Origin of the sequence: Bacillus sp. FSL E2-0195, assembly GCF_038003645.1 — a bacterium.
GTDB classification, from domain to species: Bacteria; Bacillota; Bacilli; order Bacillales; family Bacillaceae_G; genus Bacillus_A; species Bacillus_A mycoides.
This window is the reverse complement of the sequence record NZ_JBBOPN010000001.1, coordinates 146954-204624: the sequence shown is the minus strand read 5'-3', so window position 1 is coordinate 204624 and position 57671 is coordinate 146954. Positions and strand designations below refer to the sequence as shown.

Sequence of the window (57671 nt, the reverse complement as noted above, 5' to 3'; positions counted from 1 at the left end):
ACGTATCACTATTTACTTGATATTCGATATGTTCTGTAACATATAAAAACAAAGAGGTTTCCACAATACCTATAATTGTGTAAACCATCGTTTTCTTATCAAAAAATTTATAACCTACAGCTAATAAAATTGCATTCAAACCAAAATTCACAATTCCTGGTGACCAATCAAATAAATAGTACGTAACAACCGTTAAACCAATAATTCCACCCTCTGATAAACGGTTTGGAATTGCAAAGTAATTAATACCAATTGCGAATAATAATGAACCAATTGTAATTAGTGTTATTTCCTTTATACGTTGATTAACCATAGTTCATACCTCCCCCCATTTGACATTGTATCACTATCTCCTAGAGGTTTAGAAGTTGTTTTTATTCCGCATTTTCCCTCACAAAGACCAAGATATTATGTTTAAACAAAGGGGTGATTAATTATTCATATTAGCTCTAACTGTACGGACAAAGCGCTCCACATTCCCACTCTGAATATACTTAGCTCTAATGGTTTCACGATTACAAGTACATTCGAAATATGGACGGAAATCTATGTCATCTATATGCAAATATGAATACTCTTCAAATATCGCAGGATAGCACGAAAATTTCCCGTAAAATAGAAGACGTCTAGTAGTGGCAACAAAAATCCCATGTTGATAACATAAAGTAAAGTCATCCTTTTCAAATATCCCTACGACAAACGCTAAAATCTTTTCGTCATCCTCTACATATTTTTTCATACTTAATAAAAGTTCATTCATGCATATTCCTCCAAATTCTATTCATTGTTTTAGCACTTGAAAAGAATCCATGGATTATTACAGACCGGTGTAACTCTTTTATAAAGTATGAAACGCGTTTCCTGTCAAAGACATTTCAAAAAATAATCCGTTATGTGATTATACACATAACGGATAAATACTAAACCGTTGAGCGTTCCACAAGTTTATACGGAATTTCCATCTTTTCTTGTTTAGAACCCTCATCACTTACTTGCCTATAAAACATTTCAAAAGCCGTCTTACCTATTCCCTTTAAATTTTGGTCAATGGTTGTCAGTTGTAAAACTTGAGAAATCGGTTGATTATCAAAACCAATAATCGCTAAATCCTCAGGAACTTCAATACCTAATTTTTCAACTTCTGTCATGATCCCAATAGCAACTTCATCTCCTGCCACTATTAATGCTTCAGGAGGATTCTCCATCTCCTTGAATTGATGTGCAACTCTTACACCATCTTCTAACGTAAAGCATTCTGTGAAAATCCGATCTTCCATCACTTCTTCATCTATTAATTGTAGCTGTTGTTTATAAGCATCAAAACGTTTCTTACTACTTGGCCCTAACTTTCTTCCCGTACAATATCCAATCTTCTTATAACCTTTTTCAATAAGGTAACTCATCCCTAATTGAAAGGCATTAAAATGATCTGTATATACACTCGATATGCTTTCAATATCATTATCCTCACAAGCAATAACCGCCCCATACGCTGCATAAGGCTCTATAGTTTCCCACTCATTAGCACGAGAACAAATGATAAGACCGTCTAGTTGCTTTGTTTTCAACATATGTAAACTTTTCATTTCTTCTTTTTTATTGTAGTTCGTTTGACAAAGAAGCACCCTGTAATTATGAGCTAACGCAACTTCCATCATTCCACCCACCATCGCATCAAAAGACGGATGGTTAATATAAGGTAAAATCACGCCAACAATATTCGTCTTCCCTTTTGATAAATGAACAGCATTTGCATTTTGCGAGTAATTCAATTTCTCAACTATTTCTAAAACAACTTTCCTTTTTTCTTCACTTACATATGGATGATCATTTAATACCCTCGAAACAGTCGTAACTGAAACCCCAGCCATCTTTGCAATATCTTTAATATTAGCCATACACTCACCTCTACTTTTAACTTAATGAATCACATGAACATATGTCAAATCTTCTCATCATGACACTTTCATTCGTTTTTCTTACAAAAGTGTAATTTTCCTGTAAGCTAATTCGATAGTGACTCTCCGCAACATTTCATATAATTAAGTCAGAAACAGGGCAACAACCATTTGAAAAGGAGCGGATCTATATGATGAACAAAATGAAAACGAACAATTTCTTAAATACAATGAGCTTGGTATTTTCCGCTCTTATCGATGCAAAAGCTGTTGCTTCTACATTAAACAAGTAAGGAGAATGCATTATGAACAACATCACTTTTAATAAATTAGATTTTTTAGGACTAGCTAGCGGCACGGTTCTTCTTACTGCTTTCATTTACGCTGCTACACTATAACTTCGTGTCCCCTTTCCCCTTTATATAAATAATAATAGAAAAGACGACCGTCTATGCACGATCGTCTTTTCTTATTTTTGATTCGGCTGCAAAACTTCCTTTAGTTCTTCAAACTTTGCATTTAATTCATCTGTCATCATTTTCATAGCCGTTTTTCGGTCTATTTGTTCTTCAGCATCGATTTGAATTGGGTCTCCAAAAACTAATCGCGCTTTTTTTCCTTTTATCAATTCTTTTATACTTGATGGACCAACATAAGCTGCCGGTATTAACGGAACGTTAGAACGCATTGCAATCGTAACAGCCCCAGCTTTTAGTGAAACGTCTTCTGATGACCTCGTCCCACTCGGAAAAATCCCTACTACTTTTCCTTCTTTTAATAAACGTGATGGAATTTTTAATGTGCTTGGCCCTGGATTCGCACGGTCTACAGGGAATGCATTTACATTTTTAAAAAACCAATTTTTAAATTTCCCTTCAAACAATTCTTTTTTTGCCATGTAATGAATTTGGGTTGGGTACATTCCTGCCGCTAACATTAAAACATCCATAAAACTTGTATGTGTACACGCAACAACGTAAGGGCCACCTTCCGGTAATTTCTCTCTCCCTTGTACTTCTACCTTCCCAGCCATTTTAAATATATATTTCAACGAAAATGTAATTGGTTTATACATTTGTTTCGTTCCTTTCTGAATATCCGAAGTATAATCATTTTCTTACAACGATTATAACACTAAGTTTTAGGAGTTGGTAATAAAAATAAGTATTTATTGTTAAATTTCAATTCTTACAAAAGTGTAATTTTCTTGTAAGCTAATTCGATAGCGGCTCCCTCCACTATCTTATACAATTAAGTCAGAAAGTAACAACAACCATTTGAAAAGGAGCGGATCTATATGATGAACAAAATGAAAACGAACAATTTCTTAAATACAATATGCATGGTATTCTCCGCTCTTATCGATGCAAAAGCTGTTGCTTCTACATTAAACAAGTAAGGAGAATTTATAATGAATAACATGACTTTTAATAAATTAGATTTTTTAGGACTAGCTAGCGGCTCGATTCTTCTTACTGCTTTCATTTACGCTGCTACGCTTATATAACTTTGTGTCCCCTTTCCCCTTTATATAAATAATAATAGAAAAGACGACCGTCTATGCCCGGTCGTCTTTTAATTTTTTCTTTCCTTCAAGTCTTTTAAAAGCTGTATCAATTCAGCTTGTTGTTTTATATTTTTACGACCGTTTCGATTAATTGCTGCAAGCTCGCAGGCAACTCCAGCAGCAAAGAAAAACAATAAACTTTCTAACATATAAAATCCTCCAGTTGCCTATTAAACAGCTTGACGCAATTGCTTTTCTTGCAAAATTTGTTTATTTATATTTTCTTCTTTTCTCTGACAAACATTATTACGAATAAGCGCTGCAATAACAAATAATGTTCCTACAATATCAAATGTTGTTATTTTATACCCTTGCATCATCATAATAACTAAAGTAGTAATTGGCACAAAGTTAATAAATAAAATACCATTAATGGATGATAAGATTTTCACACCGTAGTTCCAAGCAAGTAGTGCTACGATACCTGGTAATGTCATCATAAATAACAAATCATACTTCACAATAGAAATCGTTTCCATACTTGGAACAGATACATATCCAAGCACTGTAATGACCACAGTTATAATCCCTGTGACAGTTGTACCCAATACACATGTCAAAGTAGAATAGCGTAATGTTGACCAATCGCTACACGTTTGACCACCCATCGTATAAATAACCCATCCTACAACACCGACAAATATAAATGCTAGCGAAAACATGTTATCTTTCAATGTTAAAAAGAAACTCATATCACCTTTCGTAATAACAAATACAGCCCCTACAAACGCAATAATCATGCTCGTTATCATATATTTCTTCGGCTTTATATTTTTATATCCCCATAAAATACAAATTGAAATCATTGGCATAAGCGCCTCCATAATAGAAGCTACCATTACACCTGATTTTCCCATTAACATTTGTCCTAGAAAAATTAATACATTATATACGGTAAAAGCCATTGTTCCAAAAAAGACGAGTAACTTCCCTCTTCCTTCTAAGCGAAATGCCTTCTTTCCTTCTTTCATTAGCAATAATACAATCAATACAATTGCTACCGCACCATAACGAATAAACGAAAAATAAAATGGATCTATGTATTCTAGAGCATGATCAGCAACCGGAAACATCGCTCCCCATGACATACTTGCAATTAAACATGCCAAAGCACCTATTATCATTTGACCTTTTCTCACCACAATCCCCCGCTTCTTTCTATTTGCACAAAGAGAATTGTAAAAGAAAAAATATATCACGTAAAATGATTCAAAATGATGTTAACTATCATTTATAATGATAGTTAACATCAAGGAGGAGCATAAAATGGAATTACGAGACTTACAAATCTTCCAGAGCGTTGCCGACCGCGGTAGTGTAAGCGGCGCAGCAAAGGAATTAAATTACGTACAATCAAATGTAACCGCACGTATTAAACAATTAGAAAACGAGCTGAAAACACCTCTCTTTTACCGTCATAAGCGAGGCATGACTTTAACAGCTGAAGGAAGAAAAATGCTCGTTTACGTTCATAAAATTTTGCAAGATGTTGAAGAGCTAAAACAAGTGTTTTTAGATAGTGAAACACCATCTGGTATATTAAAAATCGGTACAGTCGAAACAGTCAGTACATTGCCTACCATTTTGTCTTCTTACTACAAAAGCTATCCAAATGTCGATTTATCATTACAAGCTGGTCTAACGGAAGAGCTTATTAGAGAAGTACTCGATCACCAATTAGATGGCGCCTTTATATCAGGTCCTATTAAACATCCACTAATTGAACAATACGATGTTAGTACTGAGAAATTAATGCTTGTTACACAAAATAAAGCTTTTCATATAGAAGAATTTACTACGACGCCCCTACTCGTTTTTAATCAAGGATGTGGATACCGTTCCAAGCTTGAACGATGGCTTAAAGATGAAGGTTTGCTACCAAAAAGAATTATGGAGTTTAACATATTAGAAACTATATTAAATAGCGTAGCGCTCGGTCTTGGGATTACACTCGTCCCCCAGTCTGCGGTGCAGCACCTTTCTACAGCAGGTAAAGTACACTGTCATCCAATTCCGGAGAAATATGGTAGTATTTCAACTGTTTTCATACGCCGTAAAGATAGTTACATGACCAATTCGATGCGAAGCTTTTTAAAAACAATTGAAGCACATCATCATATCAATATGCTTTAAAAGACATTCTTACACGAATGTCTTTTTTTCTTACAAAAGTGTAAGTCTTACGTAAGCCAATTCGATAGTTGCAGGCTGCTATATTTCATATAATTAAGACAGAAAGCAGGGCAACAACAATTCGAAAAGGAGCGGATACGCATGATGAACAAAATGAAATCAAACACATTTTTCAATACAATGGGCATGGTGCTATCCGCACTTATCGATGCAAAAGCAGTTGCAACTACATTAAACAAATAAGGAGAGATTATAATGAACAACATTACTTTCAACAAATCAGACTTTATCGGACTTGCAAGTGGAGCTACTCTTCTTACTGCATTCATTTATGCACTTGCTCAAAGTCTTATTTAACACTTTGTTTCCCCCAACCCCTTTATATATAGAAAAGGCTGCTCGTCTTATAGACAAGCAGCCTTTTAGTTTGTTTCATATATAATTTGGCCTATTTTGCTTATATCATATCCACCAATTGCTTTTAATTCATTGTGAAACTCTTCAGATTGCAAAACCTCTTTTATAACCTCAATAAGTTCCTCATTTTCTTTATTCTTCAGAAGTACTAAATCATACTGTTCTTTCATTATTGGAATAAAGTCTACGTTCACAATTTGGGAAAACTTTTCTGATCCTACCCCAATATCAGCTTTTCCATTCGCGACTTGCGAGGCAACGCCAAGGTGATTCGATTCTTCCCATTCATACCCGTTAATATCTTCTTTACTTAATTTTTGAATTCGCAATTGCTCATCCACTAACACCCTAATACCAGAACCTTTTTCTCGATTTACAAATCGTATAGATGACTGAGCTAAATCAGCCCATGTTTTTATATTTTGTGGATTCCCTTTTTGCACATAAAACCCAACATTTCTTGCTAATAAATTCATCATAATATATGATTGTCCAACTAAAATACGTTTTACGTAAGGAACATTATATGTACCCGTTTCACCATCAAATAAGTGTAAACTAACGACGCTTCCTTCTCCTTGGTACATCTTCACTAAACTCGTTAAACTACCTTGATACGCTCTCAATATATTAGAATTTGGCAATCGATTTTCTATATGCTTTGCCAACATATCTAACGTTAGTTCTTGACCACTAATGATGCGTGTATTCGAACTACTAATTTCGTCCTTCTTTACAGGAGTAAATTGTACCTTCCCTGTTTTCATTTGCTTTATATATTGTTCTAAATCAGCTGCATCAATGCGCATCTGTCTACCAACTCTATAAGAAGGCAGTTCTCCTTTTTTAATTAAGTCGTATACAGTTAGTTTTGATACTTTTAATCGCTTTGCTACTTCTTCCGTTGTGTAGGAATGATGATCCATAGACGATTCCTCACTTTCTTCCTTCATTGTAACAAAGAAAAGAATATTTCTCCTAGTTTTTAAAAACAACTATATCGTTCAAATTATATTCAATTATAACTAGTTATATTTAGTTATAATTAGTTATAATTAGTTTAGTAAACGAAGGGGGATTTTTTATGAACAAATTTACATTACGATCCATTGGGGTACTTATACTTTCTTTTCTTCTTATATTCAGTGCAGCTTGTTCAAGCGAAGAAAAGTCAGCTGCTAAAGAGGGAAAATCAGTGGAGCTGACTATATCAGCGGCTGCAAGTTTACAAGATTCACTAAAAGAAATTGAAAAACAATATAAAGAGAAAGAACCAAACATTAAACTTTCTTTTAACTTCGGTGCTTCTGGTGCACTTCAACAACAAATCGAACAAGGTGCACCTGCTGATTTATTCTTCTCTGCAGCAGAAGATAAATTCCAAACTCTTGTTAAAAAAGGATTCATTAATGAAAAAGAAGGGAAAAACCTTCTTGGAAATGAACTAGTTCTAGTCGTTCCAAAAGATAGTTCTCTTACAAAATTTCAAGATTTAAAGGATGCGAAAATCAAGAAAATCGCACTTGGTACACCCGAATCTGTACCTGCAGGAAAATATGCAAAAGCTTCTCTCACACATGAAAATCTTTGGAATGACGTTCAAAATAAAATCGTATTTACAAAAGATGTTCGCCAAGTGTTAACATATGTAGAAACAGGTAATGTTGATGCTGGTATTGTATATAAAACAGACGCTCTCGTTTCAGACAAGGTGAAAATTGTAGAGGCGGTAGCGGCTAATTCTCATGAGCCAATCCACTATCCTTTAGGTGTTATAAAGGAATCTAAGCATAAGAAAGAGGCGACTTCATTCTATGAGTATTTGCAATCAAAAGATGCACAATCTATCTTTAAGAAATATGGATTTACAATCCTGCCATAATTGCTATGAGCTTTGATACAATTTTGTCACCTGTCTTTCTATCCTTGCGAGTAGCTGCATGCGCCACCATTATCGTTACGATCTTAGGAACGATTATTGGACGAGCATTAGCGCGCTCCTCGTGGCGATATAAAGTACTACTAGAAACTATTTTCTTATTACCAATGGTGCTTCCACCAACTGTTATCGGCTTTTTTCTAATTATCATTTTTGGAAATAACAGTCCCATTGGAAAGTGGATTGAATCATTATTTCAGCAGTCCATTATGTTTACATCTACTGCTGCTATCATTGCTTCTACAGTCGTTGCATTTCCGCTCATGTATCAATCAGCAAAAACAGGATTTTCCATCGCGAATGTGCAAATTGAAGATGGTGCGCGCGACCTTGGTGCGAGTGAATATCAAGTTTTTCTACACGTTACACTCCCACTTGCATTCCCCGCGCTACTTAGCGGTATGATTTTAAGCTTCGTTCGCGCACTCGGGGAATTTGGTGCTACTTTAATGTTTGCAGGAAATATACCTGGCAAAACACAAACGATTCCAACTGCAATTTATATGGCTATTGATGCAAGTAATATGCAACTCGCTTGGACTCTTGTCATCATAACAATTAGCATGTCATTACTATTTTTATTATGTATTCAAATCATTAACAAGCGAATTACCACTTCCTAAAGCAGTTTTCGACAAAAGCTGCTTTTTTTATTTCCCGAAAAATAAAATGACCTAAATAATGACTGAATTTTATTTCTTATTTAAATATACATTTTATTTGAATTCACTTTCTAAAATAGGTAATTTCCTGTTATTATATGAAAGTGTTTCAAAAAGTGAAGAAATGAAAACGCATTTATATCGTAAGTTCTTCATCCTGTTTTAGCGATCGGTAATCTTCTACTCTATTAGTGGGGCATTACCGATCGTTAGAACGATATGTAATTATATTGGTATAGAAAACCGAAGGGAGTCTTGTAATGGACATTTTATTAGCGCTTCTTCCTGCAATCGCATGGGGAAACATCTTATTAGTAAGCGTAAAAATGGGCGGTGGTGCATATAGCCAAACGGTAGGTATGACAATCGGTGCTCTATTCTTCGCAACAGTTATGTATGTATTTACTCAACCAGCTTTAACAATGACAGTCTTGATTGTTGGTTTTATTTCAGGTTTATTCTGGGCTTTAGGACAAGTAAACCAATTAAAAACAGTTGAAAAACTAGGTGTTTCAACTACTGTAACGATTTCTACTGGTATGCAACTTGTTGCAACTTCTATCTTTGGGGTTATCGCTTTCCGTGAGTGGACTACTACAACAACGATTGTTCTGGGAACGATTGCAATCCTATTAATCGTAGTTGGTGTTGTATTCACATCACTAGATGATAAAGAAAATGCACAGCCACCAGGACAATTGAAAAAGGGACTTCTTACTTTAATTGTTTCTACTTTCGGTTATCTTGTATATGTAATTATTATTCGTTGGTATAACATTGATGGTTGGTCTGCTATTTTACCACAGGCAGTTGGTATGTTCGTTGGTGCGGTTGTACTGACGTCTAAACATAAACCATTTAACAAATATGCAATGCGTAATGCTTTATCTGGTTTACTATGGGGAACAGGAAACTTATTCTTACTTCTTTCATTACCACGTGTCGGAGTAGCGACAAGCTTCCCATTATCTCAAACTGGAATCGTTATCTCAACATTCGGTGCGATTGTCTTCTTAGGTGAAAAGAAAACAAAACGTCAATTGATCTTTATTGCACTAGGTAGTGTTTTAATTATCGGCGGCGCTGTATTGCTTGGTATGACAAAAGCATAAATTCACACTATATTTACCCCCCCTGAAACGTATATGCTTCAGGGGGGGTTTTGATTACAATTATTTTCTAAATATAATTATTTACACGTTCTCGCTCTTTATGGTTTTTCTTCCATTCTAGCAAGCCATCGATACATAAAAATAGATTAATAATAGCTAATACTAACATGACGTATAAGCCCGTTGAAATATAAATCACAATGCTAACTATGTTATACAAAATCCATAAATGCCAATTTTCTAAGATTTTTCGGCTCAGCATAAATTGAGCTACTAATCCTAATACAGCGTTTAAAGCATCTAAATATGGACTTGTCGATTCTAAATAACGGACTTGATAATATCCCCAACCAATCCAAGCAACTAAAATAAAAAGTATATAAATAATCCATCCTTTCAAATCTAAGCGAACTGTCGGCTTTACCTTCTCCTCTCCACTACGCGCAATCCAGTAATACCAACCGTACACATTAAATATAAATTGGAAGGCTGCTAATACTGCCATTGCGTATAAGCCTTGTGTAGTGAAAATATACAGAAATACCGCAACTGTAATCATCCCAAATAAAAAGTTTGATACCTTTTCCCTTGCAAGTAACCAAACATTAATAATCCCCATAACCGATGCGAAAATTTCAATATAACTTGATCGGATATAGAATCCAACTAATATGCAAATAATACTAGAAATGAGTAAAAAAAGTGGACTTCTAACCATATTTATCTCTCCCCAGATATGTAATAAACTCCCTATCAACAGTATAAGAAATAACTCTTATACTTACTATAAATTTTCTCCTGTAAAACCCCCCACTCATCTATTCCACTTACGATAAGCCGTTTCTTTTTACAAAATTCTCTTAAAAATGGTATCGTTTTTTATAACATATTCTCATCAGAAAGGAATAAAGGATATGCCTAATAAACATCGAATTTTATTTATTGGTGCCGGTCGTATGGCAGAAGCTATATTTACTGGACTACTTACAACAAGTAAAGAATACATCGAAGAAATTATTGTTTCCAACCGAAGTAACATAGAAAAACTAACGCAATTACAAACTCAATATGATCTATCGATTACAACAGATTGGAAACAGCATATTAAATCTGTAGATACAATCGTTTTAGCAATGCCGCCTGTCGCACATGAACAGCTATTAGCGGATCTATCCCCTCTTCTAACTAATCAATTTGTCGTGACAGTTGCTGCCGGAATCGGACCATCTTATCTAGAAGAAAGACTTCCCCAAGGGACACCTGTTGCTTGGATTATGCCAAATACAGCTGCTGGGATTGGAAAGTCTATCTCCTTATATACGACGGGACATTCTGTAGATGAAACACATCAAGAAACGTTACAACTTCTTTTAAAAGGTATCGGTACCTCACAGTTTTGTACCGAAGAGGAAGTTCACCAACTTACCGCAGTTACTGGTAGTGCACCCGCTTTTCTCTATCACTTTGCTGAAGGTTTAATTGAAGCAACGAAAAGCTATGGGATTGATGAGGAAACAGCAAAACACCTTGTCATTCAAATGATTGCTGGCTCTGCCGCTATGCTCCAGCAAAATCAGGATCCAGCTATGCTCCGCGAACAAGTAACAACACCAGGAGGTTCAACGGCTGAAGGCTTAAAAGTTCTATATGAAAATAATTTTTCAGAAGTCATTCAACAAGCAGTTGAAGCGACCAATAAAAAAGCTAGGGGGAATTAATATGACTTTAACAAGTTTAAACGACTATACAACATTACATAACGGCGTGAAAATGCCTTGGTTCGGCTTGGGTGTTTTTAAAGTTGAAGATGGTACAGAAGTAATTGATTCTGTAAAAGCAGCTATAAAAAATGGATACCGTAGTATCGATACTGCTGCGATATATAAAAACGAAGAAGGCGTTGGACAGGCAATTCAAGAATCTGGTATTCCTCGTGAAGAGTTATTCATCACTTCAAAAGTGTGGAATAGTGATCAAGGTTACGAGTCAACACTACAAGCATTTGAAACTACATTAGAAAAATTAGGTCTAGAATATTTAGATCTATATTTAGTACATTGGCCTGTAAAAGGAAAATACACTGAATCATGGAAAGCTTTAGAGCAGCTTTATAAAGATGGTCGTGTTCGTGCTATCGGTGTGAGTAATTTCCATATTCACCATTTGCAAGACGTATTTGAAATTGCAGAAATTAAACCAATGGTTAACCAAGTGGAATACCACCCACGTTTAGCACAAGAAGAATTACATGCCTTCTGTAAAGAACATAACATCCAGCTTGAAGCTTGGTCACCATTAATGCAGGGGCAGCTACTTAATCACCCAACATTACAAGAAATCGCTACGAAATATAATAAATCGACTGCACAAGTTATTTTACGTTGGGATCTACAAAATGAAGTTGTAACAATCCCTAAGTCTATTAAAGAACACCGCATTATTGAAAATGCAAACATCTTTGACTTTGAATTAAGCTCAGATGATATGAAAGCAATTCAAGCTTTAAATGAAAATCATCGCGTTGGTCCAGATCCAGATAACTTTAACTTCTAGTAGGGAAACCACTGCCATATGCAGTGGTTTTTTCAAAAAATAAAACTGAAAATTTAAACTATATTCCATTTGATTGACACTTCATTATCTAAGGTATAAGATTTTGAATTATCAAAGAAACACAAAAATTAATAAAATTTATTTGTTTACTCATTGTATCAAGAGAGGTGGAGGGACTGGCCCTTTGAAACCTCGGCAGCAGGTTCATTTTGAATACTGTGCCACTTCCTGCAAGCTTTGTGCTTGAAAGATAGAATGAGGGACTTCGTTTATATACGGGTGCATAACTTGTACGTAAAAATCCCTCTTTCTCAATACGAAAAGAGGGATTTTTTGTTTTTCATTTCCCTCATCATCATCCAATCTTATTAACTATTTAGGAGGAAAATCAAATGAAAAAGAAGTTTGTACCCGGTATTGCATCAGTTGTAGGAGTAAGTATTTTATTATCTGGTTGCGGTAGTTATAAAAACGAAGCGAGCGGAGCAAATGCAAAAGATGAGGCACCTAGTAAGCAAGTTTTAAACTTATCTTCTCCTACTGAGATTCGAACAATGGATACGGCTCGTGCTACAGATACTGATTCTGGTCAAGTAATGAGAAACGTATTTGAAGGTTTATACAATCTTGGTGAAGGTAATAAACCTGTTCCTGGCGTTGCGAAATCTCATGAAGTAAGTGCTGATAAAACGAAATACACATTCCATTTACGAGATTCAAAATGGTCGAACGGCACACCTGTAACAGCGAAAGATTTTGTCTTCGCTTGGCAAAGAGCTGTCGATCCAGCAACAGCTTCTGAATATGCTTTTTTATTCCTGGATATTAAAAACGCTAAAAAAATTAATAGCAAAGAACTCCCATCCGATCAACTTGGTATAAAAGCAGTTGATGACCATACGTTTGAAGTAGAATTAGAGCGCCCTGTTCCGTATTTTATTAGCTTAACGGCGTTCCCAACATTTCTACCAATCAACGAGGAATTCTTTAAAGCACAAGGTGATAAGTACGCTTTAGAAGATAACAAAATCTTGTACAACGGAGCTTTTACACTAAGCGATTGGAAGCATGAACAAAGCTTTAAATTTAAGAAAAACCCTACCTATTGGGATAAAGATAATGTCAAACTCGAAGAAATCAATTTCAACGTTGTGAAAGAGAAATCAACAGAAGTAAATTTATTCGAATCCAAACAATTAGACCGTATAAAACTAACATCTGACTTCGTTGATAAATATAAAAAGGATGCTAACTTTAAAGAACGTCCGAACGTAGGGGTACAGTTTTTACGTATGAATCAGCAAAACAAAGTACTTCAAAACGTTTCTGCACGCCAAGCAATCGATCAAACAATTGATCGAAAATCTTTTGTAAATACGTTATTAAATGATGGCTCTACACCAACCTTTAGTCTCGTGCCGAAAAACTTTGCAAAAGGGCCTGATGGAAAAGACTTCCGTACTGCAAACGGCGATTTAACAAAAGTTGATACAACATCTGCACAAGAATTATGGAAGAAAGCAAAAAAAGAACTTGGTTCTGAAAAGATAACATTAGAATTATTAACAAGTGATGGTGACCTTGAGAAGAAAACTGGTGAGTTCCTAAAAGGACAACTAGAAAAGAATTTAGATGGCTTAACGGTAAATATAAAACCGCAACCACGTAAACAACAAGTTTCACTCTTATTAAAAGGTGACTACGAGATTGGAATTGACGGTTGGAGCCCTGACTTTGCTGATCCAATTACATTCCTTGAACTATTTACGACGAATAACCCTTACAATTTAGATCATTACTCTAATAAAGAGTTTGATGAGACAATTGAAAAAGTTAAAACTACTTTGGCTGGTGATGAAAAAGCTCGCTGGGAAGCGTTACTAGCATCAGAAAAAATCTTATTTAAGGACTCTGTTATCGCTCCTCTTTACCAAAAAGGAGAATCTTATTTAGAGCGTTCTTATGTGAAAGGCATTGTGCAAGTAGACTTTGCAGGTCAATTAAACTTCAAATGGGCAAAAATTGAAAAATAAAGTGAAACTTTAATCAGCCCTCACCAATCGGGCTTTTACGGGCAGTTGATCCCCCCTAACTTCTTTGCTTTCACTGAATTTTGAGGCGAGGATCTTACTGCCCATTAATGCGGGATAACATGCAACTTAGATCATCGTGTTCTCACCCACCCCCATTGTTTTTTTAGCAAAATATATTAAAAGCAGATTCCCTAATATGAGGAAATCTGCTTTTTCAATATATTATTCCAAGAAATTAACACTCCACTTTTTATTATTGACATATAGTTCTTTCTAGTGTTAATATTCTAAATAATCAAAGAAACAAAATATTTTATCATCAAAATGTAATGTCTACTAAGTTGAAACATATAACGATAGATTATAGTTCAACATGTATATACATATAGAATACCTGATTACCTATATACACATATTTATAATAGGTTTTCTCTCCTTCTATAGCTACACTTCAAGACATGGACATTATGACGTTACGAACAACACATTTAGGGAGGAAAGAACAATGAAGAAAAAAGTTGTACCTGTTGTTGCATCTGTTTTAGGGGCAAGTCTACTACTAACTGCTTGCGGGGGAAATAAAGATAATGCAGGCGGAGCAAAAGCGAATGATAAAGCACCTGATAAACAAGCGATTAACTTATCATTTGCTTCAGAAATTCCAACAATGGATGTTGCAAAAGCGACGGATGGGGAATCCATGAATGTAATGAGAAATGTTTTTGAAGGTTTATATGCTATAGGAGAAGATAATAAACCGATCCCTGGTGTTGCTGAATCGGTTGACATTAGTCCGGATAAAACAAAGTATACTTTCCATCTTCGTGATTCAAAATGGTCAAACGGTACTCCTGTTACAGCAAAAGATTTTATTTTCGCTTGGCAACGTGCCGTTAACCCTGAAACAGCTGCTGAATATGCATTCTTATTCTTTGATATAAAAAATGCGAAACAAATAAACCAAAAAGAAGTAGCAATCGATCAATTAGGCGTTAAAGCTCTTGACGATAAAACTTTAGAAGTACAACTGGACCGCCCTGTTCCCTACTTCTTAAGCTTAACGACATTTGCAACATTCTTACCAATCAATGAAGAGTATTTAAAATCTCAAGGCGATAAATACGGTTTAGAAACAAATCATTTAATTTACAATGGTGCTTTCACATTAGATAACTGGAAACATGAACAAAGCTTCCAATTGAAGAAGAACCCTAACTATTGGGATGCTAAAACTGTAAAACTAGAAGAAATCAACTTCAATGTCGTTAAAGATAAATCTACAGAAGTTAACTTATATGATTCAGGACAAATTGATCGTGTTGCTTTAACTGCGGAGTTTGTTGATAAGTATAAGAACGATTCCAACTTCAAGGAACGCGCTGAAGTCGGTATCCAATTCTTACGACTAAATCAGAAAAATGCAGTATTAAAAAATCAACATGCACGCCTCGCTATTAACGAAGCAATGAATAAAAAAGCGTACGTAGAAACAATTTTAAATAACGGTGCAATCCCAGCAGAAGGAATGGTTCCTGCGAAATTCGCAAAAAGTCCAGACGGTAATGACTTCCGTAAAGAGAATGGAAATCTAGTCAAAGATGATGTGAAATCTGCAAAAGAAAACTGGAAAAAAGCGAAACAAGAACTTGCTACTGACAAAGTAACAATTGAACTATTAACAAGTGATAATGCTTTAGCTAAAAAGACTGGCGAATATTTAAAAGGTGAATTAGAAAAGAATCTAGATGGATTAACAGTGACTTTAAAACCTCAACCACGTAAACAACAGTTAAAACTACTATTAAGTGGTGATTACGAAATCGGAATCGATGGCTGGGGCCCTGACTTCGCAGATCCTATTACATTCTTAGATCTATTCACAACAGATAGTGCTTATAACTTCGATAAATACTCTAACAAAGAGTACGACGAGCTTATTCGTAAAGTAAAAACTGATTTAGCTGGTGATGAAAAAGGTCGCTGGGAAGCAATGAAGCAAGCTGAAAAAATCTTATTACAAGATGGTGCTGTCGCTCCTTTATACCAACAAGGTCGCTCTTACTTACAACGCTCTTTCATTAAAGGACTTGTAACAACTGACTTCGGCGGTGAATTTAACTACAAGTGGACAGAAGTTGCAAAATAATAAACACTAGTAAAAAAGGTATCCCACGAAGGATACCTTTTTTACTTTATGCTTCTTTAACTACAGAACTTCCCCTCTTTACTATCACTTTTATACCTATAGTGATTCCCGCTACCAATTGTGTAACTAGTATAATAAGTAATAATGAAATAATATTTTCCGCTAAATTAACTCCACCAAATATTATTGTGTAATAACCATTCGCTGCATATGTTGCGGGAAATAATCCCGAACGGCAAACCTGTTTTTCCAATGCAGTGATAAATACATATGTATTAATACTAAGAAGACTAAAAGGACGATTATCAACTCTCTTCATAGCTCTCTTTTTGTATTGAACCAAAACTCATCATAAATATAACCATAAATATCAAATATGTTCTCCACGTCAAAGAAGGTATATGCCCTGACCAAAGATAACTAATTAAATAGTTGATTCCCATAATACACGATGATACTACTAAACTAATACTTATCAATTTCACATATTTGAGCATATCTTTTCTCCTTACTTTTTAATTTTCTATTTCTTCAAATTGCAGATTCACCGGCTCTTCTAGGAGTGTTTCATAAAAGTTTTCTGCCAAATCTGTTGAAGGAATTTTTTCATCCACTTCATCAAAACGAATACTATCTAGCCAGACACAGCCTTCTCCTGATAATAAAACACCAAGTGCTTCTTCTTTTATATCTAGTACAACCGAGTATGATTGCCAGTTATTCGTATTTTTAATTGGACGATTTTGCATGTTATCCATAGCAATAGGCTCTGTATCTTTTCCGTCTACTCGCATCCACAATCCTGCCCAGTCTTTTACATTTTCACTCTTAATAAATGCTGTTAAACGCAACTTCTTACCTACATATTTATCCGCTCGGAACATTTGCATTAATGTTGAAAACCCTCCGTGTGTAACGTTCTCTTTTCCTTTTATATATGCAGATACTTTTCCTTGATGAACAACTTCGTAATCTAAACCCATCTCATATTCAGCAGGATGACTTCCACTTAATACCCATCCTTTCGGTATACCTTTTTCCATTGAAACGCCCTCTCTTTCTATATAAAATGACTGGAAATATTTCCGATATTTTTTTGGTGGTAATTGAAACATTCTTTTAAAAGCTCTAGTAAATGCCTCTTGTGAGGAAAAGCCATTTTGCACTGCAATATCAATGACTGCTCTTTCAGTCGATACTAAAGCCTGTGCAGCATGAGTTAATCTTCTCTTACGAACATAATCCGTTACACTCATCCCAATATAACTTTGAAAAATACGATGAAAATGGTACATCGATACTGCCCCGTGAAATGCCACTCTTTCTGTTGTAAGCTCTTCATGTAAATGATTCTCTATATATTCGATTGCTTTTTTTATCATCTCTTTATATTCTTCATGCATTTCAGTACCTCCTTACAACTTCAATTTACCATATACATACAAATCATTTTTGATTTAAATTGCGGATTAATTCTTAAAGCTATAAGTAAATAATTTATTTTCAACACATACATAATTACATGAAATTGGGAAAAACTTTTATAGAACAAATTTACATAAGGAGGAATTTATAATGAGAATTTTACTATCAATTTTATTAGCTCTTATGCTAGTACCTGCATTAACAGGATGTAAAGCTCCTGCAAAAGAAGACACAACTTCTAATAAAAAGACTACAGAAGAGGCAAAAAACGAAGCTCCTGCTGATTTAAAGCTAAATTTCAATGAATTTGATTTAAAAGCGGACTATCAGGATACAAAGAAAGACTACGAAGCTGATTATAAAAATGTAGCAGCCGATAAAAAAATGGAAGCAAAAGTTGAAGACCATAAAGCAGATGTAAAATTAACAGGTGATGAAGCTATTACAAAATTAAGCCCTCTTCTACAAGAATTAAAATTCGATAAAAACACACCAGATCAAGAAGTAATCGATCAAGTAGTAAATGTATTCAAACTTGATAAAGACTATCAAAAATTCGCTTTAGAAGTTGTCTTCTCTGACGGAACGAAAAAAGAATATAAAAGAGAAATAAAATAAAGAAGTAGGCGGTTGCCTACTTCTTTATTTTTTAATTTTTACGTATCTTAGTTCTGGACTAGAACCGATAATGAATTGGACGCCAGATACTGATGATTTTTGTAAATACGAAGAGCTTGGGAAAATAATTGGGATTAATGGTGTATCATCAAACATAATATCTTCTGCTTTATGCAATAGGTCAAAGCGCTTATCTTCGTTTTGTTCAACTTCTGCTTCTTTTACTAAAGCGTCAAATTCTTTATTATGCCATTTTGCATAGTTGTTTGGACCATCACCTGCATATAAATCTAGTTTAGTAATTGGATCTAATAGAGAGCCGCCCCATCCCATATAAGCTAATTGGAAATCACTTTGCTTGTATGTGTCGATGTAACTCTTCCACTCTTTATTCTCTAATTTAATATCTACACCAAGATTTTTCTTAAACATTTCCTGCATTGCTTCTGCTACTTTTTTATGTTGTGTATCTGTAGTGAATTTTAATGTTACTTCAGGTAATGTAGACCAACCTTGCTCTTTCATGCCCTCTTCTAATAATTTTTTCGCTTCTGCTGAATCGAATTTTACGTAATCGCCTTTTTCTTTACGGAAATCACGACCACCTTGTGTTTTTGCTCCTTCTGGAACGAATGCATATGCTTCTTGTGCATTATTTTTATACAATTTTTCAACGATAAACTTACGATCAACCGCTAATGAAAATGCCTTACGTACTTTCGCATTTGTAAACGGCTCTTTTTCTACGTTAAAGGAATAAATATAAGATGAGAATCCTGCAACACGCTTATATTCTTTGTTTCCTTTTTCTTTTTCAATCATCTCTTGTGGTAAACCACTTAGTAAATCTAATTCTTTTGACTTGTACAATTGGTACGCTGTTTTAGAATCTGGAATAATACGAAACTCAATTTCTTTTAATGTTACCTTTTTATCATAGTATTCTTTATTTTTTTGTACTGTAATAGCTTGGTTATGCTTCCATTCTTTTAATGTGAATGGTCCGTTCGTAATTAACTCTTTTGGATCTGTTTTTAATTTATTATTATCATCAATTGATTTTTTAGATAATGGAATAAATAATGAACTTGCTAATTTTTGTTTAATAGAAGCAACTGGGTGCTCAAGTGTTACCTTTAATGTTTGAGGATCAACGACTTGAATACCAACTTGTCCTTCTTCACCTTTTCCAGTATTATATGCCTCTGCTCCTTTAATAAAATACATTTCTGTCGCATTCATAGAACCCGTTTTCGGATTTAATAATCGCTTCCAGGCAAACTCAAAATCATTTGCTGTAATAGGAGAACCGTCCGACCAGTTAATATCTTTCTTTAAATGAATTGTATATTCAGTTCCATCAGCGTTTACTTCTTCTTTCTCTGCTAATTCATTTTGATATTTCCCGTCACTATCTTGCGTATATAAACTTGAAAACAATTGCCCAATTACATAACCTGACGTGCTATCTGTCGCAATGGCAGAATCAAGCGTATACGGATCGCTACTAATATTCGTTACTAATCGATCGCCTTCACCCTTACCAGCACTCGCCTTTTGCGTCTCTTTCTTACCGCAAGCAACAGAAGTAATTGCTAAAACAGTCATAATGACAAACAGTAAAAACTTCTTCATCCTACATTCTCCTTTAACCTGAAATTTTTGGTGTTGATGCTAATAATGTTTTTGTATAAGAATGTTGTGGATTACGGAATACTTCGTCCGTATATCCAAATTCAACAAGTTCTCCTTTGTATAAGACAGCCACTTTTTCACATAAATAGTGAACCATCGGTAAATCATGCGCGATAAATAAATATGTATAGCCTTGTTCCTTTTGAATCTTTTGCAACAAGTGCACAATTTGGATTTGAAGTGAAACATCTAATGCTGAAATTGGTTCATCAAGGATTAAAACTTCTGGCTCACATAATAACGCTCTTGCAATAGCAATACGTTGACGTTGTCCGCCGCTAAATTCGTGTGGATAGCGATCAATATATCGTCTATCTAATCCAACACGCTCTAGTGCATCACCTGCGACTTTATCTTTCAATCCTTTATCGCCTAAACCGAATGAAATATAGCCTTCTGTTACAATATCGCGTACTTTCCAGCGCGGATTTAATGCCGCTGTGGAATCTTGAAAAATGAACTGTACTTTCTGTAAGAAACCCCGCTTATGAGCTGACTTCAGCTTGTGAACAACTTGACCGTTATAATCAACTTCACCAGACGTTGGACGCTCGATCCCAGCTATGAGCTTACCAAGTGTTGTCTTTCCAGAACCACTTTCCCCAATAATGCCAAGCGTTGTTCCTTTCGGGATAGAAAGTGATATATCTTTTAAAGCTGCGATTACTTTATTTTTACTTCCATACGTTTTCGTTACTTGCTTTACAGTAATTAAATCTGTCGTCATGAGGCATTCACCTTCTCTTTTGATTTCGCTTTATTATGCTCCAGAATATGTTGCCAGCAATGTGAGCTATGCTCCTCAGAATATGTCGTTCTCTCTGGGAAGCGATGAATACATTCTTTTATCGCTACAGGACAACGATTCACAAGCGGGCATCCAAAACTATTTAACGTTTCAATTGAAGGTGTTGTTCCCTCAATTGCTCTAAGTACCTTTTCTGAATCATCCATATTCGGAATTGCTTGCAATAAACTTTTTGTGTAAGGGTGCTTAGGTGAGCCAATTACTTCTTGAATCGTTCCTTTTTCAACAACACGTCCCCCGTACATAACTACTACTCGGTCAGCTACTTCACGTACAAGTGCCAAATCATGTGTAATTAATAAAATACTCGTATTTTGTTTTTCCTTTCTTTCTTTTAACAACTCCATAATTTGCTTTTGAATCGTTACATCTAATGCTGTTGTAGGTTCATCTGCAATAACGAGCTTCGGGTGACAAGCAAATGCAATTGCTAAACAAATACGCTGCCTCATACCTCCGCTCAATTGATACGGGTATTGTTCAAAGCGTTTCTCTGCTTCATGTATCCCTAAATCATTTAGTAAGTTAATCGCAATTTCTTTCGCTTCTTTTCTCGATTTCTTTTCATGTTGCAAAATTACTTCTGCAATTTGTTTGCCTACCTTCATCGTTGGGTTTAAAGATGAAAGCGGATCTTGAAAGATAAAGGAAATATCTTTCCCGCGAATTTGATTCCATTCTGATTCTTGTAAACCAGTTAATTCCTTTGATTTGAAAGATACATTTCCATCATCAATATGAATTGATTCTTGATTTAAGCCGATAATAGATTGTGCTGTAACACTTTTCCCTGAACCACTTTCTCCGACAAGTGCAACTATTTCACCTTCGTTAATAGAAAAGGAAACATGCTTCACAATCGCTTGCTTACTATTCTCTTTTTCAACGGCCAACGTTACGTTTTCTAAAGATAAGATTTGTGCCATGTTTTTTCTCCTTTCGATTACGTTTTACGATTTTCGGATCAATTGCATCTTGCAAACCATCACCAATCGCATTAAATGCGAACATGATGAATGCAATCATGATTGCCGGGAAGAATAGTTGCCACCATTCTCCGCTTAGTAACGTCCCAAGTGCATCGTTCGTCATCGTGCCCCAGCTTGCCGCCGGTGATTGTACTCCAAGTCCGATAAAGCTTAAAAATGATTCTGAGAAAATAGCTGCTGGAATGGTAAATGATAAATTTACGATAATAATCCCTGTTAAGTTTGGAATTAAATGCCCATATATAATTTTCATATGAGGTGTACCTAATCGCTCTGCTGCAATAACAAATTCTCTTTGTTTTAAAGACAAGACTTGCGCTCTAATGAGGCGTGCCATGCCAATCCATCCCGTCAATGCAAGGGCGATAATAATTGTAAAAAGGCCTGGTTTCATAACAATTAATAGTAAAATAACAATTAACAAATATGGAATACCGTATAACACTTCAATCCCTCTTATAATCCACTCGTCAATTAACGTTCCAAGACGATTACGTCCTCTCACATATCCACTAAAGCCACCAATTAGTACACCTAGCCCAATATCAAGAGCTGCTGCTACCAATCCAACTGTTAATGAAATTTTCCCACCAGCCCAAGTACGCGCCCAAATATCTCTCCCTAAATCGTCTGTTCCGAACCAATGCTCACTACTAGGCGGTAAGTTAGTTGCTTCTTTTACTTGTTCACTCGCAGTAAATGGTGTTAAACTTTCGCCAATAAGCGAGAAAACAATAATTAGTAATAACGTCACTGCCCCTAAAACTGCTATAGGGTTTGATATAAACTTGCGAAACACTTCCTTTTTCCGGCTAATCGTTTGCTGATCTTTATTTATCGTTAATTCTTTTTTCTCTTCATTCGTTAATAACTGGTCATTAATTTCATAAGCCCCCATTTAAACATCACCCTCCTTACGTAATAGAACGAATGCGCGGATCAACAATACGATGAATGATATCTGTAATAAAAATACATACAATTAATAGCGCACTATAGAAAATGGTTGTTCCCATAATCACCGGATAATCTCGGTTGAAAATACTGTCTACAAAATATTTTCCTAAACCAGGAATTGAAAAGATTTTTTCAATAACGAAAGTCCCTGTTAAAAGTCCAGCCATTAATGGGCCAACAAATGTAAGTACCGGAACAATCGCATTTCGAAGAGCATGTCTTATAATGATTTTCTTAATTGGTATACCTTTCGCTCTCGCTAGCTTAATATAATCACTCTGCAACACTTCAATCATATTAGAGCGAACAAATCTTGTAATAACTGCAATTGGTCCTAACGCTAATGCGAAGGAGGGTAATACAGTATGCTCAAATGTTCCCCAAGACGCCACTGGTAGTAATTCAAATTGTATGGCGAATACTTGTATAAATAGCGGTGCTAAAATAAAACTAGGAATAGAAATACCGAGAATCGCAAGCAAGCTCACACTATAATCAATCACTTTCCCATGATATAGCGCGGCAAATGTACCTGCGGCAATTCCGACTAACAATGAAATAACAAGTGCTTGTAAACCAATAATTGCCGATGGTCCAAAACCAGTTGTTATAATTTCCGATACACCTTGACCTGTCGATTGAACAGATTCACCAAAATCAAAATGAACTACCCCATCCAAATAAGCAACATACTGATTCCATAACGGTTCATCAAGGTGATACTTCGCTCTCATGTTTTGTATTACTTCTTCAGGAAAGATTTTCGCATCTGATGAAAACGGATCACCTGGAATAATATGCATAATTAAAAATGTTACTGTCGTAATGACCCATAGCGTGAATACCATAACCGATAGTTTTTTAATAACATACACTTCAATAACCCCCTAAACAAATGAATTTACTTTGTTTTATTGACATATTTGTTGCCATTACTCCTTCTCTACTTCTTAAAACACAAAAAGCCTTGATCTTAAAAAATAAGATCAAGGCTTAATAAACGAAGGCCCATCACTTATCTTTCAAGACTTGCTTGCTGGAATTAGCACGGTGTTCCTGTTACAGAACCCGCTGCTGAGGTGTCATAGGGCCAGTCCCTCTACCTCTCTGGATAAGTAAATTGCTATATTATTATTTGGTTCAAATTGGATATATTTAGAAAAATCAGTTTTTAATAGCGTTATTTCTTAAAATCACTACTTTAGCTTATAATAAAATTAATTACTTTAAAGGAGTTATAAAATGGATCCACTACTTCTGGCTACTATAGGATTGCCATTAACAATCGTCATACTCGTCATCATCGGCTTCTATAAACTCTTCATTAAAAAGAAAAGCATCACTTCTTTTTACACTCCATTCGATAATATTACTGGACAAACAATTTCAGAATTTCACGAAGAACAGAAGATATTAGTATCCGAGGATGAAGGCGGAGATGGTAAAAAGAAAAAATAACCTTGCGCATACGCAAGGTTATTTTTTCGCCTCTGTTTGAAAGCGTTTATAGTATGTCGATGCTGTTGCAAAATTAATTTCTATATCACGAATTAATGATGAATCTTCTTCTTTAGCTAACTTCTGTAATTTTTTCATCGCTTGTTCCGATTCATTCAAGAAACCAACATATACCTCATGTTCTTGCTCTTTCGACTTTGGAACACGAATTTCTTTACGTATATTATCAATATCTTCTAACATGCTCGTTGTTACCTTTTGCACATCTTCTTTATATGTAGCATTCGTTATTTCCTTACCGCCCTTTTCTTTTGCCACTTCAAATAACTGTAACGCCTTATTAATTTCTTTATTTATTTTCGCATCATATTTTTCATGTACTGCGCTGTATTCTTTCATTTCTTCTGTTTGCTCAGTGGATTGCTCTACCTTTTCTTTCGGTTCTTTCGGTTCTTTCGTATCTTTATTTCCATTACATCCTGCTAGAAGGATCATACTTCCCATTACAGCAATACCCAAAACCTTCTTCATCTCGAATTCTCCTTTTATCTACAGCTATTACTCATTATAGTTTCTTTTATCTCCACTTGTTATTATACCGAGAACGCCCCACTTTTTACACTTAAGACGATATCTTAATATACATACCAACATTTTTGTCACAGTATCGTCACTTTATGCAAATAACTTTTGCATCACCTTACAACACTGTATAAGTTATTTCAAAGAAATGAAAAAAGAGCTGATTCAACACATGTTTGAATCAGCTCTTTTTTATAAATTAAGCCTCTAAATTTTGTCTTTGTTGCAGTTCAAACTGCTTCTCACTTCTTCTGGCCATAAATAGATAACATAACACAGCACCAATTTCACAAAGCGCTATCACAACCCCCATCGGTAATGCGGTATTGCTTCCGCCAATACCTACTAATGGTGCAACAAGTGCTCCTGAAATGAACTGTAATAAACCTAGTAAAGCTGATGCTGTTCCTGCTGCTTGTTTTTGATTTCTCATCGCTAACGAGAAGCCGGTTGTTGATACAACCCCAACACTTGATACAACAAGAAATAGCGAGCATAAAACACCGATTAGCCCTATTCCTAATACGATTGTAAGTAGTAATGATAGACCGCCAACAGCCGCAATAATAATACCAGCAACAAATAAAGTTTTCTCATTAACTTTCCCTGCTAAACGGCCCGTAACCTGACTAGCAATAATAATACCGATACCGTTAATCGCAAAGAATAAGCTAAATTGCTGTGGTGATGCTCCGTATATGTTCTGCAACACAAACGGTGAACCAGAAATATAAGCAAACATTGCAGCTGTTACTAATCCTTGCGACAATGCATACCCCATAAATAAACGATCTTTCAGAAGCTTTCCGTATGTTGCAAGCGTTCCTGATAATCCACCTGTCTCTCTTTCTTCAGGAGGTAATGTTTCACGTAATACGAAAGTAGCTGATATTAGCATGAATACACTAATTGCTCCAAGAACGATAAAAACGCCGCGCCATGATGTGAACTGTAATAATTGCCCTCCAATAATCGGTGCCAAAATAGGCGCTGCTCCGTTTACTAACATAAGCAGTGAGAAAAACTTCGTCATTTCAGAACCTGAATACATATCACGTACCATTGCACGTGATATAACGATACCAGCAGATCCTGAAGCACCTTGTAAGAAACGTAAAAGCACTAAACTCCAAATCGATGGTGCAACAGCACAAAGTAAAGAAGAAGCAACATAAATAATAAGAGCGATAATAAGAGGTTTGCGTCTTCCGTAAATGTCACTAATTGAACCAATAAATAACTGCCCTACTGAAAGCCCAAGCAGACAAGCAGTTAATGTAAGCTGCGCGAGGGATGCACCCGTTTGTAAATCATCCGTTAACTTTGGTAAAGAAGGCAAATACATATCAATAGATAATGGCCCAATTGCCGTAAGTGTCCCTAATACAAGAATCATCCATAACCTGTTTGTCTTTACAGGTTTATATATTTCGTGATTAACTCCATTCACTTTTTCCATTCACCCTTTCATATAAACACTTAATCGTAACAATTATAGTTACAACATGAATATACGTCAAGTATACCGTATTTTCCTGTTTAATAATGTAAAAAAAGCGATAGAATCTCTATCGCTTTACTTTTTCAAATTACTATTTGTAAATTTAGATACAGATGCCATCATTTCTCCTGTGTCTAAATATGTGATTTGAATTGGATCTCCTACTTCTGTAAACATTGCATATGGGAATTTATTCGCCGGTACCATGAATACTTTTTGCTCGTTTTCTAATAGTACGTACACAATCGTATTTTCACCTGATTTTTCTTTATACACACGTTGTACAGTACCTTCTTTTTGCGCTTCTTTCCCATTTGAAGTCGGTCTAAATGAATCACCACTTCCGCTCAGCGCATTTTTATAATTCTCAAGTGCTTCTTTTTGCGTTGAACCTGTTGCAAACACTTTTGCATTAGAAGCATATATGACAGTATGAGCACGTACTAATCCTCCGTCATCAATAACAGGTACAATCCAAGAAGGTTTACCGTACACGTTATAAATAACCGGCATCGTTCCGTGCCATTTCTCTCTCTTAAAGGAATTATCCACTACTTCTGTAGCAGCCGAACCATCCATAATTCCCTTTACTTCTTTTCCATTATAGTAATACAACTTACCTGTACGCGCATCAATAAGCGAATAGCCTAGTGCAGAATCTACTCCTTCTTTCGGAGAGGTGAAATCAGTAAAATAATATAACGTTCCATCCTTACCGAAGATTGGTGTAACTCCTTCTTTCGTTCCCCACTCAGTCGGAATCTTCATATCCGTTTGTGAGAATTTTGTATTCCAAAATCCGTGAATATATTTACCAAAATACGTATTTAATGTAGATGCAGTCTCGTGATTTAATACGCCATCAACGAATTTAGGTGCCTTTCCTTTGTCGTATCTTTTCACTTCACCTGTTTGTGCGTCTACTACTACAACACCTTCTACTTCAAATCCAGATCTTCCTGAAATAAATTCACCATACGTCATTGTATAATACGGTTTCCCTTTATCATCAACTTCAAATTTTGGTTTCCCTTTAAAAACTAAATCTGGCTCTGCTTTTCGAACGACACGTTCTAATTTATTACCGAAAAACATGCTTGGCACATATTTCATTTTATAACCAAGGTGCAGTTTCGCTTCCGCATCAGGATTCGTACCTGACATCGTTACGTACCCTGGAATTGTCTCAGCTTTACGTGCTTTAAAAAATCCTGAAACTTCAATTGGTGCTACATATAAGGCCTCGCCATTTACCATTTGTGGCGTTAATTCTCCTAGCTCAAAATAAGCTACTTTCGGAATATCCCCAAATACTTTTTTCATCTTATTCTCCGCTGTCTTTGGCGGCACTGTAAACGGCTGATCATTTTCAGTAAATGGCTCTGAAATATCTTTCTCGATCTTCACAACAGAATCATATTTTTTTTGCGTGATTACTATATCGTGCAAATAACCAAAATAGCCGTAACTTGCGAGTAAAACAAACATTAGAAGTCCCTTTAACGTACCTTCTAATTTCCCTACCTGCTCTTGTGAGAATAAAACAAGCCCAATTAAAATCGCTACTGCAACAGAATAATGAGTAAGAATAGAATCTGCTCGATCATCAATTAGCCAGAAATATTCATAGATTGCAATACCTATCCAAAATAAAACAGGAATAACTAAAATAGATGATTTCTTACCCTTTACAACTTTCTCATTTCCTCCTTTATCCACCGCGCGAATTTTATTACCGCTTCTAGTCCATGGAATCAAAAACAAAGTGAGAATAGCTAAAACTATAAATTTCATCAAAGGCAATGTCCCCTTTTCTTTTGTCTTCTCCATAAGTATAACAAATAAAGGGTAATCAGGTAAAAATGGGAATGGAAATACTTTTAATTACTTATCACCGCGGCTTAATACAAATCCACTAACTACATATAAAACTGAAGCAATGTAAAAAATAGTCCCTATCGTAAAGAAATCCACTAGGTAACCAGTTGCAATTATAGCTACTCCGCCCCCAATTGATGTCCATACATGGTATTTTCCAATTTCGTAACCAGCTTCCTTATGCGCTACCTTTCGTGCTAACGATGTCTTCTCCGTATTACGCTGCACAGCACCTAAAATACCCATTAAAATTTGGAGAATGTATACATGCCAAACTTCTGTTGCAATAGGGAAAAAAAGCATTAATATAGCCATGGACCATGCGTATATAATTAATAACTTTCTATCACCTACCCTATCAGAGATTCTTCCAACTAACGGATATACTAGAGCTGAAGTTAAGGCAAATAAGCCGTACGCCCAGCCAAATTGCGAGAAACTATTTCCTACATTTCGAAGCAATAGTATATAAAAAGGAAATACCATACTACCCGCCATCATAATAATGCTTTGTGAGGCTACAAATCTTCTATATGTCATTTGCTATACTCCTTATAAAATAAATTCACAAACCTTTCCTCTGGGTCTACTTCCTTCTTCTTCTGAAGGAATTCTTCTATGCGAGGATACGCTTTCTTTAGTTGCTCCTTTTCCGGATAAGAATAATACGGTAAATAATAACTTCCATTATGCTTTAACGTAACATCAATCATCTTTTGAATGACCACTTTTGTTTTCTTTATTTCATCTTCAGAACGCCCTTGATTAATTAGAAGCACAAGCGCAAACATATCATCTTTCGCATAAGATAGCACCGCATTCTCATTCTTTTCTACATAGCGGATTGTAATGTTAAGAAGGTTTAATTCCTCTTCATTTAAAACGCTTCGCAAATCATCTATATACGCTGCAAAACCATCTATCGGTACAAAGTACTCTTGTAAAACTTCGGTCAAGTTTGGATTATCGTATTCCATAAAAGTACTATCAGATCTCATTACGTTATTTCGCGTTTCGTACTTACCATCTGTACGTTCAAAATAACTTCTTTGTATGTCCCAAAATGCGCCCTTTCCCCAGTCACTATAACGTGATAACCCGAGCAAAAATTTCGGCGCAGCTATAATATTTTCTTCTTTTAATTTGCTGTACTCTTTCAACTTCTGTTGATCTTCTGCCAGTACATAATCTGTCACATACATCTCTTTTAAAAATGAATTTTGGGCAACAGAAATACGTGCTAAATGCATACGTATATTCTCATCCCTTCGCACTTTATTCTTAAAGTATGAAGAGTATTCTTTATAATCTAGTACTTTCGTATGCGTTTCATACAATTCATCGTTTGTTAACTGTAGCGTCACATCTAAAATCACACCAAATAATCCATATCCCCCAATTACATACGGAAACAAGTCAGCATTTTCTTCTCTATTTACATTACGCACCGTACCATCTGCCATTAACAATCTGAACGACTCTACTGTATCAATCAATGCTTCATGACGAATATCACGCCCATGTACATTTACACTTAATGAACCACCAACAGTAAAAATATTTTGAGATTGCATCACTTGAACTGCAAGACCATATGGATTGATTTTCTTTTGAATGTCATTCCATGTGACACCGCTTTGCACCCTAATCCTCTTCTTCTCCGGATCGAATTCTAATATTTCATTATATCCTTTCATATCAAGCATCGTACCGTTCGGATAATACGTCTGTCCGCCTTGGCTATGTTGCATACCTGCAATAGAAATCTTCTCTCCAGAAACATTTGCATCTTGCACTAACTGTTTTAATGAACGTTCATCCTCAGCATTTTCAACACGTTTAATTTTCGTTGGAAGCAACTTTCCTACATCGCTCATAATAGGATGTTCTAGTTGCTCTTTATATGTATTTATAGATGTCGCAAGCAACACTGTATAAGCTACAATGACCACCGCTATCTTTCTTTTTTTCAAATGACACTCTCCTCTTCCACAGTTTTCCCTCTTCATATTGTACCTATTTTCCTAAGAAGAAAGTATAAAAAAGAGAGGGCACCTTATTTTAGGTCCCCCCTGATCAAAACTGTTACTTTGCTGCCGGCAATTGTATTGGGTCAAACTTTTCGTACGACGTATATTTTGCATTCGTAATAATGTGTGCCTTATCCTTACCATTACTACTCATAATCATATCTATCTTCGCTGATTCATATTTAAAATCTTTTGTAATGATATATTCTGCATCCACTTCTTCTATCTTCGCATTTTGTGCTTGTAACATTTTCTTCTGCGTTTCATCCATGCTAGTTAACATACTTTCTGTTTCTTGCCCTTTTAATGTAAATTTCAGTTTATATTTATCTCCGCTTTTCTCCATCTTCATTTTATCTAAAACTACTGCTGGTACTTCTAAATTATCTATAATATCTTGAGTCGCTTTCATTCCACCAGCGTTTAATTGCTCCTCTGGTACGGTTATAACTTCTCCTGTATTAGGGTTTTTCACCTCACCAGCAACTTTACCATCCACAGTATACACTACAACATCTGTACCAGAAATATTCATTTCAGAACGAGAATTCTTTGTCTTTGGCTCTAATTGCATCTTAGCCTTTAATATATCCATCTCTGTTCCCTCAGCTTTTAACCCTACATCATATGTCATCGTTACATTTTCTTCATTTTTAAAAGCTTCGTTCGTTTTCTTGAAAACATCCTTCGCTTCTAATTCCTTTTCTTTTTGCATGGCTTCTTTTTTCGGTTCATCAGTCTTTGTTGTTTTCTCATTGCTACACCCTACCCCTAGACTGATTGCAAGCACTAAACTTGAAATAATAATAGTTTTTTTCATAATGTCGCCCCCTTTCCCAAAATAATATTACCTCTTTTCCTACGAAATCTATATAATTTTTAATCTTTATTCGCTATATAGCGACATGTTTAATGAAGGTTTTAAATATGATGTAAATAACAACAACTCATTTCAGGAGGTCATTATGAAGGCGATCATTTGCACACAGTATGGACCACCTAACGTTCTTCAGCTTCAAAATATAGAGAAACCTACACCTAAAAAGAACGAAGCATTAATTAAAATTCACGCAACAAGTGTAACGACTGGAGATTGTAGAATACGCGGCTTTAATAGCCCCCTCTTATTTTGGATTCCTATGAGGATCATATTAGGTTTCAGAAAACCGAGAAAACCTGTACTCGGCATAGAGTTATCCGGTGAAATCGAAGAAGTAGGAACAGATGTAACTCAATTTAAAAAAGGTGATCCAATTTTTGCATTAACAGAACTAAACCTCGGTGGTTATGCCGAGTACACATGCGTACATGAAAGTGGATTAATAACATTAAAACCTACCAATGTGACGTATGAAGAAGCGGCAGTTATTCCTTTTGGCGGAACTTCAGCATTACATTTCCTGAGAAAGGGCCGTATAAAAAAAGGGCAACAAGTGCTCATATATGGTGCCTCCGGATCAGTAGGAACAGCTGCTGTACAACTTGCTAAATATTTCGGCGCGACCGTTACGGCTGTTTGTAGTAATTCGAATTTTGAACTCGTGCAATCTTTAGGAGCTGATAAAGTAATTGATTATACGAAAGAAGATTTTACTAAGCAAGGCAAATGCTACGATATTATATTTGATGCAGTTGGGAAGTATAAAAAATCCCTTTGTACAAATACATTAACACCCAATGGAAAATATGTATCTGTTAATGGAATGATGGCCAAGGTAAGTAAAGAGGATATGATTCTATTAAAAAAACTAGTCGAAACGGAAAAACTAAAGCCCGTTATTGATAGAACTTACCGATTAGAAGAAATTGCTGAAGCTCATATGTATGTGGAAAAGGGACATAAAAAAGGGAACGTTTCGATTACCTTAAAATAAAATATATTCAGAAAATAATATTGACAATTCTTTTTGTAAGATTTACTATTAGTACCATATTAAAAAACTACATACACATACTCTTATCAAGAGTGGCGGAGGGACTGGCCCGATGATGCCCGGCAACCGAGCTTATAACGTATAAGCTAAGGTGCTAATTCCTGCAGAACGATTTTCGTTTTGGAAGATAAGAGAGGAACCTATTTCGTCTATTCGGCACCTCTCTTATTTTTGAGAGGTGCTTTTTATTTTGGAACGTATATTAAGGGGGAATTATAGATGAAAAAGGTGTTATTAAGTATTGTAAGTGGAGCGGTATTATTGTTAGGTGCATGTGGTGCTAATTCTGATAAAGAGGTAAAAGCATTAGATGAGAAAAAGATTACTGTCGGCGTAACGGGTGGACCGCATGAACAAATTTTTGAAAAGGTAAAAGAAGTGGCAGCAAAAGATGGTCTCGAAATTGATGTAAAGGTATTTAATGATTATGTAGCGCCAAACGTATCTTTAGATGAAAAAAGCCTCGATGTAAATAGCTATCAAACTAAATCTTATTTAGACGTATTTAAAGCTGAACGCAACATGAAATTAACTGAAGTATTTTCCACAGTAACATTCCCTATGGGTGTATATTCTAAAAGCTTAAAAGATGTAAAAGAATTAAAAGAGGGCGATGCAATCGCTGTCCCAAATGATCCAACAAATGAGCTTCGTGCTTTAAAGCTATTTGAAAAAGCAGGTGTTTTAAAGGTTGATCCAAAAGCTACAGAAAAAGCGACTGCAAAAGATGTAATTGAAAACCCGAAAAATTTAAAGATTGTTGAATTAGAGGCATCTCAATTACCAACACAGCTAAGTGAAGTAAAGGCAGCTGCAATTAATACAAACTTTGCATTAGGTGCAAAATTAAGCCCAGCGAAAGATTCTATTTTCCGCGAAGGAAAAGATTCACCATATGTGAATTGGGTCGTTGTTCGTACTGAAAATAAAGATGATGCTGTTGTTAATAAATTAAAGAAAGCTTATCAATCTAAAGAAGTAAAAGATTTCATTGAGAAAAAATTCGATGGTTCTGTTTTACCGTCTTGGTAGGAGCTGACTATAATGATTGAATTAAAAAACGTCTCCAAAGTATTTACAACAAAAAAAGGGAATGTTGAGGCTCTTAAATCAACTTCCCTTAAAGTAAAAAAGGGCGAAGTATTTGGAATCATCGGATATAGTGGCGCTGGTAAAAGTACATTAATCCGTTGTGTAAATTTATTAGAAAAACCAACGACAGGAGATATCATTGTAAATGAACAAGAGTTAACAACCTTATCGACAAAAGAACTCGCAAAGGCGAGAAAAAAGATCGGCATGATTTTTCAAGGATTCAATTTACTTAAAACCGTTACCGTTTATGAAAATATCGCACTACCCTTACGTCTATCTGGTCTTCCCAAAAATGAAATTGAAAAAAGGGTAGAAAAGTATTTACGCATTGTTGATCTCTTTAATAAAAAAGATGCCTATCCAAGTGAATTATCTGGTGGTCAAAAACAACGTGTAGCGATCGCTCGCGCACTATCTCATGAGCCTGAAGTTTTATTAAGTGATGAAGCAACGAGCGCATTAGATCCGGAAACGACTGATTCTATTCTTGATTTATTATTAAAGATCAACGAAGAAATCGGAATTACGATTTTGCTAATTACACACGAAATGAATGTCATCCAGCGTATTTGTGACCAAGTTGCTGTAATGGAACATGGATCTGTCGTTGAAAGTGGAACAGTGAAGGACATTTTTACAAATCCACAACATGTAACAACGAAGAAATTTGTAAATAGCGCGTTTGCAGCTAAAATTCCAGAAGAGGTACAGAAAGAACTACAAAGCACCGGGGTAATCGTAACACTTTCATTTATAGGAACCGCTTCAGGAGAACCAGCGTTAGCTGTCGCTACAAAACGTTTCCACGTATATCCTAATATTTTATCAGGCAATATTACACAGTTAAAACATGAGGCATATGGAAAACTGATCGTTCATATGCAAGGTGAAAAAAGTGAAGTACACCGTGCCTTATCATTTTTACAAGAACAAGGGATCATCGTAGAAGGAGGTAGAACAGATTATGGGAAACAAGTCCTTTTTGGATGAGTGGGGTAACGTAATATGGGAAGCAACAATTCAAACATTTCAAATGACATCTATTTCACTACTTATCTCTATTCTTATTGCATTACCACTCGGTGTCACACTTGTTTTAACGAGACCTGGTGGACAGCGAGAAAATAAAATTATCTATCCTATTCTTAATACAGTTATTAATATCATTCGTTCTCTTCCGTTTATCATTCTATTATTCTTCATTTTACCTTTTACAAAGTTTCTAATGGGAACGTCCATTGGCGTGCAAGGTGTTATCGTACCACTTGTTGTCTTCACAGCCCCTTACATTGCCCGTTTAATGGAAACTGCTTTATTAGAAGTGGATCGCGGTGTCATTGAAGCATATCAAGCAATGGGAGTCTCTACTTTAAAAATCATTTGGCACGTTATGGTTAAAGAAGCTCGCCCGTCTCTCGTACTTGGATTAACAATCGCAACGATCGGCTTAATCGGTGCAACAGCAATGGCTGGACTTGTCGGTGCTGGCGGCCTTGGTGATTTAGCATATCGATTCGGACATTTACGCTACGAACCTGAAGTAATGTATGCAACCGTCTTTATTTTGATTATCCTCGTTCAAGGATTACAGTCTTTAGGGAATGGTGTTGCACGAAGATTGAAGAAAGATTAAAAAGAAGGTATCTCATTGAAATGAGATACCTTCTTTTTAATTATAAAATTATCTCTTAAATCCACCTTCTGAATGAATAACTTGCCCTGTAATCCATTCGGCTTCTTCGCTCACTAAAAACTTAATAAGCCTTGCTGCATCCTTTGGCTCACCAATTCTGCCGAAAGGAAACATCGGTCTTAATCCTTGCTTTATCTCCTCAGTCATCCATCCTGTACTAGTTGGACCTGGATTAATTGTATTCACTGTTATCCCTAAATGGGCCACTTCCGCTGACAACGTACTAGTAAGAGCGTCAATTGCTCCCTTCGTTGTTGCATACGCTAATTCTCCTGCCATAGGTCCTTTAAATTGTCCCGACGTCATATTCACAATTCTACCACCAGATTTCTTATCAAAACCTTGGGCAAATTGACTACTTAACAATGTAGTCGCACGAACATTTACCATGTAGTGCTTATCTAGTTCTTCAGCAGTCAAATTAGAGAAATCATTATTTGTAGAATATGCTGCATTATTAATTAATATATGAGGGTACCCTAATTGTTCAGTAACTTTATTTATAAGCTGATTTGATGCATCATTCTGAGTTAGATCTAACTCCATGCTCGATACTTTGACACCGTTTTGTATCAACTTTTCTTTTAATTGTATTTGTTCATTTTTATCAACGCCCCAAGGCATCTCTTTATCGTATTCTGTCCAATACGTAAAAAATATATCGTATCCAGCCTCTGCTAACTCCGTGCAAATAGCTGCTCCTATACCGTCTAGACGACTTACACCTGTAACAACTGCTACTTTATTTTTTAATTGATTCATCATATACTCCTCCAAAGTTAAAGGACGCATATTTTATATAAGAGATATAAATTTCCCCACATAGGCACCTATCCTTACAAAAGGGATGTACAAAACAAATATGCATTCCTTGAATGATTTATAGGTAGCTAAATAAACCCTCACTTACGAGAGAAAAATTCATCTATCTAATTTCTAATCATTACAAGTTCATCCACATATCTATTCTTTGCCTCCTTTTGATATATCTCCATTATTAGTCTACCAAAATAGATGAAATGTTACAAACAATAAAACAATTACTCCTAACCTATTTTTGTTCACATTTCCTCCATTGTGAATTTATTCACAATGGATATATAATAAACATGTAAATACAATACATTGGAGGGATTTCAATGGTTATCAATTTTTTAAGAACTGATAAACGCGCTACTTTCATATTATTATTTTTACGACTTTACATAGGATATGCATGGCTTGCTGCTGGAATAGGAAAAGTTTTTGGACAATCTTTTGACGCAAGTGGTTTTCTAAAAGGAGCTATCGCTCAAGCATCAGGTGCCCATCCTGCAGTACAAGGTTGGTGGGCAGATTTTCTTCAACATTTTGTTCTTCCAAACGCAGACCTATTTAGCTTTTTAGTTCAATGGGGAGAAATTTTAGTAGGGCTAGGTTTGATTTTAGGTGGATTAACAAAAACAGCTGCATTTTTCGGCATCATAATGAACCTTTCATTTTTATTAAGCGGAACTGTTAGTGTAAACCCAAACCTGCTTATTTTAACTATGTTCATTTTAGTTGCAGGACAGAATGCTGGACGTATTGGATTAGATGGTTATGTTTTCCCAAAACTTTTCAAAAAAAATAACCGTGAAGCATATAAATTAAGTAAAACTGCATAAGAATAGTTCATCTTTTAAATATAAATAAGGAAAGAGCCTACATTCAGGCTCTTTTCTCATTTACACCAAAACATTTCACAGTTTGCCTTATCCGCAATGTTAAACTCAATCATATATAACCGAATAAATGTGTACGACTTTATTTCAAGCACCTAAAAAGCTTAAAGACTAAAACAAGCCATTATAAAACCCTAAATTCTTTCATACTTTCTCCAAGAATATAGTGTGAAAACCACATCAAATTCTGCTTCATAATAGCCACATTAATTCCTGGCTGGTCAGAACTATATGCCATTCCTTTAAAAATAATTAATTCTGTATTAACTTCCATATCCCTTAACCCTTGATATAGCTCATATGCATTGGAAGTTGGAATCCTTGCATCCTTTTCGCCATGTTGGATTAAGGTAGGCGTACAGGCTGATTTAATATATGTCATTGGCGATGTTTTTGTATATATATCTGGATCATTCCATGGAGTATTTCCTAAATGCATTCTAATAAAGTAAGGGATATCTGTATTTACATAATGGGTACTCCAGTTAGTAATTCCGCCCCCAACTGAAATAGCTTTAAATCTATTACTAAACGTAGAACAGAAGGCTGATATATATCCTCCGTTACTCCATCCCATAACTCCTACTCTATCTTTATCTACAATCCCTTGCTCAACTAGTTCATCCACTCCAGATATAACATCCTCGTAGTCAGCAATTCCCTGTTTTCTATAGTTGGCTTTTAAGAACTCATTACCATAGCCAGAACTTCCTCTATAGTTTGGCTCTAAAACTATAAAGCCTTTTTCGATAAACTGCTCAATCGGATATTTCTCATTAAAACAGTCTGAGAATATCGGAAAAGATGCCCAAGCTGGTCCACCATGGATTACTACTAATAAAGGATATTTTTTGTTGGCATCAAAATCTACTGGGGTTGATAAAACACCCTCTATTTCAAGACCATCACTACTTTGCCATGAGATTATTTCCCTGTTACTTTTCAGCTTCCCTTTAAAAAGGCTATTTTCATCCGTTATTTTTTTATCGTCTAAATAGATTTCAAAGGTTTCATTTGTTATAGCCTTACTATAGGATATATGATTTCCATCCCTTGTTATAGAAGCATCCATTATAAAGCCATCTACTTTGTCACCTAACATTTCCACAGTGCCATCCTCACATAGCAATCCAATACGATAGTTAGTTTTATCCTGCCATCTAATTAAAATCCCCTTATCTGTCCACTGTAATGGCATAACCGTACTATCAAAATTTGTTAGAGGCTGAATTACCTCTCCAGTATTCATATCATATATCTCTAATGTACTTTCTTGTATATGGTTTCTATAGTAATCCTTCTCTCTTATGCTTGCTGAGTAACATATTTTGCTGCCCTCAGGAGAAAAGCAAACGCTCCCGCCCAACAACTTATCTACATTCATCTTTTGTAGTTCCTCAGCTTCAACATCTAATATGTATAGATCACCATTCATATGATCGTTTAGGCTTGGTGTAGCCATAAATACAACCTTTGTCCCATCATTTGAAATATCAAAGTTATGTATATAAAAATCCTTACCATCCGTTAGTTGATAAACACCGCTAATCTCACGTTCCTCTTTATCATTTTGTATCCCTTTTTCTATTTCAATGTAATATAAACAATTATTCCGATGTTCCTTACCTGCATGTTGGAAGTCCCCATATAGCTCTTTACGTTTCTTTATTTCCTCACATTCTTTTGACTGTGCAACATAATAAAAACCTTTACCAGTAGGCTCCCATTTGAATGTACTGACCCCTTCTTTCTCATCAGTAATTTGTAACTCACTATAACCATCTATTGACTTAACAAAGATTTGATTTTTCTTATTATCTCCGTCACCAACTGGGCTAAGGTATGCGATATCCCTAGAATCTGGGGACCATAATGGGTGTATACTATCTATATCCCCAGTTGTTAATAGGTAACTCTGCTCCTTATCTTTTTCATATATCCATATATGATTCCTATATGTATTGTCTTTCCAGTTAGCTGTCTTCTTAACAAATGCTACGCCTTTGCCGTCATCACTTATATTTGCACCTGATAAGGTTGGTAATGAAATAATCTCTTCTATACTTAAATATGTTTTTTCTTTCACCTTCATTAATAAACCCCCTTGTAATGTCTAGTAATCTAATTTGTTCAATAAAGTGAAACTTTAATCAGTGTTTTTTTCCATCAACGAATATCTGAAATAACAACAGAAAATTCAGTTAAATAAAAGTAGTTCCGTCCCAAATCCGATAAAACTTCATGCTATCTGCCGGTTTTTATACTTTTTAAATCCCACTGACCGATCTAATGAGGGATCATCTTGAATTTCAAGACAAGGCTGATAATCTCTCCCACTGCCAGTTCCTTGCCCCTCTTTAATCCACTTATCGATTTTAAATGTTCTTTTTTTCGACACAAAAATGCCCCTTTAGATAATCATATCCAAAGGGGCAAAGCTTCACAACTTTTTTATAAACGTCGTGACTTTATTTTAAATTTACAATAATCTAGTTACTCTACCAATCTCCTACTCAACAGTAACAGACTTAGCTAAGTTACGTGGCTTATCAACGTCACATTCGCGGTGAAGCGCTGCGTAGTATGAGATAAGTTGGAATGGAATAACTGCTACTAGCGGTGCTAGTGCTTCGTGTACAGCTGGTAATACGAAGCTGTCACCTTCCATTTCTAAGCCTTTCATTGAGATGATACATGGGTTAGCTCCGCGTGCTACTACTTCTTTCACGTTACCACGAATTCCAAGGTTTACGTGCTCTTGTGTAGCAAGTGCGATAACTGGTGTACCGTTTTCGATTAAGGCAATTGTACCGTGTTTTAATTCTCCTCCAGCAAATCCTTCTGCTTGGATGTAAGAGATTTCTTTTAGTTTTAACGCACCTTCTAAACCTACGAAGAAGTCTACGCTACGTCCGATGAAGAAGCAGTTACGCGTTGTTGCTAAAAATTGTTTTGCTAATGCGTCCATTTCTTCTTTTTGATCACAAAGTACTACCATTGCATTTGCTACAAGTCCTAATTCATGTGTTAAATCGAAATCAAGAACCTCACCTTTTGCTTTTGCAATGTCAGCCGCTAAGATTGAAAGTACTGCAAGCTGTGCTGTGTATGCTTTCGTCGATGCAACTGCGATTTCTGGTCCTGCATATAAAGGAAGTGTATAATCAGCTTCACGAGAAAGCGTAGAACCAGGTACGTTTGTAATTGTTAATGCTTTATGACCCATTTCATTTGTTTGCACAAGTACTGCACGGCTATCAGCTGTTTCACCACTTTGTGAAATATAAATGAAGAATGGTCTTTCTGTTAATAATGGCATGTTGTAAGAGAATTCACTTGCTACATGTACTTCAACTGGTACTTTCGCAAATTTCTCAATGAATTGCTTTCCAACAAGACCTGCATGATAACTTGTTCCACATGCAATGATGTAAATGCGATCGCTATCTAAAATTGCGTTACGGATATCTTGATCTAATTCAATTTCGCCATTTTCATCTTGGTACTTTTGAATAATATTACGGATTACAAGTGGTTGCTCGTCGATTTCTTTTAGCATGAAATGAGGATACGTTCCTTTTTCAATATCACTTGCGTCTAATTCCGCTGTAAACGGTGCACGTTCAATCGTTTCACCTTGTAAGTTTTTAATTGTAATGCTTTCTTTTGTTACGATTACCATTTCTTTATCCATTAACTCGATAAATTGATCTGTAACTTGCAACATCGCCATAGCGTCGCTTGCAATAACATTAAAGTTATCACCAGCACCTACTAATAGCGGGCTTTTGTTTTTAGCAACATAAATCATGTTTGGATTTTCAGCATCAAGTAGTCCGATTGCGTAAGAACCATGTAAAAGAGATAACGTTTGACGGAACGCGTCTTCTACACTTAGTCCTGTACTTACTTGTTGTTCCATAAGTTGCACGATAATTTCTGTATCTGTTTCACTTACGAACGTTACATCTTGTAAATATTCCTTTTTCACTAACTCATAGTTTTCAATTACACCGTTATGAACTAGTGTAAAGCGTTTTGATGTACTTTGATGCGGATGCGCGTTTAGTTTGCTTGGAACACCGTGTGTAGCCCAGCGTGTGTGACCGATTCCCACGCTTGCTGCTACATTCTCTTCTACGACTTCGCGAAGTTTTGCAATACGGCCTTTTTCTTTGTATACAACAACACCGTTCTCTGCTTGTACTGCAATACCTGCTGAATCATATCCGCGATATTCTAGCTTTTCTAAACCTTTTAATAAAATTTCCTTTGCATCTTGCTCTCCAATAAATCCTACGATTCCACACATGTTTAGTCGCCGTTACAAATGCTTACACTGCTCTGCGAACATGTAACGACATAGTCCGATACCATTTTTATTTATACTAAAAAACGGATTACATATTGCTAGCCCTGTAAGCTTGTAACGGCTTTCACCTTCCTCTCGATTGGGTTAAAGTCCGTATATACTTATACAGCTAGTATTCATCCGTTCCTCTTCTCTCATCACACTTTCACCTTTGTCCACTAAGTCACCTTAATGTTTTAAGTAAAAGATTGCGGTTGTGATGAACAACCGGGAGTCATCCGCCGAAATCTCGATAAACTCCACCTCGTCAACTACACTACTTGTAGTTCTGGCGCTTTTATAATTTACAATATTTCCTTTGAGAAAAAGAACAAGACCATCGTATAACAAACAATATAAATCGTCAATGAAATTTTTTTCATTATCTATAAAACATATGAAAAAGGAGCACTTCTTGTGCTCCTTTTAAAACAAATTTGGTAAATTATTCAGCTCCAACTTCCGCTTTCACAACTTCTACAATACGATGTACATACCCATCACAAATTTCTTGTGTCGGTGCTTCTGCCATTACACGAATAAGTGGTTCTGTTCCAGATGGACGAACAAGAATACGACCGTCTCCGTTCATTTCTTCCTCTACAACACGAATAATTTCTTTAATTTTCTCGTTTTCTAATGCTAGTTTTTTATCTGTTACACGAACGTTTACTAGTAATTGTGGGAATTTTGTCATCTCGCCTGCAAGCTCAGATAATGGCTTTTTCGTCATTTTCATGATGTTTACAAGTTGAAGTGCACTTAACATTCCATCACCAGTTGTAATGTAATCAAGTAAGATAATATGACCTGATTGTTCTCCGCCCAGGTTATATCCACCACGTTTCATCTCTTCCATTACGTAGCGATCACCAACTGCTGTTTTATCACTTGTAATATTGTTTGCTTCAAGCGCTTTGTAGAAACCTAAGTTACTCATAACTGTTGAAACAACTGTATTATGTTTCAATTGACCAGTTTCTTTCATATACTTCGCGCAAATAAACATAATTTGATCGCCATCAACGATGTTTCCTTTTTCGTCTACTGCGATTAAACGGTCTCCGTCACCATCAAAAGCAAGACCAATGTCAGCACCTTTTTCTTTTACTAATTCAGCTAACACTTCTGGATGCGTAGAACCTACTCCAGCGTTAATATTCATACCGTTCGGTGAAGTTCCCATTGTTGAAATATCAGCTTCTAAATCTGCAAATAAATATGGAGCTAAAGAAGATGTAGCACCATGTGCACAATCTAAAGCAATATGTAACCCAGAGAAATCTTCCTCTACAGTTTGTTTAATGTATTGTAAATATTTTTGTCCACCTTCAAAGTAATCACTCACTTGTCCAAGGTTAGTACCTGTTGGACGTGGTAGCTCATCAACTTCTTTGTCTAATAACGCTTCAATTTCTGCTTCTTGCTCATCTGTTAATTTAAATCCATCTGAACCGAAGAACTTAATTCCATTATCTTGTACTGGGTTATGAGATGCAGAGATCATAACACCTGCTTGCGCCCCTAAAGCTTTTGTTAAATAAGCCACACCTGGTGTAGAAATAACACCAAGGCGCATTACTTCCGCTCCAGTTGATAATAGGCCTGCTACTAAAGCTCCTTCTAGCATATGTCCAGATACACGTGTATCACGGCCAATAATTACTTTTGGACGATCTGTATCTTTTGTTAATACATAGCCGCCAAAACGTCCTATTTTAAAAGCTAATTCAGGTGTTAATTCCTTATTTGCAACCCCGCGTACTCCGTCTGTACCAAAATATTTACCCATTATTATTCGCTCCTTTTTCGTGCTCTTTTTGATTATCTACTGTTGGTTCTTGGCTCGTTTCTTGGCCATTTTCTTTGTCTTTTTCTTTTTCTTTGTCTTTTTCTTTTTCCTGATCCTTTTCTGGATTAGGTTCAGGATTTTTTGGTTTTTCAGTTTGATTTTCTTGATTGTTTTTTGAATCTGGTTGTTCAATATTACCCTGTACTTCTTTATCCGGCTTTTCTTTCTTCACAATTGTGACTTTAGCACTTTTTTGTTTTGCTTCTATCGAAATATTACCAGGACCACTCACTTGAATAGAAACATCTGTCGTCCCCGGAGATACATTTTGCAGATTAATCGCCGCTGTTATTTGAGCAGCTGTTATTTTATCTACTATACTTGCTTCTCCTGAAATATCAACGCTTATCTTTCCATCTTGTGGCGAAAGTAGCTGCGCAGTAACATCATTCGGAATTCCACTTTTTTGAATCGGGATACCATCAATAGTTTTACTTTTCGTTTGTTTTACCTTTTGTACCCCTACGGAAACCTTCACTTGATTTGGTTTTGCACTTGTTACACCTTTTGGCAATAAAACAGAGGCATCGAATGTTGTAGAATCCGTCAATTGACTAAAATCTACCTCGACCCCCTCTATAGATTGTATATTATCCAAAATGTCTTTTGGACCTGCTATCGTTACTTCTCTCGGCTCAACGCTAATATTTGTAACAGTCAATCCTTCTGGCAAACTCCCCTTTTTCGTATACGTCACAGGAACAGTTTTTTCAGTATTATTGGCCGTAGCTTGCGTCGCCACATTCAATGTTACACTAATTTTAGATGGACTCGTTCTTACATTTAAACGTTTTCCTTCTTTATTGTATAATGTAACTTCGGGTGTTTTTGTAACAGTTTTATTAACACCTTTTAAATCAATATACGCCTTAGCAGATGAAATACTTTCGATTTCTTCTTTCGTCCCAACTACCTCAACAGTATCAGGTTTAATGTTTGATTTTTCGAGAGTAGCACCCGCTGGCATCTGATCCTCATTTGATAATTTTAAGTCTACATGAACATATTTTCTCGCTTTTTCATGAAGAGTAACTTTGATTGTTGCTGGTTGGACTGTTCCTTTCACATCATCTGGAAGCCCATTCGCTTTTAAAGAAACTTCATAAGTTCCTTTTTGACTATCTCGCAAATCAACTGATATATCAAATTGTTTTTTTGCTTTTGCTGTAGCAACTGCTGATTTTGGACCTTCCAACTTCACCTTAACTCCACCTGATGGAATACCACTTACAATATATTTCTCTTCATCATACTTCAGGGTAATAGGATAATCAGTTAATGTTTCTTTCGTTTCATTTACGAAAGGTAATATACTCGATGTCGTATTTTTTTCAGTTAAAGTTGCTGACATGAAAAGCATACACGCCAATAGTAATGAGATTCCTTTTAAAAACCAATGATTCTCCATTAACTTATCCATGACGCTTTCTCCTCCAATTCCATAAAGACGAAGAAGTCGTTTTTTCGTTCCCACTAAATTCTGCTAACAACATGTCCTTCAGCTGTTCTGTCTTCAAATCACGATGTAACTTACCGTTTTTCGTTAAAGAAATTTGGCCTGTTTCTTCCGACACAACTACTGTAATACTATCAGTGACTTCACTAACTCCCATTGCAGCGCGATGCCTAGTTCCTAACTCCTTAGAAATAAATGGGCTTTCTGATAACGGAAGGTAACATGCTGCTGCTTTAATTGTACTTCCCTGCATAATTACTGCTCCATCATGAAGAGGGGTATTAGGGATAAAAATATTAATGAGTAATTCCGATGATACATTTGCATTTAGCGGAATACCCGTTTCTACATAATCATCCATCCCAGTCTCTTTTGACAAAGTAATTAGTGCACCAATTCTACGTTTTCCCATATATTCCGTTGCTTTAGCTATCGCTGTTGCAACAATTTCAGGTTCATCTTCCCCCTGATTTCCCACACGCGAAAATAAGCTACCCCGTCCTAGCTGCTCAAGTGCTCTTCTCAATTCTGGCTGGAAGATAATAATAACGGCTAAAAATCCCCACGTTAATACTTGTTCCGTTAGCCAATATAGCGTATGCAATTCAAGTAAAATACTAATCATCCGGACGACAATAATAACTGTAATACCTTTTAAAAGTTGCACAGCCTTCGTGCCCCGAATTATAAGAATTAGCTTATATATAATAAACCATACAACAGCAATATCTAATGCCGTACTAAGATATTTCAAAATGGTCGTATCTTCAAAAGGCATGCTAACCCTTCCTCCTACTTACGAGCAATTCTATCCATATATTGAAATATTATTTTATGCTCTATCTGTATGTATTTCCAACAACTAGTTAATTATACCATACATGAACCAAACGACAATTACAAACGCCCCCCTTTAGCTTAAATTGGTAAGATGTCAAACTTTCTTATCCTACAGTATAATATAAGTCATTATTATACGCCTATTTTCAAATAAAAAAAGCAACTTCTCAGTTGCTTTTCTTACATTTATTTTAGTTTTTCACCGAACAAAGAACCCATTAAAGCAACCGCTGTTGTTGCTGTTCTGTTTCTCTCATCTAAAATCGTATTTACTTCAACAAATTCAGCAGATGTAACAATATCAGCTTCTGCTAACATCTCCATCGCTAAGTGGCTTTCACGATAAGATAGACCACCAATTACAGGTGTTCCAACTCCTGGTGCGTCATGAGGATCAAGCCCATCTAAATCTAATGATAAATGAACACCGTCAGTATGAGATAAATACGCAATTGTTTCTTCCATAACAGCCGTCATACCCATACGATCAATTTCATGCATTGAGAATACTTTAATGCCTTCTTCACGAATAAAGTCCTTTTCTCCTTCATCTAATGCACGTGCACCTATAATTACAACGTTCTCTTTTTTTACTTTCGGGTATGCCCCGTATAAATCTACAAGTGAAGAATGTCCATAACCTAAACTTGCAGCAAGTGACATACCGTGAATATTTCCAGATGGTGATGTTTCTTCTGTATTTAAATCACCGTGTGCATCATACCAAATAACACCTAAATTTTTATAATGTTTCGCCACACCAGCTAGCGTACCGATAGCAATACTATGATCACCGCCTAATACAAGTGGAAAACGACCTTCTTCTATAATATGATCAACCTTAGTCGCTAGTTCATTACATACAGTTGCAACTTGAGTAAGGTTTCGTAACTTTGTATTTTCATCTACTTCTTTTTCTCTCTCTATACATATATCTCCCATATCTTTTACGTCATATCCAATTTGTTCAATTCTTTCAACTACCCCTGCATAACGGATCGCGCTTGGTCCCATATCAACCCCGCGACGCATCTGTCCTAAATCCATTGGAACTCCAATAACTGAGATTTCTTTTTTCATAGATAGTATCCCCCTTTTATGCCTTCACTAAATATTTTAAATCTTTTATATAGTCTGACTCAACTCGACATTTTTCTGCATGGATATACATTTTATTCACTTATATTTACGTTGGACTCCCGATTTTTAAACTATTCTATGTATAAAGTTAACTTAATGAACCAACTAACTTTTCTATCAGCTAATATTTTTATCCGTGCCTTTCTCCATCAATACCTAGAATTACACAAAACATCCTCAAATAACTGAATTTAAAAAACACTTCTACACTTAGAAGCGTTTTTCTGATGCTAGTTTCCACACTGCTGCAATATTTCTCGCTGTCATTTCTATATTCTCTTCTGCCCTTTTATATGCCTCTTCTAATGTCATTGGACTTGCTGTAATACTAAATACTGCATCAATTCCCTTTTCATAAACAATTGTATAGTTCGGAGATACAGATCCACCAATAGCAATTACAGGAATATGACGGCATTTCGCCCGCTTCGCGACACCAACAGGAGCTTTTCCATAAGCTGTTTGTTCATCTATCCTTCCCTCACCAGTTACAATAAGATCGGCACCCTCTATACACTTATCAAAATTTGTATAATCTAATACAATTTCAATCCCTTTTCTTAGCTGTCCCTTTAGTACTGCAACGACAGCGGCTCCCATTCCTCCAGCTGCCCCTGCACCAGGTATTAGGGACACATCAAAAGATACGTACTGTTTAAGTATATTAGCATAATGTTTTAAATTCCCGTCTAGCTCTTTCATCATCTCTACATTCGCACCCTTTTGTCTCCCAAATACAAAAGACGCTCCCTTTGGTCCAACTAATGGATTGTCGACATCACATGCTGCTTCTAGCTTTATATCCTTCAAACGTGTATCCATACGAGAAAGGTTAAGAGCAGTAATCAAATGTAATGTTCCTCCAGAGGGCTCAATTACTTCACCTTTCCTATTAATAAACTCTACGCCTAAAGCAGACAACATACCTGCCCCACCATCATTTGTAGCACTTCCTCCAAGCCCTAAAATAATGTGTTTAGCTCCTTGATCTAATGCATGTAATATCAGTTCACCTGTCCCTTTTGTCGTTGTAATAAGTGGGTTTCTCTTTTCAATTGGAACGTGTTGTAATCCTGATGCTGCCGCCATTTCAATAAATGCTGTCTCCTTATCCTTAGACATTCCATAATAGGCTTGCACACTCTCCCCAAGCGGCCCTGTCACATTAAGTGATATAATTCCCCCCATTGTAGCACCAACAAGAGATTCGACCGTTCCTTCACCTCCATCTCCAATTGGTACTTTAACGTACTCTGCTTTAGGAAAAACTGCTGCAAAACCCCTTTCAATAGCTTCACATACCTCTATAGCTTTCAGGCTTTCTTTATATGAATCCGATGCAATGACAACTTTCATAATTATCCCCCCTTATTCAATCCCTTTTTTTCATTTTAAACGATATACGGAAAAGTTTCCTTTTTGAGTGGAATTTAAACACAAAAAAAGCTTACATCATTTGATGTAAGCTTTTCCTATTTATATGGAGCCTAGCGGGATCGAACCGCTGACCTCCTGCGTGCAAGGCAGGCGCTCTCCCAGCTGAGCTAAGGCCCCTTAGTAATTAAGCGGAAGACGGGATTCGAACCCGCGACCCCAACCTTGGCAAGGTTGTATTCTACCACTGAACTACTTCCGCGAAAATGGTGAGCCATGAAGGATTCGAACCTTCGACCCTCTGATTAAAAGTCAGATGCTCTACCAACTGAGCTAATGGCTCGTAAATGGCTGGGCTAGCTGGATTCGAACCAGCGCATGACGGAGTCAAAGTCCGTTGCCTTACCGCTTGGCTATAGCCCATTAATATTTACTAGTATGGTTATCTTTTCAAAAAAATAAACCCTCTCAGGTTATTTTAAAGAAAATGGTGGAGGGGGGCAGATTCGAACTGCCGAACCCAAAGGAGCGGATTTACAGTCCGCCGCGTTTAGCCACTTCGCTACCCCTCCGACATTTAAAAATATATGGTGGAGGATGACGGGATCGAACCGCCGACCCCCTGCTTGTAAGGCAGGTGCTCTCCCAGCTGAGCTAATCCTCCAAAAGTGGTGACCCGTACGGGATTCGAACCCGTGTTACCGCCGTGAAAGGGCGGTGTCTTAACCACTTGACCAACGGGCCAAAAAAAAACAAAACTTTTCCCAAGCTTCCAACCGGGCTTGAACCGGTGACCTCTTCCTTACCATGGAAGTACTCTACCAGCTGAGCTATGGAAGCATAATGGCTCCGCAGGTAGGAATCGAACCTACGACCGATCGGTTAACAGCCGATAGCTCTACCGCTGAGCTACTGCGGAATAATATAAGCCTGGCAACGTCCTACTCTCACAGGGACAAGGTCCCAACTACCATCGGCGCTAGAGAGCTTAACTTCCGTGTTCGGTATGGGAACGGGTGTGACCTCTCTGCCATCATTACCAGACTTTTAACATTATACACATTCTTTTGAGAATGTCAAAAGGAATTTTAAATATATATTCCTTCAAAACTAGATAACATTAGCTTCATATTATATGGTTAAGTCCTCGATCTATTAGTATTCGTCAGCTCCACATGTCACCATGCTTCCACCTCGAACCTATCAACCTGATCATCTTTCAGGGATCTTACTAGCTTACGCTATGGGAAATCTCATCTTGAGGGGGGCTTCATGCTTAGATGCTTTCAGCACTTATCCCTTCCGCACATAGCTACCCAGCTATGCCCTTGGCAGAACAACTGGTACACCAGCGGTGCGTCCATCCCGGTCCTCTCGTACTAAGGACAGCTCCTCTCAAATTTCCTGCGCCCACGACGGATAGGGACCGAACTGTCTCACGACGTTCTGAACCCAGCTCGCGTACCGCTTTAATGGGCGAACAGCCCAACCCTTGGGACCGACTACAGCCCCAGGATGCGATGAGCCGACATCGAGGTGCCAAACCTCCCCGTCGATGTGGACTCTTGGGGGAGATAAGCCTGTTATCCCCGGGGTAGCTTTTATCCGTTGAGCGATGGCCCTTCCATGCGGAACCACCGGATCACTAAGCCCGACTTTCGTCCCTGCTCGACTTGTAGGTCTCGCAGTCAAGCTCCCTTATGCCTTTGCACTCTACGAATGATTTCCAACCATTCTGAGGGAACCTTTGGGCGCCTCCGTTACACTTTAGGAGGCGACCGCCCCAGTCAAACTGCCCACCTGACACTGTCTCCCGGGTCGATAAGACCCGTAGGTTAGAATTTCAATACAGTCAGGGCGGTATCCCACCAGCGCCTCCACCGAAGCTAGCGCTCCGGTTTCAATGGCTCCCGCCTATCCTGTACAAACTGTACCAAAATTCAATATCAGGCTACAGTAAAGCTCCACGGGGTCTTTCCGTCCTGTCGCGGGTAACCTGCATCTTCACAGGTACTATAATTTCACCGAGTCTCTGGTTGAGACAGTGCCCAAATCGTTACACCTTTCGTGCGGGTCGGAACTTACCCGACAAGGAATTTCGCTACCTTAGGACCGTTATAGTTACGGCCGCCGTTTACTGGGGCTTCAGTTCAGAGCTTCGCTTACGCTAACCCCTCTCCTTAACCTTCCAGCACCGGGCAGGTGTCAGCCCCTATACTTCGCCTTACGGCTTCGCAGAGACCTGTGTTTTTGCTAAACAGTCGCTTGGGCCTATTCACTGCGGCTTTCCGTTAAGAAAGCACCCCTTCTCCCGAAGTTACGGGGTCATTTTGCCGAGTTCCTTAACCAGAGTTCTCTCGCACACCTTAGGATTCTCTCCTCGCCTACCTGTGTCGGTTTGCGGTACAGGCACCTTTTATCTCGCTAGAAGCTTTTCTTGGCAGCGGGGAATCAAAGACTTCGCTCCATAAGGAGCTTCCCCATCACAGCTCAGCCTTCACGATAAGCGGATTTGCCTACTTATCAGCCTAACTGCTTGGACGTGCACAACCAATCGCACGCTTCTTCTATCCTTCTGCGTCCCTCCATTGCTCAAACGATAAAGAGGTGGTACAGGAATATCAACCTGTTGTCCATCGCCTACGCCTGTCGGCCTCGGCTTAGGTCCTGACTAACCCTGAGCGGACGAGCCTTCCTCAGGAAACCTTAGGCATTCGGTGGACGGGATTCTCACCCGTCTTTCGCTACTCATACCGGCATTCTCACTTCTAAGCGCTCCACCAGTCCTTCCGGTCTGACTTCACTGCACTTAGAACGCTCCCCTACCACTGATACCATTGGTATCAATTCGCAGCTTCGGTGGTGTATTTAGCCCCGGTACATTTTCGGCGCAGAGTCACTCGACTAGTGAGCTATTACGCACTCTTTAAATGGTGGCTGCTTCTGAGCCAACATCCTAGTTGTCTAAGCAACTCCACATCCTTTTCCACTTAATACACACTTTGGGACCTTAGCTGGCGATCTGGGCTGTTTCCCTCTTGACTACGGATCTTATCACTCGCAGTCTGACTCCTAAGGATAAGTCATTGGCATTCGGAGTTTGACTGAATTCGGTAATCCGATGAGGACCCCTAGTTCAATCAGTGCTCTACCTCCAAGACTCTTACACTTAAGGCTAGCCCTAAAGCTATTTCGGGGAGAACCAGCTATCTCCAGGTTCGATTGGAATTTCTCCGCTACCCACACCTCATCCCCGCACTTTTCAACGTGCGTGGGTTCGGGCCTCCATTCAGTGTTACCTGAACTTCACCCTGGACATGGGTAGATCACCTGGTTTCGGGTCTACGACCACGTACTAAACGCCCTATTCAGACTCGCTTTCGCTGCGGCTCCGCCTCTTCAGCTTAACCTCGCACGGGATCGTAACTCGCCGGTTCATTCTACAAAAGGCACGCCATCACCCATTAACGGGCTCTGACTATTTGTAGGCACACGGTTTCAGGATCTCTTTCACTCCCCTTCCGGGGTGCTTTTCACCTTTCCCTCACGGTACTGGTTCACTATCGATCACTAGGGAGTATTTAGCCTTGGGAGATGGTCCTCCCAGATTCCGACGGAATTTCACGTGTTCCGCCGTACTCAGGATACATTCAAGAGAGAACGAAGTTTCGACTACGGGGTTATTACCCTCTGTGACGGACCTTTCCAGGTCGCTTCGTCTACCTCGTTCCTTTGTAACTCCGTATAGAATGTCCTACAACCCCAAGAGGCAAGCCTCTTGGTTTGGGCTAGATTCCGTTTCGCTCGCCGCTACTCAGGAAATCGCATTTGCTTTCTCTTCCTCCAGGTACTTAGATGTTTCAGTTCCCTGGGTCTGTCTTCCATACCCTATGTATTCAGGTAAGGATACCATACCATTACGTATAGTGGGTTTCCCCATTCGGAAATCTTCGGATCAAAGCTTACTTACAGCTCCCCGAAGCATATCGGCGTTAGTCCCGTCCTTCATCGACTCCTAGTGTCAAGGCATCCACCGTGCGCCCTTTCTAACTTAACCAAACTAAAATTAAAAAAATATGAGCTACACTGTTATCTAGTTTTCAAAGAACATACATTTAAACTTGAGAGATAGTTCTCTCAAAACTGAACGAAACAAAACAAGTCAACGTTTATTGATGAACTGCGTTCATCAATTCTCCATAGAAAGGAGGTGATCCAGCCGCACCTTCCGATACGGCTACCTTGTTACGACTTCACCCCAATCATCTGTCCCACCTTAGGCGGCTGGCTCCATAAAGGTTACCCCACCGACTTCGGGTGTTACAAACTCTCGTGGTGTGACGGGCGGTGTGTACAAGGCCCGGGAACGTATTCACCGCGGCATGCTGATCCGCGATTACTAGCGATTCCAGCTTCATGTAGGCGAGTTGCAGCCTACAATCCGAACTGAGAACGGTTTTATGAGATTAGCTCCACCTCGCGGTCTTGCAGCTCTTTGTACCGTCCATTGTAGCACGTGTGTAGCCCAGGTCATAAGGGGCATGATGATTTGACGTCATCCCCACCTTCCTCCGGTTTGTCACCGGCAGTCACCTTAGAGTGCCCAACTTAATGATGGCAACTAAGATCAAGGGTTGCGCTCGTTGCGGGACTTAACCCAACATCTCACGACACGAGCTGACGACAACCATGCACCACCTGTCACTCTGCTCCCGAAGGAGAAGCTCTATCTCTAGAGTTTTCAGAGGATGTCAAGACCTGGTAAGGTTCTTCGCGTTGCTTCGAATTAAACCACATGCTCCACCGCTTGTGCGGGCCCCCGTCAATTCCTTTGAGTTTCAGCCTTGCGGCCGTACTCCCCAGGCGGAGTGCTTAATGCGTTAACTTCAGCACTAAAGGGCGGAAACCCTCTAACACTTAGCACTCATCGTTTACGGCGTGGACTACCAGGGTATCTAATCCTGTTTGCTCCCCACGCTTTCGCGCCTCAGTGTCAGTTACAGACCAGAAAGTCGCCTTCGCCACTGGTGTTCCTCCATATCTCTACGCATTTCACCGCTACACATGGAATTCCACTTTCCTCTTCTGCACTCAAGTCTCCCAGTTTCCAATGACCCTCCACGGTTGAGCCGTGGGCTTTCACATCAGACTTAAGAAACCACCTGCGCGCGCTTTACGCCCAATAATTCCGGATAACGCTTGCCACCTACGTATTACCGCGGCTGCTGGCACGTAGTTAGCCGTGGCTTTCTGGTTAGGTACCGTCAAGGTGCCAGCTTATTCAACTAGCACTTGTTCTTCCCTAACAACAGAGTTTTACGACCCGAAAGCCTTCATCACTCACGCGGCGTTGCTCCGTCAGACTTTCGTCCATTGCGGAAGATTCCCTACTGCTGCCTCCCGTAGGAGTCTGGGCCGTGTCTCAGTCCCAGTGTGGCCGATCACCCTCTCAGGTCGGCTACGCATCGTCGCCTTGGTGAGCCGTTACCTCACCAACTAGCTAATGCGACGCGGGTCCATCCATAAGTGACAGCCGAAGCCGCCTTTCAATTTCGAACTATGCAGTTCAAAATATTATCCGGTATTAGCCCCGGTTTCCCGGAGTTATCCCAGTCTTATGGGTAGGTTACCCACGTGTTACTCACCCGTCCGCCGCTAACTTCATAAGAGCAAGCTCTTAATCCATTCGCTCGACTTGCATGTATTAGGCACGCCGCCAGCGTTCATCCTGAGCCAGGATCAAACTCTCCAATAAAGTTAGTTTGTCTAGCATCTAAAAATAAAAATTGACGTTCACGTTGTTTGTTTCGTTCAGTTTTCAAAGAACTACTTAGTCGCTCATTTGCGACTTCCTTATGTTAACATCTTCATTTTTCGATGTCAACTAAGTTTTTTAATTTCTTTTTTGTCGTTTTCTGCGTTTCTGCATCAGCGACGTTTATTAATTTATCATATCCTTACTCTTAGCGTCAACACTTTTTAATAAAAAATTCTTTTTCTTACATAACGAATACATTCTTCCCTATTAGCAACTCTCCGAAATAAACAAAAAATGATTTTATACCTTTCTTCCATCGCCTTTTTTACAACGCTATGTATACGCTCATCTTCAAAATCAAATAAAAGTTCCTCTAACTCTCTCTTCAGTATGTATTCAATTTCTTTTTTCTCTTCCTTCGTCAACATAATCCCAAGCAAATTATCACCCCAATAACTCCTTACGTGTACCGATAAACGCCCCACTCATTTTCAATTATCAATACTGTATCATCAAAAAACAAAATTCTATCACTCATTATATCCACCACTTACGATATTAATCCCTCGTTCTCTTTTTTTAATTTAAAGCATATATGTAACTGAAAAGGATTGGACAAAGGGGCGTAATATTATGTTTTTCTTTTTTATTACGAGTAAAAGAACATTTAAACACATTAGCTTAATAATCGTACTTTCCTTATTTACAGCATGGCTACTCTTTTTAAAAACATATTCACATGAATCTGCTTTTTCAACTGCTACTGGCCCTAAAGTGATTTACAAAGGGGACACTGCAAAAAAACAAGTTGCATTCACGTTTGACATTAGTTGGGGGGACAAAAAAGCTATTCCAATCCTTAATACACTCAAAGAAAGAGAAATTAAGAATGCAACCTTCTTTCTCTCTGCTGCATGGGCTGAAAGACACCCTGATATTGTCGAACGCATCATGAAAGATGGACATGAGATTGGTAGTATGGGCTATAATTACACATCCTACACTTCACTAGAAGCAAATGAAATACGACGAGATCTTTTGCGGGCACAAGATGTTTTTACGAAACTTGGCGTAAAACAAGTCAAGCTATTACGTCCACCTAGTGGCGATTTTAACAAAACAACTCTTAAAATAGCGGAATCACTCGGATACACCATCGTTCATTGGAGTAACAATTCAAATGACTGGAAAAATCCCGGCGTAAATAAAATCATTTCCACAGTCTCTAGCAATTTAAAGGGTGGAGATATCGTCTTATTACATGCTTCTGATTCTGCCCTTCAAACAAATAAGGCTTTACCATTACTCTTACAAAAATTAAAGAGCGACGGATATGAACAAACATCTGTATCACAACTTATTTCCAACACAAGTACAAAAAGTGAAGATATTAAGTAGTTCCTTTCTACACGGTTCTTCACACATAAAAAGCTCTGCTATCTTTTGTTAAGATAGCAGAGCTTTTTTATCCTAGCATTTACAGACGATAAGAATCTGGATAATTAAAAATCCACTCTCCTCATTAAGCTGACTTACTCTTTTGTCCAATTAAACGATGCAATACAAGTAACTGATATGAATTACATAATAAAAGTGGTATCACCATTAAATATAACCAATCAGTATCATTAATCCGGAGCGCTGGTACCCATTCAAGAATTGTTACAACAACCATAAAGAACAGAGCGGGAACGAATGCTTTTTTATTCGTTTCTTTACTCTTTATATAAGCGACAATTGCCCCAAACACAAATAACATCCCAGCAACAAGTATGTTATTCCCTAATGAAACTTCCCCATTCGCAACAAGTACTGACCTTAAATAAACGAAATCAAACAATACGAACGCAATAAAGAACAGTTGCACTGTATTCCATAAAGAAGATGACCGAAACATCCCTAATCCAAAACGATGGATCGTTAAATACGCAAAGAACCCCATTTGACTTATAACACTAAAAATAAATCCTACGCCCATCAACCAAAAGGAAATTGCTAAAATCTCTTTTCCGTCGAAATTTTGAAAAAATTTAGCGTACTTGTCCCACTCTAAAACAAAACCAATAAAGACTGTGCTAATCCCACCAAGAAACAACGTCGTAAAAAATAGTCGTACCCACTTGCGGCTATTCACAACACATCCCCCATTATTCTTATATTTCTAATTAAATTGTAACAATGACAATTTCAAAAAGCTAGCCATGTTAATGTATAAATTCCTTAAAGAGATTTATATTAAAAAAAGAGAACTTTGCTGAAAGGAGCTCCAACTTATGAAACGGATGCTGCTCGTTTTGATTTCTTCTTTTCTATTTATAGCACTAGCGGCATGTGCACAAGAAAAAGAAGCAAAATCCGAACTTGATTATGATCAAACAAAAAAAATGATTGTTGATATTTTAAAAACCGATCAAGGAAAAAAAGCGATCCAAGATGTATTAACTGATGAAAAAATGAAACAAGCACTCATACTAGATGAAACAGTAGTAAAGAAAACGATTGAAGATGCACTGGTATCTGAAAAAGGGCAACAATTCTGGGAAAAGCTCTTTAAAGACCCTGAGTTCTCATCGAAATTTGCTAAAAGTATGGGAAAAGAACAAACAAACTTAATGAAAACTTTACTAAAAGATCCTGAATACCAATCAGGTGTTATAGAGATTATGAAAAATCCTGAAGTAGAGAAAATTATGTTACAAACAATGAAGAGTAAAGAATATCGTCAATATTTACAGCAAGTACTAACTGAAACTGCCGAAAGTCCTCTCTTCCAAGCTAAGATGATTGACATCATTAGTAAAGGTGTACAAAAAGCCGAAAAAGGTGGGTCTGATAAGAAAGGCGCAGGTGGTGAAGGCGGTTCTCAAGATGGGAACAAAGAACAATAATAAAAATTATAGAACTGAGTGGACAATGTATATATTGTCCACTCATTACTACTTTATTTTTGTGTAACAGCTGTTTTATCAATAACTGTCTCAGCTATCGTACGATAAATGAGACCCGTTGTATGTGTATCTTCATATACTGACGGCGCAAAGTCCTCTTTATTCCAATCAGGTTGTTGAAGTGGAATTCGGCCAAGTATATCCGTTTGGAGTTCCGTAGCCAATTTATCTCCTCCACCTCTTCCAAACACATACTCTTTTTCACCAGTTGCTTTACTTTCAAAATACGCCATATTTTCAACAACACCAAGAATACTATGTTCTGTACGTAAAGCCATGGCTCCAGCGCGCGCTGCTACAAATGCCGCTGTTGGATGCGGCGTTGTTACAATAATCTCTTTACAAGCCGGCAACATCGAATGTACATCTAAAGCAACATCACCCGTACCTGGTGGTAGGTCCAATACTAAGTAATCTAAATCACCCCACTCTACTTCTGTGAAAAAGTGATTTAACATTTTCCCAAGCATCGGTCCTCTCCAAATAACAGGTGCGTTATCTTCTACAAAGAATCCCATTGAGATTACTTTCACGCCTAGACGCTCCACTGGTATTATCTTATCACCTCTTACGATTGGACGTTTTTCTATACCCATCATATCCGGTACACTAAAACCGTAAATATCCGCGTCGATGATACCAACCTTTTTGCCTAAACGAGCTAAAGCAATTGCAAGGTTAACAGAAACAGTTGATTTCCCTACTCCACCTTTTCCACTTGCCACTGCTAAAAATGTTGTATTTGAATTCGGTGATAATAAGGATTCACTTTTCTCTTCCTCTTGCGGTGGTGCAAACTGAGCTAATTCCTCTTCTGTAAATTCTGCAAAACGAAGTCCCACTGTTGTTGCTCCAAGTTCTTTTACTAACTTTACAATTCCAGACTGCAACTGCATTTGTTCCGCTGTACCCGTCTTTACAATTGCAATTTTAACACTTACATGTTCCTTCTCAGGCTTGACTGTCACCTCTTTAATTGCATTTGTTTCTTTTAACGTTTTATGTATAAACGGATCTACAATCCCTTCCAATGCTTCCACTACCTGCTCTTTTGTTACCATAATTAGCCCAGCCCCCTGTATGAAAAATAACGTATTGTTAATTAAATTTATCTCTCTTTATTTTT

At 37.3% G+C, this 57671-nt stretch carries 54 protein-coding genes, 9 tRNA genes, 3 rRNA genes, 1 pseudogene and 3 riboswitches (1 of these 70 cut by a window edge); of the genes and pseudogenes, 20 read left to right on the top strand and 47 right to left on the bottom strand.

Translation table 11 applies throughout. The features are described 5' to 3' along the window. The 3 genes from MHH59_RS01185 to MHH59_RS01175 form a co-directional block, all read right to left on the bottom strand. Positions 1–313, bottom strand: partial view of a YitT family protein gene (locus tag MHH59_RS01185; protein WP_002009911.1) — the beginning only. 524 nt of this gene lie to the left of the window's left edge; 313 of the gene's 837 nt are visible here — the first part of the coding sequence; it begins with the start codon at positions 311–313; the stop codon falls past the left edge of the window. A 117-nt stretch (positions 314–430) separates the two neighbouring features. Continuing rightward, complete coding sequence (locus MHH59_RS01180; RefSeq protein WP_002091410.1) at positions 431–760, bottom strand: PH domain-containing protein; 330 nt, start codon at positions 758–760, stop codon at positions 431–433. A gap of 160 nt (positions 761–920) precedes the next feature. After that, complete coding sequence (locus MHH59_RS01175; protein ID WP_002124775.1) at positions 921–1898, bottom strand: LacI family DNA-binding transcriptional regulator; 978 nt, start codon at positions 1896–1898, stop codon at positions 921–923. Positions 1899–2203: 305 nt separating this feature from the next. Between MHH59_RS01175 and MHH59_RS01170 the strand changes: the two genes are divergently transcribed. Continuing rightward, positions 2204–2296 carry a DUF3948 family protein gene (locus tag MHH59_RS01170; protein WP_012260201.1) on the top strand — a complete coding sequence of 31 codons (93 nt, stop codon included), beginning with the start codon at positions 2204–2206 and terminating at the stop codon, positions 2294–2296. Between the two features lie 71 nt (positions 2297–2367). Here the strand turns inward: MHH59_RS01170 and MHH59_RS01165 are convergent, their stop codons facing one another. Continuing rightward, positions 2368–2973 carry a lysophospholipid acyltransferase family protein gene (locus MHH59_RS01165; protein ID WP_002124771.1) on the bottom strand — a complete coding sequence of 202 codons (606 nt, stop codon included), beginning with the start codon at positions 2971–2973 and terminating at the stop codon, positions 2368–2370. Between the two features lie 336 nt (positions 2974–3309). Between MHH59_RS01165 and MHH59_RS01160 the strand changes: the two genes are divergently transcribed. Beyond that, positions 3310–3405, top strand: coding sequence for a DUF3948 family protein (locus tag MHH59_RS01160; RefSeq protein WP_002124767.1), 96 nt, complete (start codon positions 3310–3312; stop codon positions 3403–3405). Between the two features lie 68 nt (positions 3406–3473). On the opposite strand, the gene MHH59_RS01155 is transcribed toward MHH59_RS01160, so the two are convergent. Continuing rightward, positions 3474–3614: a YrzO family protein gene (locus MHH59_RS01155; protein WP_002063481.1), complete on the bottom strand. Its 141-nt coding sequence runs from the start codon at positions 3612–3614 to the stop codon at positions 3474–3476. Between the two features lie 21 nt (positions 3615–3635). Then, positions 3636–4604 carry a DMT family transporter gene (locus tag MHH59_RS01150; protein ID WP_002124765.1) on the bottom strand — a complete coding sequence of 323 codons (969 nt, stop codon included), beginning with the start codon at positions 4602–4604 and terminating at the stop codon, positions 3636–3638. 127 nt (positions 4605–4731) lie between these two features. Between MHH59_RS01150 and MHH59_RS01145 the strand changes: the two genes are divergently transcribed. After that, positions 4732–5598, top strand: coding sequence for a LysR family transcriptional regulator (locus MHH59_RS01145; RefSeq protein ID WP_002029391.1), 867 nt, complete (start codon positions 4732–4734; stop codon positions 5596–5598). A gap of 255 nt (positions 5599–5853) precedes the next feature. After that, on the top strand, positions 5854–5955 hold the full coding sequence (locus tag MHH59_RS01140) for a DUF3948 family protein (RefSeq protein ID WP_002124760.1): 102 nt from the start codon (positions 5854–5856) through the stop codon (positions 5953–5955). 65 nt (positions 5956–6020) lie between these two features. Here the strand turns inward: MHH59_RS01140 and MHH59_RS01135 are convergent, their stop codons facing one another. Beyond that, positions 6021–6968, bottom strand: coding sequence for a helix-turn-helix transcriptional regulator (locus tag MHH59_RS01135; protein ID WP_078178052.1), 948 nt, complete (start codon positions 6966–6968; stop codon positions 6021–6023). Positions 6969–7099: 131 nt separating this feature from the next. On the opposite strand from MHH59_RS01135, the gene modA reads away from it, so the two are divergent. From modA to MHH59_RS01120, 3 genes are all read left to right on the top strand, one after another. Continuing rightward, on the top strand, positions 7100–7897 hold the full coding sequence (gene modA / locus MHH59_RS01130; RefSeq protein WP_002169309.1) for a molybdate ABC transporter substrate-binding protein: 798 nt from the start codon (positions 7100–7102) through the stop codon (positions 7895–7897). Between the two features lie 5 nt (positions 7898–7902). Further along, positions 7903–8577 carry a molybdate ABC transporter permease subunit gene (modB, locus tag MHH59_RS01125; RefSeq protein WP_002169310.1) on the top strand — a complete coding sequence of 225 codons (675 nt, stop codon included), beginning with the start codon at positions 7903–7905 and terminating at the stop codon, positions 8575–8577. Positions 8578–8876: 299 nt separating this feature from the next. Next, entirely contained in the window at positions 8877–9728 is an 852-nt protein-coding gene (locus tag MHH59_RS01120; RefSeq protein WP_000353554.1) for a GRP family sugar transporter, read from the top strand. A gap of 67 nt (positions 9729–9795) precedes the next feature. Here MHH59_RS01120 and pnuC read toward each other — a convergent pair whose 3' ends face one another. Next, the gene (gene pnuC, locus MHH59_RS01115) at positions 9796–10446 is read right to left on the bottom strand and encodes a nicotinamide riboside transporter PnuC (RefSeq protein WP_002091429.1); all 651 of its coding nucleotides are present in this window, start codon (positions 10444–10446) and stop codon (positions 9796–9798) included. 196 nt (positions 10447–10642) lie between these two features. On the opposite strand from pnuC, the gene proC reads away from it, so the two are divergent. The 4 genes from proC to MHH59_RS01095 all read left to right on the top strand — a co-directional run bounded on the left by proC (position 10643) and on the right by MHH59_RS01095 (position 16460). Next, positions 10643–11446: a pyrroline-5-carboxylate reductase gene (gene proC, locus MHH59_RS01110; RefSeq protein WP_002124750.1), complete on the top strand. Its 804-nt coding sequence runs from the start codon at positions 10643–10645 to the stop codon at positions 11444–11446. Position 11447: 1 nt separating this feature from the next. After that, positions 11448–12281 (top strand): aldo/keto reductase, encoded by an 834-nt coding sequence (locus tag MHH59_RS01105; RefSeq protein ID WP_002063472.1) that lies wholly within the window; start codon positions 11448–11450, stop codon positions 12279–12281. Between the two features lie 152 nt (positions 12282–12433). Next, a riboswitch (SAM riboswitch) is annotated at positions 12434–12538 on the top strand. A 135-nt stretch (positions 12539–12673) separates the two neighbouring features. Continuing rightward, positions 12674–14314 carry a peptide ABC transporter substrate-binding protein gene (locus MHH59_RS01100; RefSeq protein WP_002187524.1) on the top strand — a complete coding sequence of 547 codons (1641 nt, stop codon included), beginning with the start codon at positions 12674–12676 and terminating at the stop codon, positions 14312–14314. 505 nt (positions 14315–14819) lie between these two features. Beyond that, complete coding sequence (locus MHH59_RS01095; RefSeq protein ID WP_078178050.1) at positions 14820–16460, top strand: peptide ABC transporter substrate-binding protein; 1641 nt, start codon at positions 14820–14822, stop codon at positions 16458–16460. A gap of 46 nt (positions 16461–16506) precedes the next feature. On the opposite strand, the gene MHH59_RS01090 is transcribed toward MHH59_RS01095, so the two are convergent. The 3 genes from MHH59_RS01090 to MHH59_RS01080 are packed head-to-tail and all read right to left on the bottom strand — an operon-like array spanning position 16507 to position 17863. Further along, positions 16507–16779, bottom strand: coding sequence for a hypothetical protein (locus MHH59_RS01090; RefSeq protein ID WP_002091435.1), 273 nt, complete (start codon positions 16777–16779; stop codon positions 16507–16509). After that, the gene (locus MHH59_RS01085) at positions 16766–16957 is read right to left on the bottom strand and encodes a hypothetical protein (protein ID WP_002124741.1); all 192 of its coding nucleotides are present in this window, start codon (positions 16955–16957) and stop codon (positions 16766–16768) included. Before MHH59_RS01085 ends, MHH59_RS01090 begins: the two co-directional genes overlap by 14 nt. Before the next feature lie 18 nt (positions 16958–16975). Next, positions 16976–17863: a helix-turn-helix domain-containing protein gene (locus tag MHH59_RS01080; RefSeq protein WP_098632669.1), complete on the bottom strand. Its 888-nt coding sequence runs from the start codon at positions 17861–17863 to the stop codon at positions 16976–16978. Between the two features lie 172 nt (positions 17864–18035). On the opposite strand from MHH59_RS01080, the gene MHH59_RS01075 reads away from it, so the two are divergent. Then, positions 18036–18503 (top strand): YusW family protein, encoded by a 468-nt coding sequence (locus tag MHH59_RS01075; protein ID WP_002187526.1) that lies wholly within the window; start codon positions 18036–18038, stop codon positions 18501–18503. Between the two features lie 24 nt (positions 18504–18527). Here MHH59_RS01075 and MHH59_RS01070 read toward each other — a convergent pair whose 3' ends face one another. Genes MHH59_RS01070 through MHH59_RS01050 form a run of 5 tightly spaced genes read right to left on the bottom strand, consistent with a single transcriptional unit; the run spans position 18528 to position 23827 of the window. After that, a complete protein-coding gene (locus MHH59_RS01070) occupies positions 18528–20138 on the bottom strand; it encodes a peptide ABC transporter substrate-binding protein (protein ID WP_002124737.1) in 1611 nt (536 codons plus the stop codon). 13 nt (positions 20139–20151) lie between these two features. Then, a complete protein-coding gene (locus MHH59_RS01065) occupies positions 20152–20925 on the bottom strand; it encodes an ABC transporter ATP-binding protein (RefSeq protein WP_340850758.1) in 774 nt (257 codons plus the stop codon). After that, the gene (locus tag MHH59_RS01060) at positions 20922–21932 is read right to left on the bottom strand and encodes an ABC transporter ATP-binding protein (RefSeq protein WP_340850757.1); all 1011 of its coding nucleotides are present in this window, start codon (positions 21930–21932) and stop codon (positions 20922–20924) included. Before MHH59_RS01060 ends, MHH59_RS01065 begins: the two co-directional genes overlap by 4 nt. Continuing rightward, positions 21889–22893 (bottom strand): ABC transporter permease, encoded by a 1005-nt coding sequence (locus MHH59_RS01055; RefSeq protein ID WP_002169315.1) that lies wholly within the window; start codon positions 22891–22893, stop codon positions 21889–21891. Before MHH59_RS01055 ends, MHH59_RS01060 begins: the two co-directional genes overlap by 44 nt. Before the next feature lie 16 nt (positions 22894–22909). After that, complete coding sequence (locus MHH59_RS01050) at positions 22910–23827, bottom strand: ABC transporter permease (RefSeq protein WP_002140132.1); 918 nt, start codon at positions 23825–23827, stop codon at positions 22910–22912. A 137-nt stretch (positions 23828–23964) separates the two neighbouring features. Further along, positions 23965–24070, bottom strand: a riboswitch (SAM riboswitch). Positions 24071–24194: 124 nt separating this feature from the next. On the opposite strand from MHH59_RS01050, the gene MHH59_RS01045 reads away from it, so the two are divergent. After that, on the top strand, positions 24195–24410 hold the full coding sequence (locus MHH59_RS01045) for a DUF3951 domain-containing protein (protein WP_340850756.1): 216 nt from the start codon (positions 24195–24197) through the stop codon (positions 24408–24410). An 18-nt stretch (positions 24411–24428) separates the two neighbouring features. On the opposite strand, the gene MHH59_RS01040 is transcribed toward MHH59_RS01045, so the two are convergent. From MHH59_RS01040 to MHH59_RS01015, 6 genes are all read right to left on the bottom strand, one after another. Continuing rightward, complete coding sequence (locus tag MHH59_RS01040) at positions 24429–24941, bottom strand: hypothetical protein (protein WP_002187529.1); 513 nt, start codon at positions 24939–24941, stop codon at positions 24429–24431. A 250-nt stretch (positions 24942–25191) separates the two neighbouring features. Continuing rightward, positions 25192–26451 carry a multidrug effflux MFS transporter gene (locus MHH59_RS01035; RefSeq protein ID WP_003186924.1) on the bottom strand — a complete coding sequence of 420 codons (1260 nt, stop codon included), beginning with the start codon at positions 26449–26451 and terminating at the stop codon, positions 25192–25194. 117 nt (positions 26452–26568) lie between these two features. After that, positions 26569–28287 (bottom strand): DUF3981 domain-containing protein, encoded by a 1719-nt coding sequence (locus tag MHH59_RS01030; protein WP_033733706.1) that lies wholly within the window; start codon positions 28285–28287, stop codon positions 26569–26571. 90 nt (positions 28288–28377) lie between these two features. Then, positions 28378–28911 (bottom strand): MFS transporter, encoded by a 534-nt coding sequence (locus MHH59_RS01025; RefSeq protein ID WP_002091456.1) that lies wholly within the window; start codon positions 28909–28911, stop codon positions 28378–28380. Beyond that, the gene (locus tag MHH59_RS01020) at positions 28908–30344 is read right to left on the bottom strand and encodes an FAD-binding oxidoreductase (RefSeq protein WP_002124725.1); all 1437 of its coding nucleotides are present in this window, start codon (positions 30342–30344) and stop codon (positions 28908–28910) included. Before MHH59_RS01020 ends, MHH59_RS01025 begins: the two co-directional genes overlap by 4 nt. Positions 30345–30456: 112 nt before the next feature. Next, positions 30457–31221 carry a DUF6612 family protein gene (locus MHH59_RS01015; protein ID WP_002009840.1) on the bottom strand — a complete coding sequence of 255 codons (765 nt, stop codon included), beginning with the start codon at positions 31219–31221 and terminating at the stop codon, positions 30457–30459. A gap of 145 nt (positions 31222–31366) precedes the next feature. Here MHH59_RS01015 and MHH59_RS01010 point away from each other — a divergent pair, with 145 nt between their 5' ends. The 4 genes from MHH59_RS01010 (at position 31367) to MHH59_RS00995 (ending at position 35063) form a co-directional block, all read left to right on the top strand. After that, on the top strand, positions 31367–32275 hold the full coding sequence (locus MHH59_RS01010) for an NAD(P)-dependent alcohol dehydrogenase (RefSeq protein WP_340850755.1): 909 nt from the start codon (positions 31367–31369) through the stop codon (positions 32273–32275). 80 nt (positions 32276–32355) lie between these two features. Beyond that, positions 32356–32469, top strand: a riboswitch (SAM riboswitch). Between the two features lie 85 nt (positions 32470–32554). Continuing rightward, positions 32555–33367 carry a MetQ/NlpA family ABC transporter substrate-binding protein gene (locus tag MHH59_RS01005; RefSeq protein WP_000756967.1) on the top strand — a complete coding sequence of 271 codons (813 nt, stop codon included), beginning with the start codon at positions 32555–32557 and terminating at the stop codon, positions 33365–33367. Between the two features lie 12 nt (positions 33368–33379). Then, the gene (locus MHH59_RS01000; RefSeq protein WP_002124721.1) at positions 33380–34420 is read left to right on the top strand and encodes a methionine ABC transporter ATP-binding protein; all 1041 of its coding nucleotides are present in this window, start codon (positions 33380–33382) and stop codon (positions 34418–34420) included. Further along, complete coding sequence (locus tag MHH59_RS00995) at positions 34395–35063, top strand: methionine ABC transporter permease (RefSeq protein WP_002124718.1); 669 nt, start codon at positions 34395–34397, stop codon at positions 35061–35063. Before MHH59_RS01000 ends, MHH59_RS00995 begins: the two co-directional genes overlap by 26 nt. Before the next feature lie 48 nt (positions 35064–35111). Here MHH59_RS00995 and MHH59_RS00990 read toward each other — a convergent pair whose 3' ends face one another. Further along, the gene (locus tag MHH59_RS00990; RefSeq protein WP_340850754.1) at positions 35112–35888 is read right to left on the bottom strand and encodes an SDR family oxidoreductase; all 777 of its coding nucleotides are present in this window, start codon (positions 35886–35888) and stop codon (positions 35112–35114) included. A 374-nt stretch (positions 35889–36262) separates the two neighbouring features. Between MHH59_RS00990 and MHH59_RS00985 the strand changes: the two genes are divergently transcribed. Continuing rightward, positions 36263–36769: a DoxX family membrane protein gene (locus MHH59_RS00985; protein WP_002124713.1), complete on the top strand. Its 507-nt coding sequence runs from the start codon at positions 36263–36265 to the stop codon at positions 36767–36769. A 181-nt stretch (positions 36770–36950) separates the two neighbouring features. Here the strand turns inward: MHH59_RS00985 and MHH59_RS00980 are convergent, their stop codons facing one another. From MHH59_RS00980 to MHH59_RS00875, 22 genes and pseudogenes are all read right to left on the bottom strand, one after another. After that, positions 36951–38918, bottom strand: a complete 1968-nt coding sequence (locus MHH59_RS00980; protein WP_340850753.1) for a S9 family peptidase — start codon at positions 38916–38918, stop codon at positions 36951–36953. Between the two features lie 147 nt (positions 38919–39065). Further along, entirely contained in the window at positions 39066–39224 is a 159-nt protein-coding gene (locus MHH59_RS00975) for a hypothetical protein (protein WP_445286109.1), read from the bottom strand. Between the two features lie 111 nt (positions 39225–39335). After that, complete coding sequence (gene glmS, locus MHH59_RS00970) at positions 39336–41138, bottom strand: glutamine--fructose-6-phosphate transaminase (isomerizing) (protein WP_002091471.1); 1803 nt, start codon at positions 41136–41138, stop codon at positions 39336–39338. A gap of 12 nt (positions 41139–41150) precedes the next feature. After that, positions 41151–41336, bottom strand: a pseudogene (locus MHH59_RS00965) (hypothetical protein). Positions 41337–41622: 286 nt separating this feature from the next. Continuing rightward, positions 41623–42969 carry a phosphoglucosamine mutase gene (gene glmM / locus MHH59_RS00960; RefSeq protein ID WP_002029377.1) on the bottom strand — a complete coding sequence of 449 codons (1347 nt, stop codon included), beginning with the start codon at positions 42967–42969 and terminating at the stop codon, positions 41623–41625. Beyond that, positions 42962–44449 carry a CdaR family protein gene (locus MHH59_RS00955; RefSeq protein WP_197236170.1) on the bottom strand — a complete coding sequence of 496 codons (1488 nt, stop codon included), beginning with the start codon at positions 44447–44449 and terminating at the stop codon, positions 42962–42964. Before MHH59_RS00955 ends, glmM begins: the two co-directional genes overlap by 8 nt. Next, positions 44442–45263, bottom strand: coding sequence for a diadenylate cyclase CdaA (gene cdaA, locus MHH59_RS00950; protein ID WP_002124707.1), 822 nt, complete (start codon positions 45261–45263; stop codon positions 44442–44444). Before cdaA ends, MHH59_RS00955 begins: the two co-directional genes overlap by 8 nt. A 248-nt stretch (positions 45264–45511) precedes the next feature. Then, positions 45512–46405 (bottom strand): arginase, encoded by an 894-nt coding sequence (rocF, locus tag MHH59_RS00945; RefSeq protein ID WP_002029355.1) that lies wholly within the window; start codon positions 46403–46405, stop codon positions 45512–45514. Between the two features lie 270 nt (positions 46406–46675). Beyond that, positions 46676–47821 carry a glycerate kinase gene (locus MHH59_RS00940; protein WP_002124706.1) on the bottom strand — a complete coding sequence of 382 codons (1146 nt, stop codon included), beginning with the start codon at positions 47819–47821 and terminating at the stop codon, positions 46676–46678. A gap of 125 nt (positions 47822–47946) precedes the next feature. Next, positions 47947–48019: transfer RNA gene (locus MHH59_RS00935), tRNA-Ala, on the bottom strand. 10 nt (positions 48020–48029) lie between these two features. Next, positions 48030–48101: transfer RNA gene (locus MHH59_RS00930), tRNA-Gly, on the bottom strand. A 5-nt stretch (positions 48102–48106) separates the two neighbouring features. Then, a tRNA-Lys gene (locus MHH59_RS00925) sits at positions 48107–48182 on the bottom strand. Positions 48183–48187: 5 nt separating this feature from the next. Further along, positions 48188–48262: transfer RNA gene (locus MHH59_RS00920), tRNA-Gln, on the bottom strand. A gap of 65 nt (positions 48263–48327) precedes the next feature. After that, a tRNA-Tyr gene (locus MHH59_RS00915) sits at positions 48328–48411 on the bottom strand. Positions 48412–48427: 16 nt separating this feature from the next. Then, positions 48428–48503: transfer RNA gene (locus tag MHH59_RS00910), tRNA-Val, on the bottom strand. 5 nt (positions 48504–48508) lie between these two features. Further along, positions 48509–48583, bottom strand: a tRNA-Glu gene (locus MHH59_RS00905). Positions 48584–48606: 23 nt separating this feature from the next. Continuing rightward, a tRNA-Thr gene (locus MHH59_RS00900) sits at positions 48607–48679 on the bottom strand. Between the two features lie 4 nt (positions 48680–48683). Continuing rightward, a tRNA-Asn gene (locus MHH59_RS00895) sits at positions 48684–48758 on the bottom strand. Between the two features lie 9 nt (positions 48759–48767). Beyond that, positions 48768–48883: ribosomal RNA gene (gene rrf, locus MHH59_RS00890) — 5S ribosomal RNA — on the bottom strand. 91 nt (positions 48884–48974) lie between these two features. Further along, a 23S ribosomal RNA gene (locus MHH59_RS00885) occupies positions 48975–51896 on the bottom strand. Positions 51897–52042: 146 nt separating this feature from the next. Further along, positions 52043–53594, bottom strand: a 16S ribosomal RNA gene (locus tag MHH59_RS00880). The 16S, 23S and 5S rRNA genes sit together here with 9 tRNA genes alongside, the layout of an rRNA operon. A gap of 224 nt (positions 53595–53818) precedes the next feature. Further along, positions 53819–54037: a hypothetical protein gene (locus MHH59_RS00875; protein WP_033708173.1), complete on the bottom strand. Its 219-nt coding sequence runs from the start codon at positions 54035–54037 to the stop codon at positions 53819–53821. Positions 54038–54230: 193 nt separating this feature from the next. Between MHH59_RS00875 and pdaB the strand changes: the two genes are divergently transcribed. Next, positions 54231–54995 (top strand): polysaccharide deacetylase family sporulation protein PdaB, encoded by a 765-nt coding sequence (gene pdaB / locus MHH59_RS00870; protein ID WP_002091556.1) that lies wholly within the window; start codon positions 54231–54233, stop codon positions 54993–54995. A 124-nt stretch (positions 54996–55119) separates the two neighbouring features. On the opposite strand, the gene kbaA is transcribed toward pdaB, so the two are convergent. Next, positions 55120–55731: a KinB signaling pathway activation protein KbaA gene (gene kbaA / locus MHH59_RS00865; RefSeq protein ID WP_002124701.1), complete on the bottom strand. Its 612-nt coding sequence runs from the start codon at positions 55729–55731 to the stop codon at positions 55120–55122. A 139-nt stretch (positions 55732–55870) separates the two neighbouring features. Here kbaA and gerD point away from each other — a divergent pair, with 139 nt between their 5' ends. Continuing rightward, complete coding sequence (gene gerD, locus MHH59_RS00860; protein WP_002009716.1) at positions 55871–56485, top strand: spore germination lipoprotein GerD; 615 nt, start codon at positions 55871–55873, stop codon at positions 56483–56485. Positions 56486–56538: 53 nt separating this feature from the next. Here the strand turns inward: gerD and MHH59_RS00855 are convergent, their stop codons facing one another. Next, positions 56539–57606 (bottom strand): Mrp/NBP35 family ATP-binding protein, encoded by a 1068-nt coding sequence (locus MHH59_RS00855; protein ID WP_002009718.1) that lies wholly within the window; start codon positions 57604–57606, stop codon positions 56539–56541. Positions 57607–57671 lie beyond the last annotated feature (65 nt).

What these genes read in the sequence shown, in the direction of transcription:
- MHH59_RS01180 (WP_002091410.1), bottom strand. Translation starts at nt 760, where the DNA reads ATGAATGAACTTTTATTAAGTATGAAAAAATATGTAGAGGATGACGAA.
- MHH59_RS01175 (WP_002124775.1), bottom strand. Translation starts at nt 1,898, where the DNA reads ATGGCTAATATTAAAGATATTGCAAAGATGGCTGGGGTTTCAGTTACG.
- MHH59_RS01170 (WP_012260201.1), top strand. Translation starts at nt 2,204, where the DNA reads ATGAACAACATCACTTTTAATAAATTAGATTTTTTAGGACTAGCTAGC.
- MHH59_RS01165 (WP_002124771.1), bottom strand. Translation starts at nt 2,973, where the DNA reads ATGTATAAACCAATTACATTTTCGTTGAAATATATATTTAAAATGGCT.
- MHH59_RS01160 (WP_002124767.1), top strand. Translation starts at nt 3,310, where the DNA reads ATGAATAACATGACTTTTAATAAATTAGATTTTTTAGGACTAGCTAGC.
- MHH59_RS01155 (WP_002063481.1), bottom strand. Translation starts at nt 3,614, where the DNA reads ATGTTAGAAAGTTTATTGTTTTTCTTTGCTGCTGGAGTTGCCTGCGAG.
- MHH59_RS01145 (WP_002029391.1), top strand. Translation starts at nt 4,732, where the DNA reads ATGGAATTACGAGACTTACAAATCTTCCAGAGCGTTGCCGACCGCGGT.
- MHH59_RS01140 (WP_002124760.1), top strand. Translation starts at nt 5,854, where the DNA reads ATGAACAACATTACTTTCAACAAATCAGACTTTATCGGACTTGCAAGT.
- MHH59_RS01135 (WP_078178052.1), bottom strand. Translation starts at nt 6,968, where the DNA reads ATGAAGGAAGAAAGTGAGGAATCGTCTATGGATCATCATTCCTACACA.
- modA (WP_002169309.1), top strand. Translation starts at nt 7,100, where the DNA reads ATGAACAAATTTACATTACGATCCATTGGGGTACTTATACTTTCTTTT.
- modB (WP_002169310.1), top strand. Translation starts at nt 7,903, where the DNA reads ATGAGCTTTGATACAATTTTGTCACCTGTCTTTCTATCCTTGCGAGTA.
- MHH59_RS01120 (WP_000353554.1), top strand. Translation starts at nt 8,877, where the DNA reads ATGGACATTTTATTAGCGCTTCTTCCTGCAATCGCATGGGGAAACATC.
- pnuC (WP_002091429.1), bottom strand. Translation starts at nt 10,446, where the DNA reads ATGGTTAGAAGTCCACTTTTTTTACTCATTTCTAGTATTATTTGCATA.
- proC (WP_002124750.1), top strand. Translation starts at nt 10,643, where the DNA reads ATGCCTAATAAACATCGAATTTTATTTATTGGTGCCGGTCGTATGGCA.
- MHH59_RS01105 (WP_002063472.1), top strand. Translation starts at nt 11,448, where the DNA reads ATGACTTTAACAAGTTTAAACGACTATACAACATTACATAACGGCGTG.
- MHH59_RS01100 (WP_002187524.1), top strand. Translation starts at nt 12,674, where the DNA reads ATGAAAAAGAAGTTTGTACCCGGTATTGCATCAGTTGTAGGAGTAAGT.
- MHH59_RS01095 (WP_078178050.1), top strand. Translation starts at nt 14,820, where the DNA reads ATGAAGAAAAAAGTTGTACCTGTTGTTGCATCTGTTTTAGGGGCAAGT.
- MHH59_RS01090 (WP_002091435.1), bottom strand. Translation starts at nt 16,779, where the DNA reads ATGAAGAGAGTTGATAATCGTCCTTTTAGTCTTCTTAGTATTAATACA.
- MHH59_RS01085 (WP_002124741.1), bottom strand. Translation starts at nt 16,957, where the DNA reads ATGCTCAAATATGTGAAATTGATAAGTATTAGTTTAGTAGTATCATCG.
- MHH59_RS01080 (WP_098632669.1), bottom strand. Translation starts at nt 17,863, where the DNA reads ATGCATGAAGAATATAAAGAGATGATAAAAAAAGCAATCGAATATATA.
- MHH59_RS01075 (WP_002187526.1), top strand. Translation starts at nt 18,036, where the DNA reads ATGAGAATTTTACTATCAATTTTATTAGCTCTTATGCTAGTACCTGCA.
- MHH59_RS01070 (WP_002124737.1), bottom strand. Translation starts at nt 20,138, where the DNA reads ATGAAGAAGTTTTTACTGTTTGTCATTATGACTGTTTTAGCAATTACT.
- MHH59_RS01065 (WP_340850758.1), bottom strand. Translation starts at nt 20,925, where the DNA reads ATGACGACAGATTTAATTACTGTAAAGCAAGTAACGAAAACGTATGGA.
- MHH59_RS01060 (WP_340850757.1), bottom strand. Translation starts at nt 21,932, where the DNA reads ATGGCACAAATCTTATCTTTAGAAAACGTAACGTTGGCCGTTGAAAAA.
- MHH59_RS01055 (WP_002169315.1), bottom strand. Translation starts at nt 22,893, where the DNA reads ATGGGGGCTTATGAAATTAATGACCAGTTATTAACGAATGAAGAGAAA.
- MHH59_RS01045 (WP_340850756.1), top strand. Translation starts at nt 24,195, where the DNA reads ATGGATCCACTACTTCTGGCTACTATAGGATTGCCATTAACAATCGTC.
- MHH59_RS01040 (WP_002187529.1), bottom strand. Translation starts at nt 24,941, where the DNA reads ATGAAGAAGGTTTTGGGTATTGCTGTAATGGGAAGTATGATCCTTCTA.
- MHH59_RS01035 (WP_003186924.1), bottom strand. Translation starts at nt 26,451, where the DNA reads ATGGAAAAAGTGAATGGAGTTAATCACGAAATATATAAACCTGTAAAG.
- MHH59_RS01030 (WP_033733706.1), bottom strand. Translation starts at nt 28,287, where the DNA reads ATGAAATTTATAGTTTTAGCTATTCTCACTTTGTTTTTGATTCCATGG.
- MHH59_RS01025 (WP_002091456.1), bottom strand. Translation starts at nt 28,911, where the DNA reads ATGACATATAGAAGATTTGTAGCCTCACAAAGCATTATTATGATGGCG.
- MHH59_RS01015 (WP_002009840.1), bottom strand. Translation starts at nt 31,221, where the DNA reads ATGAAAAAAACTATTATTATTTCAAGTTTAGTGCTTGCAATCAGTCTA.
- MHH59_RS01010 (WP_340850755.1), top strand. Translation starts at nt 31,367, where the DNA reads ATGAAGGCGATCATTTGCACACAGTATGGACCACCTAACGTTCTTCAG.
- MHH59_RS01005 (WP_000756967.1), top strand. Translation starts at nt 32,555, where the DNA reads ATGAAAAAGGTGTTATTAAGTATTGTAAGTGGAGCGGTATTATTGTTA.
- MHH59_RS01000 (WP_002124721.1), top strand. Translation starts at nt 33,380, where the DNA reads ATGATTGAATTAAAAAACGTCTCCAAAGTATTTACAACAAAAAAAGGG.
- MHH59_RS00995 (WP_002124718.1), top strand. Translation starts at nt 34,395, where the DNA reads ATGGGAAACAAGTCCTTTTTGGATGAGTGGGGTAACGTAATATGGGAA.
- MHH59_RS00990 (WP_340850754.1), bottom strand. Translation starts at nt 35,888, where the DNA reads ATGATGAATCAATTAAAAAATAAAGTAGCAGTTGTTACAGGTGTAAGT.
- MHH59_RS00985 (WP_002124713.1), top strand. Translation starts at nt 36,263, where the DNA reads ATGGTTATCAATTTTTTAAGAACTGATAAACGCGCTACTTTCATATTA.
- MHH59_RS00980 (WP_340850753.1), bottom strand. Translation starts at nt 38,918, where the DNA reads ATGAAGGTGAAAGAAAAAACATATTTAAGTATAGAAGAGATTATTTCA.
- glmS (WP_002091471.1), bottom strand. Translation starts at nt 41,138, where the DNA reads ATGTGTGGAATCGTAGGATTTATTGGAGAGCAAGATGCAAAGGAAATT.
- glmM (WP_002029377.1), bottom strand. Translation starts at nt 42,969, where the DNA reads ATGGGTAAATATTTTGGTACAGACGGAGTACGCGGGGTTGCAAATAAG.
- MHH59_RS00955 (WP_197236170.1), bottom strand. Translation starts at nt 44,449, where the DNA reads ATGGATAAGTTAATGGAGAATCATTGGTTTTTAAAAGGAATCTCATTA.
- cdaA (WP_002124707.1), bottom strand. Translation starts at nt 45,263, where the DNA reads ATGCCTTTTGAAGATACGACCATTTTGAAATATCTTAGTACGGCATTA.
- rocF (WP_002029355.1), bottom strand. Translation starts at nt 46,405, where the DNA reads ATGAAAAAAGAAATCTCAGTTATTGGAGTTCCAATGGATTTAGGACAG.
- MHH59_RS00940 (WP_002124706.1), bottom strand. Translation starts at nt 47,821, where the DNA reads ATGAAAGTTGTCATTGCATCGGATTCATATAAAGAAAGCCTGAAAGCT.
- pdaB (WP_002091556.1), top strand. Translation starts at nt 54,231, where the DNA reads ATGTTTTTCTTTTTTATTACGAGTAAAAGAACATTTAAACACATTAGC.
- gerD (WP_002009716.1), top strand. Translation starts at nt 55,871, where the DNA reads ATGAAACGGATGCTGCTCGTTTTGATTTCTTCTTTTCTATTTATAGCA.
- MHH59_RS00855 (WP_002009718.1), bottom strand. Translation starts at nt 57,606, where the DNA reads ATGGTAACAAAAGAGCAGGTAGTGGAAGCATTGGAAGGGATTGTAGAT.